At 47.8% G+C, this 56,367-nt stretch carries 59 protein-coding genes and 1 pseudogene (1 of these 60 only partly in view); 44 read left to right on the top strand and 16 right to left on the bottom strand.

Annotated elements, in window-relative coordinates:
- From NFS35_RS21790 to NFS35_RS21690, 21 genes are all read left to right on the top strand, one after another.
- Nucleotides 1-207: the 3' portion of a hypothetical protein gene (locus NFS35_RS21790; RefSeq protein WP_251209170.1), read on the top strand. 120 nt of this gene lie to the left of the window's left edge; the window shows 207 of its 327 coding nt (coding positions 121-327); its start codon lies off the left edge, out of view; it ends in the stop codon at nt 205-207.
- Nucleotides 208-214: 7 nt separating this feature from the next.
- On the top strand, nt 215-778 hold the full coding sequence (locus NFS35_RS21785; protein WP_251209169.1) for a major tail protein: 564 nt from the start codon (nt 215-217) through the stop codon (nt 776-778).
- A 60-nt stretch (nt 779-838) separates the two neighbouring features.
- Nucleotides 839-1,240, top strand: a complete 402-nt coding sequence (locus NFS35_RS21780) for a hypothetical protein (RefSeq protein ID WP_251209168.1) — start codon at nt 839-841, stop codon at nt 1,238-1,240.
- A 206-nt stretch (nt 1,241-1,446) separates the two neighbouring features.
- Nucleotides 1,447-5,328, top strand: a complete 3,882-nt coding sequence (locus tag NFS35_RS21775; RefSeq protein ID WP_251209167.1) for a phage tail tape measure protein — start codon at nt 1,447-1,449, stop codon at nt 5,326-5,328.
- Nucleotides 5,325-6,212 carry a phage tail family protein gene (locus NFS35_RS21770; protein ID WP_251209166.1) on the top strand — a complete coding sequence of 296 codons (888 nt, stop codon included), beginning with the start codon at nt 5,325-5,327 and terminating at the stop codon, nt 6,210-6,212. The genes NFS35_RS21775 and NFS35_RS21770 overlap by 4 nt, the downstream gene beginning before the upstream one ends.
- Before the next feature lie 3 nt (nt 6,213-6,215).
- A complete protein-coding gene (locus tag NFS35_RS21765; RefSeq protein ID WP_251209165.1) occupies nt 6,216-7,370 on the top strand; it encodes a siphovirus ReqiPepy6 Gp37-like family protein in 1,155 nt (384 codons plus the stop codon).
- A gap of 5 nt (nt 7,371-7,375) precedes the next feature.
- A complete protein-coding gene (locus NFS35_RS21760) occupies nt 7,376-8,512 on the top strand; it encodes a hypothetical protein (RefSeq protein ID WP_251209164.1) in 1,137 nt (378 codons plus the stop codon).
- 15 nt (nt 8,513-8,527) lie between these two features.
- Nucleotides 8,528-8,965, top strand: a complete 438-nt coding sequence (locus NFS35_RS21755; RefSeq protein ID WP_251209163.1) for a hypothetical protein — start codon at nt 8,528-8,530, stop codon at nt 8,963-8,965.
- Nucleotides 8,958-10,100 (top strand): phage major tropism determinant, encoded by a 1,143-nt coding sequence (locus tag NFS35_RS21750; protein ID WP_251209162.1) that lies wholly within the window; start codon nt 8,958-8,960, stop codon nt 10,098-10,100. Before NFS35_RS21755 ends, NFS35_RS21750 begins: the two co-directional genes overlap by 8 nt.
- Nucleotides 10,101-10,142: 42 nt before the next feature.
- The gene (gene avd / locus NFS35_RS21745; RefSeq protein WP_251209161.1) at nt 10,143-10,499 is read left to right on the top strand and encodes a diversity-generating retroelement protein Avd; all 357 of its coding nucleotides are present in this window, start codon (nt 10,143-10,145) and stop codon (nt 10,497-10,499) included.
- Between the two features lie 324 nt (nt 10,500-10,823).
- Complete coding sequence (locus tag NFS35_RS21740; RefSeq protein WP_251209160.1) at nt 10,824-11,906, top strand: reverse transcriptase/maturase family protein; 1,083 nt, start codon at nt 10,824-10,826, stop codon at nt 11,904-11,906.
- Nucleotides 11,903-12,085 carry a hypothetical protein gene (locus NFS35_RS21735; protein WP_251209159.1) on the top strand — a complete coding sequence of 61 codons (183 nt, stop codon included), beginning with the start codon at nt 11,903-11,905 and terminating at the stop codon, nt 12,083-12,085. Before NFS35_RS21740 ends, NFS35_RS21735 begins: the two co-directional genes overlap by 4 nt.
- The gene (locus tag NFS35_RS21730; RefSeq protein WP_330640404.1) at nt 12,082-12,564 is read left to right on the top strand and encodes a phage holin family protein; all 483 of its coding nucleotides are present in this window, start codon (nt 12,082-12,084) and stop codon (nt 12,562-12,564) included. The genes NFS35_RS21735 and NFS35_RS21730 overlap by 4 nt, the downstream gene beginning before the upstream one ends.
- Before the next feature lie 87 nt (nt 12,565-12,651).
- The gene (locus NFS35_RS21725; protein ID WP_251209157.1) at nt 12,652-14,127 is read left to right on the top strand and encodes a phage tail tip lysozyme; all 1,476 of its coding nucleotides are present in this window, start codon (nt 12,652-12,654) and stop codon (nt 14,125-14,127) included.
- Nucleotides 14,128-14,572: 445 nt separating this feature from the next.
- Nucleotides 14,573-14,767, top strand: coding sequence for a helix-turn-helix transcriptional regulator (locus NFS35_RS21720; protein ID WP_103240978.1), 195 nt, complete (start codon nt 14,573-14,575; stop codon nt 14,765-14,767).
- 23 nt (nt 14,768-14,790) lie between these two features.
- Nucleotides 14,791-15,483, top strand: coding sequence for a hypothetical protein (locus NFS35_RS21715; protein WP_251209156.1), 693 nt, complete (start codon nt 14,791-14,793; stop codon nt 15,481-15,483).
- 79 nt (nt 15,484-15,562) lie between these two features.
- Nucleotides 15,563-16,603: an IS30 family transposase gene (locus tag NFS35_RS21710; protein WP_251209155.1), complete on the top strand. Its 1,041-nt coding sequence runs from the start codon at nt 15,563-15,565 to the stop codon at nt 16,601-16,603.
- A gap of 200 nt (nt 16,604-16,803) precedes the next feature.
- Nucleotides 16,804-17,070, top strand: a complete 267-nt coding sequence (locus tag NFS35_RS21705; RefSeq protein ID WP_251209154.1) for a hypothetical protein — start codon at nt 16,804-16,806, stop codon at nt 17,068-17,070.
- A 195-nt stretch (nt 17,071-17,265) separates the two neighbouring features.
- Nucleotides 17,266-17,493, top strand: coding sequence for a hypothetical protein (locus tag NFS35_RS21700; protein WP_251209153.1), 228 nt, complete (start codon nt 17,266-17,268; stop codon nt 17,491-17,493).
- Nucleotides 17,494-17,515: 22 nt separating this feature from the next.
- Entirely contained in the window at nt 17,516-19,405 is a 1,890-nt protein-coding gene (locus NFS35_RS21695; protein ID WP_251209152.1) for an AIPR family protein, read from the top strand.
- Nucleotides 19,406-19,608: 203 nt separating this feature from the next.
- The gene (locus NFS35_RS21690) at nt 19,609-19,815 is read left to right on the top strand and encodes a DUF1349 domain-containing protein (RefSeq protein WP_251209151.1); all 207 of its coding nucleotides are present in this window, start codon (nt 19,609-19,611) and stop codon (nt 19,813-19,815) included.
- Here NFS35_RS21690 and NFS35_RS21685 read toward each other — a convergent pair.
- Nucleotides 19,812-20,060, bottom strand: a complete 249-nt coding sequence (locus tag NFS35_RS21685) for a helix-turn-helix domain-containing protein (protein ID WP_251209150.1) — start codon at nt 20,058-20,060, stop codon at nt 19,812-19,814. The two genes, NFS35_RS21690 and NFS35_RS21685, sit on opposite strands and share 4 nt — an antisense overlap.
- A 747-nt stretch (nt 20,061-20,807) precedes the next feature.
- On the opposite strand from NFS35_RS21685, the gene NFS35_RS21680 reads away from it, so the two are divergent.
- The 6 genes and pseudogenes from NFS35_RS21680 to NFS35_RS21655 all read left to right on the top strand — a co-directional run bounded on the left by NFS35_RS21680 (nt 20,808) and on the right by NFS35_RS21655 (nt 25,051).
- Nucleotides 20,808-22,172: an FAD-dependent oxidoreductase gene (locus tag NFS35_RS21680; RefSeq protein WP_251209149.1), complete on the top strand. Its 1,365-nt coding sequence runs from the start codon at nt 20,808-20,810 to the stop codon at nt 22,170-22,172.
- 168 nt (nt 22,173-22,340) lie between these two features.
- Nucleotides 22,341-22,946, top strand: coding sequence for a hypothetical protein (locus tag NFS35_RS21675; protein WP_251209148.1), 606 nt, complete (start codon nt 22,341-22,343; stop codon nt 22,944-22,946).
- Between the two features lie 99 nt (nt 22,947-23,045).
- Nucleotides 23,046-23,789 (top strand): MerR family transcriptional regulator, encoded by a 744-nt coding sequence (locus tag NFS35_RS21670; protein WP_251209147.1) that lies wholly within the window; start codon nt 23,046-23,048, stop codon nt 23,787-23,789.
- Nucleotides 23,790-23,861: 72 nt separating this feature from the next.
- Nucleotides 23,862-24,128, top strand: a pseudogene (locus NFS35_RS21665) (ATP-binding cassette domain-containing protein); the annotation flags it as partial.
- Between the two features lie 13 nt (nt 24,129-24,141).
- Nucleotides 24,142-24,450: an ABC transporter permease gene (locus NFS35_RS29755; RefSeq protein WP_251209146.1), complete on the top strand. Its 309-nt coding sequence runs from the start codon at nt 24,142-24,144 to the stop codon at nt 24,448-24,450.
- 82 nt (nt 24,451-24,532) lie between these two features.
- Nucleotides 24,533-25,051 (top strand): methylated-DNA--[protein]-cysteine S-methyltransferase, encoded by a 519-nt coding sequence (locus NFS35_RS21655; RefSeq protein ID WP_251209145.1) that lies wholly within the window; start codon nt 24,533-24,535, stop codon nt 25,049-25,051.
- Here NFS35_RS21655 and NFS35_RS21650 read toward each other — a convergent pair.
- From NFS35_RS21650 to NFS35_RS21640, 3 genes are all read right to left on the bottom strand, one after another.
- Nucleotides 25,035-25,703: a vWA domain-containing protein gene (locus tag NFS35_RS21650; RefSeq protein ID WP_251209144.1), complete on the bottom strand. Its 669-nt coding sequence runs from the start codon at nt 25,701-25,703 to the stop codon at nt 25,035-25,037. The genes NFS35_RS21655 and NFS35_RS21650 overlap by 17 nt on opposite strands.
- Nucleotides 25,704-25,823: 120 nt before the next feature.
- Complete coding sequence (locus tag NFS35_RS21645) at nt 25,824-26,867, bottom strand: O-acetyl-ADP-ribose deacetylase (RefSeq protein WP_251209143.1); 1,044 nt, start codon at nt 26,865-26,867, stop codon at nt 25,824-25,826.
- Nucleotides 26,868-26,901: 34 nt separating this feature from the next.
- Nucleotides 26,902-28,107, bottom strand: a complete 1,206-nt coding sequence (locus NFS35_RS21640; protein WP_251209142.1) for a MalY/PatB family protein — start codon at nt 28,105-28,107, stop codon at nt 26,902-26,904.
- A gap of 251 nt (nt 28,108-28,358) precedes the next feature.
- On the opposite strand from NFS35_RS21640, the gene NFS35_RS29965 reads away from it, so the two are divergent.
- The 7 genes from NFS35_RS29965 to NFS35_RS21610 all read left to right on the top strand — a co-directional run bounded on the left by NFS35_RS29965 (nt 28,359) and on the right by NFS35_RS21610 (nt 32,630).
- Nucleotides 28,359-28,694 carry an ISAs1 family transposase gene (locus tag NFS35_RS29965; RefSeq protein WP_408629648.1) on the top strand — a complete coding sequence of 112 codons (336 nt, stop codon included), beginning with the start codon at nt 28,359-28,361 and terminating at the stop codon, nt 28,692-28,694.
- A gap of 34 nt (nt 28,695-28,728) precedes the next feature.
- Nucleotides 28,729-28,899: a hypothetical protein gene (locus NFS35_RS21635; protein WP_251209141.1), complete on the top strand. Its 171-nt coding sequence runs from the start codon at nt 28,729-28,731 to the stop codon at nt 28,897-28,899.
- Nucleotides 28,900-29,092: 193 nt separating this feature from the next.
- The gene (locus NFS35_RS21630) at nt 29,093-29,263 is read left to right on the top strand and encodes a hypothetical protein (protein WP_251209140.1); all 171 of its coding nucleotides are present in this window, start codon (nt 29,093-29,095) and stop codon (nt 29,261-29,263) included.
- A 32-nt stretch (nt 29,264-29,295) separates the two neighbouring features.
- Entirely contained in the window at nt 29,296-29,808 is a 513-nt protein-coding gene (locus tag NFS35_RS21625; protein ID WP_251209139.1) for a LytR/AlgR family response regulator transcription factor, read from the top strand.
- 16 nt (nt 29,809-29,824) lie between these two features.
- The gene (locus NFS35_RS21620; RefSeq protein ID WP_251209138.1) at nt 29,825-30,316 is read left to right on the top strand and encodes a hypothetical protein; all 492 of its coding nucleotides are present in this window, start codon (nt 29,825-29,827) and stop codon (nt 30,314-30,316) included.
- Nucleotides 30,309-30,527: a GHKL domain-containing protein gene (locus NFS35_RS21615; protein ID WP_251209137.1), complete on the top strand. Its 219-nt coding sequence runs from the start codon at nt 30,309-30,311 to the stop codon at nt 30,525-30,527. The genes NFS35_RS21620 and NFS35_RS21615 overlap by 8 nt, the downstream gene beginning before the upstream one ends.
- Nucleotides 30,528-30,995: 468 nt before the next feature.
- Nucleotides 30,996-32,630: an ABC transporter ATP-binding protein gene (locus NFS35_RS21610; protein WP_251209136.1), complete on the top strand. Its 1,635-nt coding sequence runs from the start codon at nt 30,996-30,998 to the stop codon at nt 32,628-32,630.
- A 458-nt stretch (nt 32,631-33,088) separates the two neighbouring features.
- On the opposite strand, the gene NFS35_RS21605 is transcribed toward NFS35_RS21610, so the two are convergent.
- The 7 genes from NFS35_RS21605 to NFS35_RS21575 form a co-directional block, all read right to left on the bottom strand.
- A complete protein-coding gene (locus tag NFS35_RS21605; RefSeq protein ID WP_004064263.1) occupies nt 33,089-33,844 on the bottom strand; it encodes an ABC transporter permease in 756 nt (251 codons plus the stop codon).
- On the bottom strand, nt 33,844-34,533 hold the full coding sequence (locus NFS35_RS21600) for an ABC transporter ATP-binding protein (protein WP_005930891.1): 690 nt from the start codon (nt 34,531-34,533) through the stop codon (nt 33,844-33,846). Before NFS35_RS21600 ends, NFS35_RS21605 begins: the two co-directional genes overlap by 1 nt.
- A 12-nt stretch (nt 34,534-34,545) precedes the next feature.
- Entirely contained in the window at nt 34,546-34,719 is a 174-nt protein-coding gene (locus tag NFS35_RS21595; RefSeq protein WP_002570968.1) for a hypothetical protein, read from the bottom strand.
- A 107-nt stretch (nt 34,720-34,826) separates the two neighbouring features.
- The gene (locus NFS35_RS21590) at nt 34,827-35,729 is read right to left on the bottom strand and encodes a sensor histidine kinase (RefSeq protein ID WP_251209135.1); all 903 of its coding nucleotides are present in this window, start codon (nt 35,727-35,729) and stop codon (nt 34,827-34,829) included.
- A 7-nt stretch (nt 35,730-35,736) separates the two neighbouring features.
- Nucleotides 35,737-36,501: an ABC transporter permease gene (locus tag NFS35_RS21585; RefSeq protein WP_004064257.1), complete on the bottom strand. Its 765-nt coding sequence runs from the start codon at nt 36,499-36,501 to the stop codon at nt 35,737-35,739.
- A complete protein-coding gene (locus NFS35_RS21580; RefSeq protein WP_251209134.1) occupies nt 36,479-37,444 on the bottom strand; it encodes an ATP-binding cassette domain-containing protein in 966 nt (321 codons plus the stop codon). Before NFS35_RS21580 ends, NFS35_RS21585 begins: the two co-directional genes overlap by 23 nt.
- Before the next feature lie 16 nt (nt 37,445-37,460).
- A complete protein-coding gene (locus NFS35_RS21575) occupies nt 37,461-38,159 on the bottom strand; it encodes a response regulator transcription factor (protein ID WP_004064254.1) in 699 nt (232 codons plus the stop codon).
- A 190-nt stretch (nt 38,160-38,349) separates the two neighbouring features.
- On the opposite strand from NFS35_RS21575, the gene NFS35_RS21570 reads away from it, so the two are divergent.
- On the top strand, nt 38,350-38,709 hold the full coding sequence (locus tag NFS35_RS21570; protein WP_036626676.1) for a helix-turn-helix transcriptional regulator: 360 nt from the start codon (nt 38,350-38,352) through the stop codon (nt 38,707-38,709).
- Nucleotides 38,710-38,996: 287 nt separating this feature from the next.
- Here NFS35_RS21570 and NFS35_RS21565 read toward each other — a convergent pair whose 3' ends face one another.
- On the bottom strand, nt 38,997-40,004 hold the full coding sequence (locus NFS35_RS21565) for a PDDEXK nuclease domain-containing protein (protein WP_004064250.1): 1,008 nt from the start codon (nt 40,002-40,004) through the stop codon (nt 38,997-38,999).
- Between the two features lie 479 nt (nt 40,005-40,483).
- Between NFS35_RS21565 and NFS35_RS21560 the strand changes: the two genes are divergently transcribed.
- The 4 genes from NFS35_RS21560 to NFS35_RS21545 are packed head-to-tail and all read left to right on the top strand — an operon-like array spanning nt 40,484 to nt 43,391.
- Nucleotides 40,484-40,744 (top strand): hypothetical protein, encoded by a 261-nt coding sequence (locus NFS35_RS21560; RefSeq protein WP_251209133.1) that lies wholly within the window; start codon nt 40,484-40,486, stop codon nt 40,742-40,744.
- Nucleotides 40,741-41,577, top strand: coding sequence for a hypothetical protein (locus NFS35_RS21555; RefSeq protein WP_251209132.1), 837 nt, complete (start codon nt 40,741-40,743; stop codon nt 41,575-41,577). The genes NFS35_RS21560 and NFS35_RS21555 overlap by 4 nt, the downstream gene beginning before the upstream one ends.
- Entirely contained in the window at nt 41,570-42,187 is a 618-nt protein-coding gene (locus tag NFS35_RS21550) for a Dph6-related ATP pyrophosphatase (protein ID WP_251209131.1), read from the top strand. The genes NFS35_RS21555 and NFS35_RS21550 overlap by 8 nt, the downstream gene beginning before the upstream one ends.
- A 58-nt stretch (nt 42,188-42,245) precedes the next feature.
- Entirely contained in the window at nt 42,246-43,391 is a 1,146-nt protein-coding gene (locus tag NFS35_RS21545; RefSeq protein WP_251209130.1) for a nucleotidyltransferase family protein, read from the top strand.
- On the opposite strand, the gene NFS35_RS21540 is transcribed toward NFS35_RS21545, so the two are convergent.
- From NFS35_RS21540 to NFS35_RS21530, 3 genes are all read right to left on the bottom strand, one after another.
- The gene (locus tag NFS35_RS21540) at nt 43,356-43,730 is read right to left on the bottom strand and encodes a macro domain-containing protein (RefSeq protein WP_330640402.1); all 375 of its coding nucleotides are present in this window, start codon (nt 43,728-43,730) and stop codon (nt 43,356-43,358) included. The genes NFS35_RS21545 and NFS35_RS21540 overlap by 36 nt on opposite strands.
- A gap of 34 nt (nt 43,731-43,764) precedes the next feature.
- Complete coding sequence (locus NFS35_RS21535; protein WP_251209129.1) at nt 43,765-44,970, bottom strand: MalY/PatB family protein; 1,206 nt, start codon at nt 44,968-44,970, stop codon at nt 43,765-43,767.
- A gap of 150 nt (nt 44,971-45,120) precedes the next feature.
- Nucleotides 45,121-46,464: a replication-associated recombination protein A gene (locus tag NFS35_RS21530; RefSeq protein ID WP_251209128.1), complete on the bottom strand. Its 1,344-nt coding sequence runs from the start codon at nt 46,462-46,464 to the stop codon at nt 45,121-45,123.
- Nucleotides 46,465-46,730: 266 nt separating this feature from the next.
- Here NFS35_RS21530 and NFS35_RS21525 point away from each other — a divergent pair, with 266 nt between their 5' ends.
- Nucleotides 46,731-48,371, top strand: coding sequence for a hypothetical protein (locus NFS35_RS21525; RefSeq protein WP_251209127.1), 1,641 nt, complete (start codon nt 46,731-46,733; stop codon nt 48,369-48,371).
- On the opposite strand, the gene NFS35_RS21520 is transcribed toward NFS35_RS21525, so the two are convergent.
- Complete coding sequence (locus tag NFS35_RS21520) at nt 48,358-49,332, bottom strand: AraC family transcriptional regulator (protein WP_251209126.1); 975 nt, start codon at nt 49,330-49,332, stop codon at nt 48,358-48,360. The genes NFS35_RS21525 and NFS35_RS21520 overlap by 14 nt on opposite strands.
- Nucleotides 49,333-49,446: 114 nt before the next feature.
- On the opposite strand from NFS35_RS21520, the gene bglB reads away from it, so the two are divergent.
- The 4 genes from bglB to iolG all read left to right on the top strand — a co-directional run bounded on the left by bglB (nt 49,447) and on the right by iolG (nt 56,184).
- Entirely contained in the window at nt 49,447-51,150 is a 1,704-nt protein-coding gene (bglB, locus tag NFS35_RS21510) for a beta-galactosidase BglB (RefSeq protein ID WP_330640401.1), read from the top strand.
- On the top strand, nt 51,143-54,136 hold the full coding sequence (locus tag NFS35_RS21505; protein WP_251209125.1) for an alpha-mannosidase: 2,994 nt from the start codon (nt 51,143-51,145) through the stop codon (nt 54,134-54,136). Before bglB ends, NFS35_RS21505 begins: the two co-directional genes overlap by 8 nt.
- Complete coding sequence (iolE, locus tag NFS35_RS21500) at nt 54,136-55,035, top strand: myo-inosose-2 dehydratase (protein ID WP_251209190.1); 900 nt, start codon at nt 54,136-54,138, stop codon at nt 55,033-55,035. The genes NFS35_RS21505 and iolE overlap by 1 nt, the downstream gene beginning before the upstream one ends.
- 138 nt (nt 55,036-55,173) lie before the next feature.
- Nucleotides 55,174-56,184 carry an inositol 2-dehydrogenase gene (gene iolG / locus NFS35_RS21495; RefSeq protein WP_251209124.1) on the top strand — a complete coding sequence of 337 codons (1,011 nt, stop codon included), beginning with the start codon at nt 55,174-55,176 and terminating at the stop codon, nt 56,182-56,184.
- Nucleotides 56,185-56,367: the final 183 nt, after the last annotated feature.

Here is a 56,367-nt window from a genome sequence, read left to right as displayed (position 1 = left end):
GTAAATGCAGACGACACAGAGAGCGAAAGCAGGGAAATGTATAGGGTAACGCTTTTTTATAAAGGCGACTTTGAGGCACAGCTTAACAAAACTCTGGAAGTGCTGCGGGCGGCAGACGTTTATATTAACAGCGTTGACACAGAGAACTACGAAACAGAAACGGGGTACTGGCTAGTACCTATCACAATCGAAATTTTAAAGGAGTGACAAGACAATGACACTGGGATTAAGAGATTTATTCTACGCAATATGCACAGAGGCAGACGGCGTGGAAACTTACGGCACGCCTAAGAGAATGGCAGAGGCTATGACGGCTGATTTATCAGTAAAGACGGCAGACGGCAGCTTATACGCAGACGATACGCTGAGTGAGAGCGTATCAGAGTTTGCCAGCGGCACGCTTAAGCTGGGCGTAAAAGACCTTACGCCGGAAGTGCTGGCAGAGGTACTGGGGCAGATGGTAGACCAGAATAAGGTAGTATGGGCTGGAAAGGACGACGAGCCGCCATATGTGGCTATCGGCTTTAGGGCAAAGAAAACGGGCGGGCGTTTCCGCTACGTCTGGCTACTTAAGGTTAAGTTTAAAGTGCCGTCTGAAAAGTACGAAACAAAGGGCGAAAGCATCAAGTTTAACACGCCAGACATTGAGGCAGGCTTTACGGCAAGGAAGAGCGACGGACGCTGGAAAGCTGACTTTGTAGGCACAGAGGACAGCGACGCAGCTAAAACATGGTTTACGGAAGTGCCAGAACCAGCAGAAACGATACCCACAGTATAAAACAGAATAAAAGGGAAAGGAGAAAAGGCGCAGCACATGGCTGCGCCTTAATTTGTTGATATGAGCGCAATTAAAGACGGCGGCTATACAGTAACGCTGAAAGGGAAAGAGTACAGACTTCTTTTTACCCTTAACGCACTGGACGAAATTCAAACGAAATTCGGCGGCTATGACAAGCTGGGCGAGGCTTTTAACCAGAGTAACCCAGACTGGGTAAAGGATACAAAATGGCTGCTTACAATGCTTATCAATGAGGGGCTTTTAGAAGAGGACGAGAACGCCCAGCTTTTCACAGAGCAGCAGATAGGCAGGCTGATACATATGGGAAATCTGGCAGAGGTACAGCGGGCTATTTTTGCGTCGTTTGCAGCAGGCACAGCAGGCGACGGAGAGGGCAGCAGAGATACCGAAACAGAGGACGACGAAGAGGCGGGGGAAATGAAAGCCGTGCAGGAAAGCTAGACACTGCACGGCTTTTGTATATCGCTATGGTGCTGCTGGGGTATAGGGAGCGTGAGGCATGGAGAAAAACGCCGTACCAGATTGTGACACTATTCAGATACCACAAGGAATATAACCCGCACATTTTTAGGCAGGAACGGGCAGCAGTACCGCAGGCGACAGAGGGACTGGACGACATTGACATAGCGTTAGGGGGACTGTAGCGAATGGCTGATAAGACAGAAAATATAAAAACAAGGCTTAGCTTTGACGGCGAGGCAGAATACAAGGCAGCCTGCAAAGATATAAACAATAATCTGAAAAACCTTAATGCTGAAATGCGCCGAGTAACCGCAGAATACAAAGGAAACGAAAACAGCATAGAGGCATTAAAGGCAAAGCAGGGCGTTTTATCTGAAAAATATGCAGAGCAGGCAAAGAAAGTAGAAGAGGCACGTAAGGCGTTAGAGAGATGCGCACAGCAAACGGGCGAGAATAGCGAGGCTACACAAAAGCTGCAAAGAGATTTGAACTATGCAGAGGCGGCACTCTTTGATACTGACGCTGCCTTGCAGTCTGTAGAAAACGAACTTTCAGAGGGCGTGCAGGCGCAGCGGCAGTATGAGGCGGCTTGTCAGGGGATAGATAAAAACTTATCCCTTTTGGGCGCAGAATTGCAGGAAGTAAACGCAAAGTATAAAAACAATGCGGACAGCGCAAAAGCCGTGGCTGAAAAGCAGGAAGTTCTTAAAAGGACATATGACGAGCAGGCAAAAAAGGTAGCGGAAACGGAAAGAGCCTATGAAAGCATGGTGCGCCAGTATGGGGAAACCAGCAGCGAGGCTAAAGAGCTTGAAACGCAGCTGCACAACGAAAGAGCCGCCCTATACGACGTGGAAAACCAGCTTGCAGAAACCGAGCAGGGGCATAACGGGCTTGCATCTGCTATGGGAAATCTGGGCGGCATTATGGCGAAAGGAATAGCGGCAGTGGGGGCGGCTGCGGCTGCAATCGGCACGGCAGTAGTGGCAGGGCTGGGCTATGCCGTAAGCCAAGCGGACGAGGCAAAGGGCGCTTTAAATGATTTCTGCGCAGCCACGGGGATGGCTACAGAGGACGCAGGGCAGTACAAGCAGGTTATGGAGAACATCTATAACGCTAATTTTGGCGAGGGCTTTGAGGACATAGCGGCAGCTATGGCAGAGGTACGGCAGCAGGCAGGCGACTTAGGGGCAGACGAGCTGGAAAAAATGACGACCAACGCATTAGCGCTGCGGGATACGTTTGACTTTGACGTAGCGGAAAGCACCAGAGCCGCAACGCAGCTTATGGAAAAATTCGGCGTATCCTCTGACGAGGCATATAACCTTATTGCGCAGGGCGCACAGAACGGGCTTAACAAGAACGGGGATTTGCTGGACGTTATCAACGAATACAGTAACCAGTATTCGCAGGCAGGGCTAAGCGCAGAGGATATGTTTAACTCTATCGCTAATGGCGCTGCTACTGGCGTTTGGAGCATAGACAAGATGGGCGACGCTTTTAAGGAGTTTAGTATCCGCATGAATGACGGGACGGCAAACGAATACCTTACAAGTCTGGGGCTTAACGCAGACGAAGTGGTAGGGAAATTCCAAAAAGGCGGCGACAGTGCAAAAGAGGCTATGAGCCAAGTAAGCGAGGCGCTTAAGAACTGCGACGACAAGAGCCTACAGTATACGGCGGGCGTGGGCTTAATGGGTACTATGTGGGAAGATATGGGCGCTGATGCCTGCACGTCGCTTATGGACGTTGAGGGGCAGATAAGCAAGACCACGGACGCTATGGGGAAGATTAACGCCGTAAAATATGACACATTTTCAGAGGCTATGCAGGGCGCAGGCAGGATACTACAGACCAGCTTTATCATGCCGATAGGCGAGCAGGCGCTACCGATTTTCAGCCAGTTTGCAAACGAGCTGGCGCAGGGTGCGGCAGAGGCGGGCGGCGATATGGGGAAACTGGCGCAGAGCTTTGGCGACGCACTAAGCAATATGGTAAACGGGCTGGCAGAAATGCTGCCGCAGATTACCAGCTTTGCCGTAGAGCTTGTAAACGGGCTTGTAGACGGCATTGTAGAGAGTGCGCCAGCAATCGTGCAGGCGGGCGTAGGAATGATTACGGGGCTTGTGGACGGCATTGTAGAGGCGATACCGACACTGGCAGAGAGCGCAACGGAGATAATAACCACTCTGATTAACGGCATTGTGGAGCTGATACCGTCGCTGGCAGAGGGCGCAGTACAGATTATTGCGGGGCTGGCAAAAGGGCTGGGCGAGGCGCTGCCAGAGCTGATACCAAGCGTAGTAGATGCAGTGCTTACCATAGTGGATACGCTGATAAACAACGTGCCTATGCTGATAGATGCAGCCTTGCAGCTTGTCACGGGGCTTGCAGACGGGATTATAGCGGCGCTGCCAGTCATCATAGAGAAACTGCCGCAGATTATAACCAGCATAATAAATGCACTGGTAGAGGGCATACCGCTTATTTTGGAGAGCGCAGGCGACATTATAGTAGCACTTGTGGACGGCATTATAGATGCAATACCGTTGCTTATAGCAGCAGTACCGCAGATTATTGTAGCCATTGTAGAGGGGCTTGTAACGGGGCTGCCTAAAATCGTGGCGGCAGCAGGGCAGCTTGTGACGACGATTTTAAACAAGCTAAAGGAGCTGCCAACACAGATACCGCAGGCGATAGCAGCAGGCATAGAAAAAATAGCCGAGTGGGGCGCAAGCATGAAAGAAAAAGGCGGCACAGTCATTACAGAGTTTGTAACCAAAGTTATAGACGTTGTAAAAGAGCTGCCGCAAAAAATCTGGAACGGCATAGTAGATGCAGTTACCAGAGTAGCCACATGGGGCTTGAATATGCAGGAAAAAGCCAAAGAGGTAATGAACACAATGCTTACAAATGTTGTAAGCATTGTGAAAGAAACACCGCAGAAAATCTGGAACTGCATAGTAGATGCCGTAAACAGAGTAGCCACATGGGGCGCAAATATGCAGGCAAAAGCAAAAGACGTAATGAACACCATGCTTACGAACATTGTAACCATTGTGAAAGAAACGCCTGTAAAAATCTGGAACTGCATCATAGGTGCAGTGAACAAAGTAGCCACATGGGGCGCGAACATGGTAAGCAAAGCCAAAGAGGTAATGAATACCATGCTTACGGCAATCGTGAACATAGTAACGCAGACACCGCAGAAAATCTGGAACTGTATCATAGGAGCGGTTACAAAGGTAGCCACATGGGGCGCGAACATGGTAAGCAAAGCCAAAGAGGTAATGAATACCATGCTTACGGCAATCGTGAACATAGTAACGCAGACACCGCAGAAAATCTGGAATAGCATCATAGGAGCGGTTACAAAAGTAGCGACGTGGGGCGCAAATATGGTGAGCAAAGCCCGCGAGGTAATGAACAGCATGGTTACGGGCGTTGTGAACATAGTAAAAGAAATTCCGCAGAAAATCTATAACAGCATATCCGGCGCTATTTCCAAAGTAGCCCAGTGGGGTACAGAGGTAAAAAATAAAGCCGTAGAGGGTATGCGAAACTGCGTAAACGGAATTATAAATGCTTTCTCTAATATAGGCAGTTCTTTTGCGACAATCGGCAGCAACATTGTACAGGGTATCTGGAACGGCATAAGCAATGGCTGGAACTGGTTAAAAGATAAAGTTTCAAGCCTTGCAAACAGCCTGCTAGATGCCGCAAAGAGCGCTTTAGGGATTGAAAGCCCGTCTAAAAAGTTCCGGGACGAGGTAGGCTTATTTATGGCGCAGGGTATCGGCGTGGGCTTTTCTGATGAAATGAAAAAAGTAAATAAGCAGATCGAGGAAAGCATACCGCAGGAGTTTGACGTAGGCGCAAGAGTCAATTTTTCTGATACCGACATAGACGGGGAGCCGTGGAAACCAAAGCCGAAAGGCGGCGGGGCAGCAGGCAGCCCGGTAGTACATATCACACAGAATATATACGCCAATACGACGGACTACGCAAAGCAGCAGAAAGAGGCACAGCGGCAGTTTAAGCAGGCAGCAAGGACGGTGTTAGCATGATGTATGAAAAGCTGGTTTATACCAATGAGAGGGGCGAAAGCATAGAGCTTAGCGTAGGCAGTGTGTACCATTGCAACGTAAGCAAGGACGTAGACGGCATAGCAGGCGTGACAAATGCAGTATACAGCACAAACAGCATGGGGCAGCATGGAGATACCTATGTAGGGCAACGGATAGAGGCGCGGGACGTAGACATACTGGGGCATATCAACACAAGGGATAAGCAGCAGTCTTACGAACTGCGCCGCAGGCTGCTTAAGATATTTAACCCGGAGCTGGGCGGCACGCTTGCCTATGAGTATGGCAGCTTTAAGCGTATTATTAACTGCCGCCTGCATGGAAAGCCGGACGTAGGGAGAAAAAGCGTTTTGCAGCAGTTCAGCTTACAGCTGGATTGCCTTAACCCGTTCTGGCGGGAAGAGGACGAGCAAAAGGAAGATATAGCAAGCTGGGTGGCTGCCTGGCATTTCCCCTGCGTGATCGAAAAGGACAACAGTAAAAGCATGATTTTTGGGTATCGTGCTGAAAGCGTAATTGTGGACTGCTTTAATGAGGGCGACGTATCAACAGGTATGCGGGTAAGGTTTACCGCACTGGGGACAGTTACAAACCCGATTATTTTAAACGTAGACACAGAAGAATTTATAAAGCTGAATGTAACCATGCAGACCGGGGATGTGATCGAGGTAAACACGAAATACGGCAGCAAGGGCGCTACACTGACGCGGGACGGGGTAAAGTATGACTATTTCCGCAAGGTGGACGTAGACAGTACATTCATGCAGCTTGACATAGGGGACAACAATTTCCGCTATGATGCGGACGGCGGCGTAAATTCTATGGAAGTCTCTATTTTTTATGACAAGGAATATCTGGGGGTATGACGCATGGAGCTTAGAGTATTTGACGAGACAGTAGAGCCGCTGGGACTGATCGACGAAATGGCAAGCCTGTTATGGCATGTAAAGTATTTTGACGTAGGCACGTTTAATCTGCTTGCGCCGATCACGGACAATAATAAAAGGCTGCTTATAGAGGGCAATATTATTGTAAAGCACGACGGAAAGAGGGAAGTAACGGACGCGGCAGGCGGTATCTGGCGCAGGGCGGCACAGATTACCTATGTACACATCACCAAAGACGAGAACGGGCTAGAGCAGATAGAGGCACAGGGCTACATGCTTAGCCAGTGGCTTAACAAGCGCTGCATAAGCCCGCAGATCGTGGCGACAGCGACGAACCAGAGCATTATAAACACAATGGTAAAGAATAACTGCGGCAGCGGCGCAAGCACAAAGCGCCGTTTCCCGCGTTTTATCATGCTGGCGCAGGAAACAATGGCAGGCAGCGCGGTAGAGTACGCAAACGAGGTATACGCAAAGCTGGGGAAGGAAGTAAAGGCGAGGGCGCAGGCAGGAAAGCTGGGCTATGACATTCTGATTAACGAGAGATCGCGGCAGTACGGCTTTTATCTGTATAAGGGCAAAGACCTTACAGCGAAAAACAGCGAGGGTAACACGCCCTGTATCTTTTCGAGGGATTTTGACAATGTAAATGAGCAGGAATATACAGCCAGTATAGAAAACTGCGGGAATTTCATTTACATACAGGGCGCGGCAGACGACAGCGGCAGCCAGCCAGTGACGACGGTAGACGGAGAGGGCGCGTCTGGTCTGGAACTTATAGAGGTGTTTTGTGACGCGACGGACATAGCCCGGAAATACCAGAGCGGGGAAACAGAGGTAACAATACCGCTTAATACCTATTTGCAGATGCTTAAGACGAGGGCGGCGGCAGAGCTGGAAAACTACGGAAAGATCATAAATTTTGTAAGCACAATTAACACAAATTCTAACCTTAAGTTTAAGCAGGACTTTGATTTAGGGGACAGGATCACATGCAAGGAAACAAAGTGGGGTATACAGATTGACGCAAGGATAACGGAAGTAACAGAGACATACCAGAAAGGCGCAGAGGAAATAGAGGCGACGTTTGGGGACAGCCTGCCTACGCTGGTAGACCAGATAAGGAAAGTGAGGTAAAAGGCATGGCTAATTGTTTGCCGTTCAATGCCATTCTGGTAGATGAACAATACGACAGGGTATATAAAGCCGAGGACTGGGCGTGGTATTTTGCCACGTTCATAGCAAACGGCGTTTTCCCGAAACCCAGCGACGGGCTACAGGTAATAGCCTATGACAAAATGGAAATCAAGGTAAATGCCGGGTATGCGTTTATCAATGGCTATGCTTTCCGAAATCCTGTAAGCCAGAGCATTACGCTAAGCACGGCAGAGGGGGCGCTTAACCGCATAGACCGGGTAATTGTACGCTGGGACTTGACACAAAGGGACATATATTTGACCGTCTTAAAGGGCGTGCCGTCTGCAAAGCCTGCGGCAGCAGCCTTAACCCGGAATACGGAAATATGGGAGCTTGCCATAGCTGATATTTATGTAGGGAAAGGCGTAACAAAGATTCAGACAAAGGACATTACAGACCAGCGTTTTAACAGTGCGTTGTGCGGCATTGTGACAGGCACAATAGAAGAGATCGACGCAAGCGTACTGACAAAACAGTTTAATGATTTCTTTAATACTTACAGTCAAGCGGTGCTGGACGAGTTCAGCATATACAAGCAGGACATGGAAAAGTATCTAAGCGAGATTGCGGGCATTTACGAACATTACATAACCATGACCGAAAGCCTGTTTACCCAGTACGAAAACCAGTTTAGCGAGCGGTACAATTCTTTTGAAAGCACGCTGGACGGCTGGGACGCGGAGCTATTGAAAGCCTACACTGCTTTCATGGCAAAGATCACGCTTTTCCAGACAGAGGCAGAAAGCGAGTTTAACGCATGGTTTGAGGATATAAAGGAAAAGCTGGGCGGGGACATTGCAGGCAGCCTGCAACTGCAAATAGACGGGCTGACAGACAAGGTAGAACAGCTGCGGCAGCTGGCAGAGGCGGGCGGCGCGGAGACGGCAGAGACACTGGCAGAGCTTGACAGGCGGCTTACGCTGGTAGAAAACGGCTGGAACATCAATTATAAGCATGATGCAGTTTTAGGTTTATGCTATCTGGGAGCTGCCTACATGTGCCAGCATTACGAAAGAACAGAGGAAACGGCGGTGTTAGGAATTGCATATATCGGCAATTCCTATCTTGCAAATACATTTTAAGGAAAGGGGCAGATTATGAAAGGATTTCCCAAAACATTAAAGACAAAAGACGATTACTACAACTGCCTTGCTATGGTGGCAGCCGGGGAGCTGGCGGCGGCTGATCTGCTGGCAAAAATTGAAAGTCTGGAAAAGCAGCGCTACATACAGTGCGCTATTGTATCGGCGGCAGAGGAAAAGAAAGCAGTAACAGTATATTACTGCGACGAGGCAGCGCCGGGCATGGCTTTTGTGGCTGGTGGCATTTCCGGGACGATCACGGCGGTAACGCACACCCAGACGGACGAGGCAGCGGCAGCAGGCGAGACAGGCAACGACAGGACGGTATTAACACTGTCAAAGGGTATTGCTGCTGAAAATACGGCTATAGGGCTGGAAAAGGCGGCAGCAGTGGCAGGAATGACAGCGGACGATATAACGGCACTGAAAGGAGTGTTAAAACAGTATGAGTAGAATATTTGTTGATGATGTGACAAAGACAGACCGCCGGGCGCTTTTGAATGTAAATAAGCTGGCGACGATCAGCGACATTGTAGCGCCGACGAGCCAGTATTTATATGCAAGCGGGGCGAATGAGATCACTGTAATAGAGGGCTGCGTTATTGCCGTGGGCGGCGCGGGTATCTTTAAGACAGGAAACACGGTACTTAATGCCTCTAATCTGGATATAGGCGCGGCTTTTGCTGTAGGCAGCGACTATTACGTCTATATCTGCGACAGCAGGCAGGACGCACAGGACGAGCAGTATATTATTTCCCTTAACTCTACATATCCGAGCGGGTGGAACGCCAGCAACAGCCGCAAGATCGGCGGATTTCATTATGGGCGCTGCCGCAAGATCAATGATAATATGCAGCCCGTGAACAGCGGCGGCGCTATTTTTGGTACAGGCTGGGAAAGCGCGGTAAGCAACGGGATTCTGCCGCGCAGTGTGTGGACGCTGGGACACCGCCCGAAATGCAGCCCGGAGGGTATGGTATATCTGGGCGGCGGCACATGGGTAGACATTTACCTTAATTCCGACGACGGCGCACAGGGCTTGAAATCGGAATATAATTGTGCGCCAATGACAGGCACGGAGGGCATGAACTGGTACACATTTACGGAAAGGCTTATGAAGAGCGGTAAGCGTATGCCGGACTACAGCGAATTTTGCGCCTATGCCTATGGCAGCCCGCAGGGGCTTGACGGGGCAAATACAAACGCGTGGACGGCAACGACGAACACGGGCAGGGGGACTACAGGCAGCGTGGTAAATGCCGTTTCTGCCGTGGGCTGCGTTGATGCCGTGGGGCGCGTCTGGGAATGGCTCAATGATCTGATTACGCGGGCAGAACACGCCACAAATACAGAGTTCCACCCTACAGTAGCGTGGGGCTGGGATAAGAAAAGCCCTTTAAGGGACAATGCCACAAAATACGACGTAGGAAACATTTACCAGTATTATTATGCGTCTCTGGCGGCGCTGGTCGCGGGCGGTGGCTGGAACTCTGGCGTTCGCGCGGGCGCGCGTGCCGTGTATTGCAGCAATTACCCGTGGGACGTGAGCACGCATCTCGGCGTGCGCGGGGCGTGTGATTCTATGTAGAGGCGGGCGAAAGCCCAGCCGATACAGGGGGATAGATAAAGAATGTCAATAAGAGATAAAGGGGACATACTACACCAGAAAATATATGATTTCCTGCTATACATATATCCGATACTAAGCAGATACCCAAAGTATGAAAAATTCAGTTTGCAGACGGCAACCAGAAACGCGGTGCTGGAAATGCTGCAAGATGTTATCAAGTGGCAGAAAACGGCGACGAAAAGCCACTTGTACGCGGCAGACGTAGCATTACAGCAGAGTAAAGAGCTACTACGGCTGGCAAATGATCTGAAATACAGCGCAATGAATAAGCAGCATTACGGGGAGAGTGGAAAGAAACTTACAGAACTGGGCGTTATGCTGGGGGAGATCATAGAAGAGGTAAAGGCTACAAAGTAGCTTTTCATATGGGGCAGCCGCTTATTACAGCCCTCTGGCGGCGCTGATCGCGGGCGGTAACTGGAACAATGGCGTTCACGCGGGCGCGCGTGCCGTGAATTGCAACAATTACCCGTGGAACGTGAACACGAATATCGGCGTGCGCGGGGCGTGTGATTTGGTGAAAGCATTACAGGCTTAGCGTATCTAAGGAACACTAGCAAGGATTAGAATATTAAGAGTGCTTAATATTCCAGAATCAGAGTGACTGTCCCGCCGAAAGGCAAAGAGAAAAAGCAGGGCTGCTGGTTAGTAGCTTAAAGCGAAAGGCAGGGGCTTTTTATTATGAAACGAATAGGGCATATCACAGGAGAAAACGGCAGGCGGCTTACGCTTGTAGAGGCTATGGCTGACTACGGGAACGTGCAGAAAGCCTATAATAAAGCCCGGAAGTGCAAGCGATACCGCAAGGACGTTTTAATATTTACCAAAGACAAAGAGGAAAATTTAGAGCGGGTACGAAATGAAATTCTGGGGCTTTCCTATGAGCCGGGCGAGTACCGATATTTTAAGGTATATGAACCGAAAGAACGGCAGATCATGGCACTGCCGTTTTATGACAGGGTAGTGCAGCACGCCATTAACAATGTGCTGGAACCGATTTTTGAAAAGCGTTTTATTTTCCATTCTTACGCTTGCAGGAAAAATAAAGGTATGCACGCCGCGTCTGATACGCTGAAAAGCTGGCTTTATGAGTGGCAGAGATTCCACCCGGATATGCCTTTATATGCGATTAAAGCGGACATACACCATTATTTCCAGAGTATCAACCATGATCTGCTTAAGGCAGAGATAAGGAAAGTAATAAAGGACGCAGGGGCGCTGGCACTGATCGACAAGATCATAGAGCATAACGGGCAGATGCCGGACGGTACGGGCATACCCGTAGGAAACCTTACAAGCCAACTATTCGCAAATATTTATCTGGATAAGCTGGATAAGTACATCAAGCACACACTGGGTGCGGAAAAATACGAAAGGTACATGGACGACTTTATTGCATTAAGCCCGGACAAGGACGAGCTGCGGCGCTGGCTGGCTGATATTGAAAGATTCTTAAGGGAAGAGCTTATTTTAGAGCTGAACCCAAAGACGGCTATTTTATGCGCGAAGAACGGCATTGATTTTGTAGGCTATAAGCACAGGGCGACACACAGGAAAGTAAGACCAGACAGCGTTAAACGTATCAAGCGAACGATCAAGAAATATGAAAGGGGTGAGATCACAAAGGAAAAATTACAAAAGAGCATTGCAAGCTGGACGGGACACGCAGGACACGCCGACAGCCTGCATTTACGAAAGAAAATAATAAAAATGGCGGCTGATGCACAGGCAAGGCAGCCAGCAGGCGCAGGAGTGAGTACATGAGTAATATTTTGCTACAAGTGCTGCATGAGCAGCAGGAAATTATTGAAAAGCAGAGCAGGCTTATTGCTGATTTAACCGCCACTCTGGAAAACTGGGAGAGCGTAGCAGGGTACGACGGCGCGGAACTGAAAGAGCGGGCATTAAATTTGCAGGCAGAAAGGCAGGAATTATGGAAATGAAAATATTAGAATTTATCGACGCGGCAGCACACAATAAAGTGATCGAGCTGGTAATACTGGCGATTGTATTTGATACTGTTTTCGGGGTGCTGCGGGCAGTGAAAGAAAAGAAGTTCAACAGCTGCGCGGGGATTGACGGCGCAATACGGAAAGTGGCAATGCTGATTTCCCTTGTATTCATGCTGGCGGTTGACATGCTTATCAAGATCAATCTGATCGGATTTATCCCGGAGACGGCGCGGGGTTATCTGGGGCTTAAGACAGTAGGCGTAGCGGAGTTTTTCAGCCTGCTTTACATAGCTTATGAGATCACCAGCATTTTTAAGAATATGGCATTGTGTGGGCTGCCCGTAAAAAAGGTATGGGCGGGTGTGCGGGCTTTTCTTTCCAAGTATACAGATGAGCTGCCGGACACGGACGAGCTGGACGGGGACAGCACCACGGGCAGCGTAGAGGGGCATAAGCAGCAGGAAAGATAAGAATAACAGATCAGACAGGAAAAGCAGCAAAGGGCGCTTACGGGAAACCGTAGGCGCTTATTTCATTGCAGAAGGGAAGTAAAAAGCATGAGGAACATTAACAGGCTGATAAGCGGGTATAATTTCAATCCGGGCAGCGTTTCCCGTATCAAGTACATTGTGATTCATTACGTGGGCGGTTTGAGTGGGGCGCAGGCAAACTGCAAATATTTTGCGGGTGGAAATAGAAATGCGTCTGCGCATTATTTTGTAGATCACAACGGGGAAATCTGGCAGTGCGTGGAAGATGCTAACATAGCGTGGCACTGCGGCGCAAAGAGTTATAAGCATGGGGAGTGCCGGAACGCAAACAGCATAGGTATTGAGCTGTGCGTAAGGAAGAGGAACACCGCCAGCCAGGGCGCGACGGATAAAGACTGGTATTTTGAGGACGCGACGGTAGAGGCGGCGGCAGAGCTGACAAGGTACTTAATGGATAAGTACGGTGTGCCTGCCGATCATGTCATAAGGCATTACGACGTTACCGGGAAAATTTGCCCTAACCCGTATGTATATAATACCACGGCGCATACATGGGACGAGTTTAAAAGGCTGATAAGCAGCGGGGCTGTATCTGCCGGAAACGGTGAAAAGAAACTTTACCGCGTGCGGAAAAGCTGGGGAGATGCAGCCGGGCAGCTGGGGGCTTTTGAAAGTCTGGAAAACGCAAAGAAAGCCTGCATTGCTGGCTATAATGTGTATGACTGGGACGGAAAGGCAGTATACAGCGTTTTTGCAGGCAATGAACAGCAGACGGTAGCAGGAGGCGCGGAAAGCATGATCTGGTCTTTTCTGACGAGCAAGGGCTTAAATGCCTATGCAGCTGCCGGGCTTATGGGAAACCTTTTTGCAGAGAGCGGGCTTAATTCATGCAATCTGCAAAATTCCTTTAATACGCGGCTGGGAATGACGGACACAGAATATACGGCAGCTGTAGACAGCGGCAGCTATACAAATTTTGTGAGGGACAGCGCGGGCTATGGGCTTGCACAGTGGACGTATTACAGCCGTAAGCAGGCACTACTTGACTTTGTAAGATCGGCGGGCGCGTCTATCGGCAGCTTAGATATGCAGCTTTCTTTCTTGTGGCAGGAATTACAGGGCTACAGAGGCGTTATTTCCGCGCTTATGGCTGCAAAGTCGGTACGGGCTGCCTCTGATGCAGTATTGACCGGGTACGAAAAGCCCGCAGATCAGAGCGAGGCAGTAAAACAGCGCCGGGCAGCATACGGGCAAGAGTATTACGACAGGTACGCCGGAACTGGGGCAGGTGGGAACACAGAACAGGGAAAGACAGAGGCGGTAAAGGTTCCCTTTAAGGTAAAGGTAGATATAGCCGATCTTAGAATAAGGGCGGGCGCAGGCACGGACTTTGCAAAGACGGGAAAGTATACAGGAATCGGAGTGTTTACCATTGTTGAGGTAAAAGCCGGAGAGGGCAGCGCGGCAGGCTGGGGGCTGCTGAAATCGTATGCAGAGAATAGGGACGGCTGGGTATCGCTGGACTATTGCACAAGATTATAATGTATCTGCTGGGGTATGTCGTTCATGGGCGGCATACCCTTTATTTTTTTACCATATTTTTCTTGAAATCTAATTGACAATATACCAAAGTTGGTATATAATTAAAACATAGAAAGGAGAAAAGAAAAATAAGTGTAAAGCACTGGAAAGGAGAAACGGCAGGAAATGGGTAAGAAGAAACAAAAGAAAAAGCCTATCAAGTGGCAAGATTTGACGGTCAATGCACTGATAGACTTAATCATAGGTATAATACTTATCATTATTGACAAGTACATAGGTTAGACCTATAGGCGGGCGAAAGCCCGCCGCCTATAAAAAATATATCATAAACCCAGAGCCGAGTAAAGAGCATGATTTTTAAATTAGGTATTTTTTTAGTAGCCGTAGGAACGGTAAAACTCTGCATAGCTCTTGTAATGAGAGCTAAAGAGAAGAGAGGTAAAGCATGATCGGAAACAATATAAGAAAAGCAAGAAAAGCGGCGGGCGTTTCACAAAAAGAACTTGCGGAACGCCTGCAAGTTCACCAAAAGGATATAAGTCGCTGGGAAAATGGGGCGCACGCGCCTACATTGGAAATGTTTATAAAAATATGCAGGGAGCTTAACGCCTCTGCTGATGAAATATTAGAATTAAAGTAAAAGGCGAAAGAGAGGGCTTATTTATGGCAAAGAAACAGATCATTTTATATGTTGTGGCTGCATTATTCGCAGTAAGTGGAGTTATAGCGCTGCCGTCTGGAAATATTACGGGCGGTATCGGCTGCATAGTAATTGCTGCCGTATGCTTTCTGCTGGCACGTAAGCCAGCGAAAGAGGCAGCAGGGCAGCAGGAAGAGCCGAGGGCAACGGGAACGCCTGCCGCTGCATCTGGTAGCAGGATTGCAGAAACTATACGGACAAAAATAGTAGGCGTGACGTTTAACAATGAGGACGGAGAAAACCGCCAGGACATATTAAAAACCATGACGGGCGACGAGGATATAACTGTAGAAAAATATACATACAATGGGGAGCCTGCCGCGTGCATCAAGTGGGGTAATAAGGTACTGGGGAATTTATCAGCAGAACTGGCAAAGGATTTAGCACGGAAATACCCGCAAGCCCGGTATACCGCAGAAATACTGGAAATTTCTGGGGGGGTACAAACGTTTGGGTGCAATATAGAGCTTGACATTATTGTAGAAGAGAAAAAAAGCCGCGCAGCGCAGCCAGCAGGCGAGACAATCGTATATATAGACCGTAGCAGCAAAAAGTACCATAGTAAGCCTACATGCTCTGGAATGAAAAACCCAAAGAGTATACCACTTAGCCAAGCAAAAAAGAAATATACAGCTTGTAAGAAATGCTGTAAATGAGGCGTAAATAGTGAGCCGCAGACTTGTAAAAGAGTTTGCGGCTTTTCGTCGTATATGGGACAAAAGAGAGGTAAGAAAAATGGGTAAGCATCTGACAAAAGCAGATCGGATAAAATTAGAGGCATTGTTAAAGGCGGGACATGGTAAAAAGGAGATCGCAGACATGCTGCATGTACACCGCAGCACAATATACCGGGAAATAAAGCGGGGAGTTTATACAGCGCTTAATTCTGATCTTACACAGGAAGAGCGATACAGCCCGGACATTGCAGACGATAAGTACAGGGAGAATCTGAAAAGCAAGGGTGGCGTGCTTAAGATCGGCAACGATATTAAGTTAGCAAATTATATAGAGGATAAAATAGTTAATGAGGGATATAGCCCGGCTGCCGTTCTGGGGGAGCTTAAGGCGCAGGGAAAAGAGGGGGAATTTTCCGTCACGATCTGCGTAACTACGCTTTACAGCTATATTGATAAAGGTATCTTTCTGCGGCTTACAAATAAACACTTACCAGTAAAGGCAAATAAGAAGAGGGACTATAAGAAAGTGAAGAGGCAGCAGGCGCGGGCAGCAGCAGGCACAAGCATAGAAAAGCGCCCGGAAGAGGTAGACAGGCGGGAAGAGTTCGGGCATTGGGAAATGGATAGTGTGATAGGGCAGCGGGGAAAATCTAAAAATACCCTGCTGGTACTGACGGAAAGAAAGACGCGGGACGAGATCATATTTAAGCTGCCGGACAAGACAGCAGAGGCGGTAGTAGATGCTTTAGACGCATTGGAAAGAAAATGGGGCGCTATGTTTAAGCAAGTCTTTAAAAGCATAACCGTAGACAATGGCAGCGAATTTGCATATTGTGAAGAGCTGGAACGTTCTATACTGGGAGAGGGAAAACGGACACAGCTATATTACTGTCACCCGTATAGCAGCTGGGAGCGTGGCACAAATGAGGTTACTAATAAAATGGTACGGCGAAAGGTTCCAAAGGGGACAAATTTTGACAGTATGACAGACGCAGAAGTAGAGGAAATGGAAAACTGGATAAACAACTATCCCCGCCGCATACATGGCTATCATTCTGCCGGGGAGCTTTTCGAGGAAGAGCTTAAGAAAATCGGGTGAAAAAAATTTAAAAAAGTGTCGCATTTAATATTGACATTTTCAATATATGTAAATATGCCTGTAAAGTTTGACAATGGTGATTTTGAGTTGTACAATGAACTCGATATGCAAGGATATAGGTGTCCATTTATGGTAGTGTATTCGGATACAGGAACGTTCAGTATAATATAAGAATTACAATAAAAGAAAAGGGGATTCATTTGAGCATAAGAGTGGATGTCAGAAAATTTGCGAAAATAGAGAAGGCTTCGGTAAGAACAGGTGATTTTTCGCTATTTGTAGGCGATAATAACAGCGGAAAAACGTTGATGATGGAGCTCATGTATGGGATTATAAACATAATATCCAATTGGAATATGGAAATCGGCTGTGCCAAAATCACGGAGATGGAGGATATAACCTATATCCGATTTTCCGGCGAGTGGTTTGCAGAAATGGAAAGCAGTGTTAACAGGAACGCAGTTTGACGAAAATGAGGAGGATTTGATAGAATTTGTGGATAGAGAGCTGCTGGGCGGGAAGATTGAAAGTGGCATAGTGGAATAGAGCATATTGAAGAGCAGTATCTAAATGACTTAGACGGGTATGGCATAGAGAGCTCATTAGGGGTAATAACCAGATATTGGAACAAGGATATGCTTCAAAAAGAAAAGGATGCCTATATGGAAAAAATCAACCAGATTCACCGGGGCGGTTTGCTTACAGCCAGGAAGAGCCGGACGAATCTGGATGAATACAGACAGAAGGTTAAGGCCATTCAATATATTTTGGATGGGATTTTTATTGACGAAGAGATATCAGGTGGAGAGAAATCCTATGATATCCATTATGTATGTATGACCACGACTGACAAAGTTACATATACGGCTGAGATGGACATTAAATTTTAACAGACAGCGGGGAGGGTATGCTGTGTTTGAAAATCCGATATTGAAAGCATGGCTTAATGAGTATAGCAAAGAGAATGAGCTGGAGGGCAATAGCAGCCTTGATAATGAGAGAAGGTATATTGATTATATCTATTTTTCACAAATCCAGCCGGACAGATTGGACAGAGATTTTGATTTGTTAAATCAAATATGTGATGAGGTGCCCGAGGGGATGGGCTTGATTGGCATCGCTATAACCATGAATGGGCAGTTGCTTTCTACAAGGACGGATATCGATGATATCCTGCAGAAGGATGGTCAAGGTAGGTTTGAGGTATTTATTTTAGCTTATAAGAAGAAAATTTCTGCTGATGAATTGATAAGCGAGGTTTATCATAAAAGACAGGATGGATATAATTATTCGGAGATAATAGGCTACTTTCAGACACAGAGAATTGTTGCCAGATGGGAGGGGCTTCCCAGCATTAATATCATTTTTGTGGCGGAGGAAAAGGCAGAGGCTCAAAGCATAAAAAGCAAAGAGTATACCGGCAGCATTCAGCAGATTAATGAAGAGAAACTATATGCGATTGCTCAAGCTAACAGGAAGGAGTATCAGGCGGCACTAGAGTATCAGGATTCTATTGAATTTGGTAAATTAAAGGATGCGGGGCAGGTGTATGTCGTGCTTTGCAGCGCGGACAGTCTGGTCAGAATCATAACAAACGATGACGGATTGATTCGGGCGAACATATTTGACGACAATGTCAGGGATTATCAGGGAGAAACGGATGTAAATCAGGAGATGGAAGCGACTTTGTCGGCCAATCCTGTCAATTTCGTTCTGTTTAACAACGGGATTACGATTGTATGTGATAAGCTTGTGTCAAAAAACAGGGAGCTGATTATAAAAAATCCCCAGATTGTAAACGGCTGTCAGACGTGCAATTCGCTCTATAAGGTTAAGAGGAAAGGAAATGATTTGTCCCAGGTTCAAGTAATCGTGAAGGTTATTGAGGCCACCAAACCGGAAGTGACCCAGGGAATCGTCAAGGGCACAAACAGGCAGAATATCGTCTACGAGGAGGCTTTTGAAACCATCCGGCGGTACCACAAGGAACTGGAGGATTTTTTTAATATTATGCAGACGGAGGGCTTTTGCAAGGTATATTATGAGAGGCGTTCCAAACAGTATGCAAGAGATAATACAGTAAAACCGTATCAGAAAATCAGCTTCAGGGTGCTGATTCAAAGCATGGTGGCGATGTACATGAACCATGTTGAGATTTCGCATCGGCATGAATCAAAACTCATCAGCGACTATAAGGATAAGCTTTTTGTGGAGGGGCAGTCTTATTTTCCATATTATGTGGCGGCGCTTTTGGCGTCAAATCTAGAGTACATTATGAAGCAGGATCACAGCCTTAATGATATGAGGCCATACAAGATGCATCTGCTGTTCCTGATTCAGGAAATGAGCATGGGGCCGGCACCGGATATAGATGATAAGGAAAGGATAGAAGAGTATTGCAAAAAGCTGCTGAAGTTGTTGGGCGGGAGCGGATATAAGCAGGCAGTTTTGCGAGCGGCAGACAGATTTCGACAAATAATGAATCAGTGGGTTGCCGCAAGGGGATCAGACTACAGATATGCTATAAAGGATAATCCGGAGTTTAAGGATTTCATGTTAAAGAAGATGCGGGGGAGCATTGTTGCGGAAGTGAATTCCAATGTATATACTGGAAGGGTCATGACCGTTACCACGGACAAGCATGGCAATCTGTTTGGGTTTATTGCACACAAGCCGGAAAACGTATATTTCAACGAACTGGATAATCCGGATATGGATATCTCTTATGAAGGAAAAAAAGTATCGTTTCGGCTGACGGGAAAAGCCGGAAAAATCAGAGGGATTAACGTCAGGATTTTGTGACCGTTGAAAAACATAGGCCGTGAAGGCAGAGCTGACAGTTATTATATATCGTTTTTAGTAGCCTTTATAGCAGGCAGGTAGATTCAGGAGGACTCACGTTATGAAAAAGATGCTTAGGAATTGTCGGAAAGGAGGCATATGGATTTGGGAAGCTTATCTATCAAAATGACCAAGCAAAAAATGATAGAAGAGGAGGCAGTGACATGGCAAAGTTTCTGACAATGAATCCGGAATGGGTCAGGGAACCGGAAAAGGCAGTCATCACAGAGGACGGGGTGGAAATCATGACGGAGCCGGGGACGGATTTCTGGCAGCGCACCTATTATGGATTTCGGAATGACAATGCCCCAATCCTGCAGGCAAGGACTTCCGAAAGGTACCTTTCATTTGTGATTCAGGTTAATGGCTAATCCCTGAACTGCAGGAGCCGGTACGGTTCCACATCCAGGGCGCGGGCAATATGGAACAGGATTTCCAGGGAAAACGAGCGGATGATGTTGGGGGCTTCGATGGCGCTGAGGTGGGAACGGCTCAGGCCTGCCTTCTCCGCAAGCATGTCCTGTGTCAAGCCTGCCCGCTTGCGGTAAAAGGCGATGTTCAGCCCCAGTTCGATATAGTAATCCTTATTTTCAAAGCTGATATGGTTATCTGGCATGGGACACCTCCTGACCATCTTATTTTATCCTGAAATGTGAAGAGCATAAATTATTTGTAAAAGAGCAATTGCTTTATGATATAAAGCATGATGTACTGATATCAGCCCATATCCGGGTAAGGGGGATATGGGCTGTCATTCCGGGAATGGGCAGGCTGTTCTTCCCCTTCGGGCTGCCCCTCTTCTCGGATATGATTCATTCGCGTATATCCGATATGGTTTGGCGGGGAGAAGTGCTGTGCGGAAGCCACAGCATGGAGCTTTTCTGGACATCTTCAAGACGATTCAAAAGCTGTATGATCACAGCATTTTACCATATACTAAAAAAATCAATCCCTTTCCAACCTAAGCTTTATCATGCAGGGAAGGGTGCGCTCTCGGAATCTCAGGCAGGTAAAATCAGGTCGATGAGAGACCATGTGGCTGGAAAAGCGGGGGAAATGATGATTTTCTTGTACAGAAAGCACGAGGTTTTGATAAGCTGGAAAATCTATCGAATCAACAAACAATGGAAAGAACCTATCTACCGTTTAGAGAAACGCCTTCCGGAAAGCTGCAGGATAAGCAATCTGGAGATTCCGAAAGACTGGAAGGATAAGCTCTCGGAATCCCAGGCAGGTAAAATCAGGCCACTGAGAAACCATGTAGTTGAAAAAGCAGGGGAACCGGCAAGGCGGTTTCCAGGAAGCCGCGTTATCAGCGATCTGGAGATTCCGAGAGACTATAAGGGCATAACGGAGGAACAGGATGGAATCTGTCTGGATGGAAGATACCAAAATCAGGACACGGGAGCCGCTCCCGGGGGACTTGGAGGTGCCGGCTGTCGTCATCGGGGCGGGGCTGGCAGGGATTCTGACGGCATATTATCTGAAGCAGGCGGGCATCCGGGCGGTTGTCCTGGAGACGGACAGAATCGGCAGCGGGCAGACGAAGAATACCACGGCGAAGATTACGTCCCAGCACAATCTAATCTATGCCCGGCTAATCCGGACATTTGGGCGCCGGATGGCGGAGCATTACGCCAGTGCCAATGAAGCGGCCATTGGGGAATATGAAAGGCTGATTGCGGAAAAGGGAATCCGCTGTGACTTTGCCAGACGCCCGGCATATCTGTATTCCCGAACCGGGACAGGGCTTCTGGCGCGGGAGACGGAGGCGGCGCAGTCCCTGGGCATACAGGCATCCTTCGAGACGGAGTGCGAGCTGCCTTTTCCGGTGGCTGGGGCGGTGCGGTTCGGGCGCCAGGCCAGCTTCCATCCGCTGAAATTTCTGGCGGCGCTGGCGGAGGAGGTGGAAGTGTACGAGCAGACCAAGGCGTTGAAAGTGGAGGGCAGAAGGGTGGAGACGGCCAGGGGATGGGTGACGGCAGAGCATGTGGTATTTGCCGCCCATTTCCCATTCATCAATGTGCCGGGATATTATTTTGCCAGGATGTACCAGGAGCGGAGCTACGTGGTGGCGCTGGAAGGGGCGGAGAGGTTTGAGGGAATGTATCTGGGGATTGACCGGGACGGGCTTTCTTTCCGCACTTGCGGGGACTTGCTGCTGCTTGGGGGCGGCAGCCACCGGACAGGGCGGAACAAAGGGGACAGGGCTGGCGGGGGATGTCGGTATGGGGAGCTTTTGGGAAGGGCCAGGGAAATCTGCCCCGGAAGCCGGGAAGCGCTCCGGTGGTCGGCCCAGGACTGCATGACATTGGACGGTCTGCCCTATATCGGCAGGTTTTCCAGGAGAAGGCCTTTCTGGTATGTGGCCACGGGCTTCGGGAAATGGGGCATGACCACGGCCATGGTGAGCGCCCGGATTCTGACAGCTTTGATAGGCGGGCGGGAGTGCCCGGAGGCGGATATCTTTTCACCGCAAAGGCATTTTACGGCACAGGCGGCAAAAGAGCTGGCGGTGCATGGCGCGCACACGGTGAAAGGCCTGGCAAAGCATCTCCTGCCTTCGGGGAACAGGGCAATCGTGCCAAACTGCCCCCACATGGGCTGCAGGCTGGAGCGGAATCCGGACGAGGAAAGCTATGACTGTCCCTGCCACGGCTCCCGGTTTGACAGGGAAGGGCATCTGATGGACGGCCCGGCGCAGACCGACTGCAGGAGGAAAAAGTAAGGGAGGGGCCGGCAGCTGCATTATGGCTGCCGATTCCAAAGAGGACGAGGTTGTGCATCCTTTATTTCATTACAAAAAATGACATGTGTATAATTTTTCCGGGAGATTAGGGTGTAAGGAAAGAGTGAAGTTTGAGTTGTCAGCCGGGAAGGGTGGATAGGAGAGAAGATGATTTCAGGAAATCGCAGATTTTTTTATGGATGGTATTTCAAATGCCAGTCCGATACACAGACTTTGGCGGTGATACCGGCAGTACACCAGACCGCCAGGAAGAGGACCTGCTCCATCCAGATTATCACAGAGGAACAGTCCTGGGCGGTGGATTTCCCGGCAGAAGCGTTCCGACGGAGGGGAAAGACGATTTCCATTGGAAAGAACCGGTTTGGGGAGAAAGGGATGCGGCTGGAGGTATGCGCCCCAGGGCTGGAGGTGAAGGGAAAGCTTCAATTTGGCCCGCTTTCCCCTTTAAGGTACGATATCATGGGGCCCTTTTGCGCGATACCGTTTTTGGAATGCCGCCACAGCATATGGAGCATGAAGCATATGGTGCAAGGGACTGTGCGAATAAACGGAGAGGCCTATTCCTTTGACGGTGGGGAAGGCTATTTGGAGAGGACAGGAAAGCCTCTGCGGGCCCCGGAAAGGGGAGAGATGCTGAGGACTATCCGGGAAAGCGCGGCCTGCAGGGCCAGGTACCGGTTTCAGAAAGATGGTCGGACGCTTCTGGCCTTTGAGACAGACAGGGCCTCTTTCGAGTATGAATACAGGGCATGAGGTGCTGAAAACACGGAGTTCATCTGTGCGAAAACCCTACACTATAACACCAGACTTTTTGGCTATGGTATACTGGGAGGAGAATGGAGGTGGGAAACAGTGAACACATATAAAACCGCGGAAGTTGCCGCAATCATTGGAATACACCCAAACACAGTACGGTTATATGAAAAACTGAAACTGATACCTAAGCCGGAACGACTGTCAAATGGTTATCGTGTATTTACGGAATTTCATGTAAAGCAATGCAGGCTGATACGCCTTGCATTTCAAGTAGAGGTTTTGCAGAATGGGCTAAGGAAAAAAATCGCACAGATGATTATGGTATCAGCAACAGGAGATTTTGATACAGCTATTGCGATTACAGAAAACTACCTGGAGCAAGTCGGGCGGGAACGCCGGAATGCGGAAGAAGCCATTGAAATTGTGGAGGAGATTTTATCCGGCAGCGTTGGAGGCAACTCCAGGCATTTGAAGCGAAAAGAGGTATCAGAGCTGCTTGCTGTTTCTATGGACACGCTCCGAAATTGGGAAATGAACGGCTTACTAACGGTAAAAAGAAAAGATAACGGGTATCGCGTCTATACTGATGAGGATATACAGCGGCTAAAAATCATTCGCTCATTAAGATGTGCTAATTATTCCTTAGAAGCAATCCTGCGGCTTTTGCAACAGCTATCCCAAGATCCCGATACAGATATTCGCGCCACACTAAACACACCAAAACAGAATGGTGATATTATTTCTGTCTGTGACAGACTAATCGTATCGCTGTCAGCGGCAGAAAAAAATGCAGTCACCATTTTGGATATGCTGCGCGATATGAAAGTACAATTTTCATAAACCTTACACTTTGCCACCAATGTTTTCATTGGTGGTATTCTTATTTCACGAAAAACAAAAGGAGGACTTATCATGCAGACTGTAATCAGTGTGGAGCAGTTATCAAAATCCTACGGTAATCTGCCTGCGGTAGACAAACTCAGCCTGTCCGTAAAGCGAGGAACCGTTTATGGGCTTCTTGGCGCGAACGGCGCAGGGAAAAGTACGACGATTGAATGTATCTTAGGCACAAAAAATGCCGACAGCGGGACGGTATCAGTCTTAGGGTGTAATCCGAAAAAGGACAGACACCGCCTGTTTCAAAAGGTGGGCGTTCAGTTTCAAGAGGGCGATTATCAGCTGGCTTTTGACTATGGTATCGACTTTGAGTATCGGCTTGTTGGTTGGTGGGACTGCGAAAAACATGAAAAGCGCGAGTGTGATTGCCTGTATTTTGTATTTCCCCATGCTGCTTTTTTCGGGTGCGACACTTCCCTTTGAGGTTATGCCTGCTGCCATGCAAGAGATTATTCGTATTTTCCCTTTGACACAGAGTATTCAGTTAATGAAAGCGGCATTTCTTGGATTGCCGATTGGAAATGTGCTGTTTCCGGTTACAGTTATGGGCACTGTTACGTTCATTTGTTTTGGTATCTCTGTAAAGTGTTTTAAATGGGAATGAGACAGGGCATTTGACACCGGGCGGAAAGGAAAGTAAAATAAGACAAAAGCCTTTTTAAGGCTCTATTCAGGAGGAAATGACTATGCGGTATACGACGACTTACCAGTCTCCATTGGGCGAAATGCTTCTGGCCGCTGACGAAGCCGGTCTGACAGGGCTTTGGTTTTTGGGGGCGAAATATTACGCGGAGGGACTTGAACCAGAGCATACGGAAAAAGATATAATTATATTCGATACGACGAAGAAGTGGCTGGATATCTATTTCTCCGGGAAACAGCCGGATTTCATGCCGCCGCTCCATATGGTCGGCTCCCCTTTCAGGCTCAGCGTATGGAAGCTTCTGCAGCAGATTCCATATGGGGAGACCGTGACCTATGGGCAGCTGGCAAGGACGGCCGCCGGGGAAAGGGGCCTGGACCATATGTCGGCACAGGCCATAGGCGGCGCGGTTGGCCATAACAGGATTTCCGTCATAATCCCCTGCCACCGCGTGGTAGGTTCTGACGGCAGCCTGACGGGATATGCGGGCGGAGTGGACAAAAAGAGAAAGCTTCTCCTTTTGGAGGGCGCGGATGCGGGCTCTCTCAGGAACGCTTTTTGAACAGCCCTCGTTTTCTGGCCTTGTAGTCATCGTCAATGGACTTTTTCCAGCCGGCGTCCAGCGGCGCACTGCATCGGACGGCGCAGATAGCCTTTCCCAGCGCCTCATAGTTGAGCTGGGTTCCTCTGCTGTCGGCGTGATAGTTCACGGCGCGGTCTTCGCTGATGCCGAAATCCTTTGCCGTCTCCACGGCATCGATGTTGGCTCCCAGGAACAGGAATTCCCAACCGTACTTTTCCTTCTGGCGCTCAATCATCTTTTTGACCTTTTGGCTGTCGTAATGATGGCTTGCGTTCTCCATGCCGTCTGTCGTGATGACGAACAGGGTATGCTCCGGCACATCTTCGGGCCGCGCGTACTTATGGACGTTGCCGATATGATGGATGGCGCCGCCGATGGCGTCCAGCAGGGCGGTGCAGCCTCTCACTGTGTAGTCCTCGTCAGTCATGGGCCTGATGCTGCGGATGTGGGCGCGGTCATGGATTACTTCGCTGGAGTTGTCGAACAGGACGGTGGAGATGAGCGCTTCGCCCTCTTCTTTCTTCTGTTTCGCGATCATGGAGTTGAAGCCTCCGATGGTGTCCGCCTCCAGCCCGCTCATGGAGCCGCTGCGGTCGAGAATGAATACGAGTTCTGTCAGATTCTTTTTCATGCCTATACCTCCTGGAATAAAAAATATGGCTGTCAGGTGTCTACCTTACAGCCATATTATAAGAGGAATCATATCCGGCATGGTCGCATGTCAGGCGACAATTTTTCCGCCTGTCAAAAACTATGCTCCCAGCAGGCTCTGGTCAAAGGCGAACAGGGCCTCGTTGATTTCAAATATATTGTAGTTCCCATGCTCGATGAAGTACTCAATGATGATGTCGAACTTGTTTGAGCGGGACAGGGCGAAGCCGGCTTTCATAAGTATATCTTTCGTCTCCTCCAGGGGAAGTTCAAGGGCGATGGCGAAAGCGATTGCCGTAGGCTTGCTGGGCCTGTAGTGCTTATCGCCGCGAATCTTCGAGAAAAGCTTGCGGTCGATATTGGCCTTTTTGTAGCACTCGGAGTCCGTCATGCCGGATTCGTCAATCTTGCGCAGCAGCATCTCGGAGAAACTTTCATCAATCTGCTTCAGGGCATTGTCAAGAGCGCCGAGAGACACAGGCGCCGCGGCAGCCATGGGCGTGAAAGGGCAGGGGGCTTTGACGGCTTCTTTGCGGACGGCAGTGTCCTGGAGAAAAGCTTCCTCCCTGAATGCTTTGCGTCCCCTCTGCCGTTGGGACAGATAGTCGGCATGATTGCCTACATAATTGTCGTCAATATACTCCGCAATGTCGTCGAACAGTTTCCCGCTGATTTGATAAGCTGCCTTATCGAAGATGACCAGATAGACAGTCATGTCATTTTTCAGCAGAAACTCACCGATGGTATCGATGGCGACCCGCAGCGCCTGGTCTTTGGGATAGCCGTAGATACCGGAAGAGATAAGGGGAAAAGCGACGGTCTCGCATTCTTTCTCCTTTGCCAGCAAAAGGGAAGTGCGGTAGCAGGAGATGAGCAGGTCGCGCTCCCCATGTCTTCCGCCCCTCCAGCGTGGCCCCACGGCATGGATGACATATTTGCAGGGAAGTTTTCCGGCCCCGGTGACTTTCGCGCTGCCGGTCTCGCATCCTCCCAGCGTCCTGCACTCCGCCAGCAATTCCGGCCCCGCGGCCCGGTGGATGCAGCCGTCCACGCCGCCACCGCCCAGAAGCGTGTGATTGGCGGCGTTTACGATTGCGTCCACGTTCATTTTCGTGATATCGTTCCTGACAATCTGAAGCGGCATCTATCTCTCCACCTTTCCGGCCTGTATCAGGGATTCAGGCATTGAAAACGTACTTGTCCAGCCTTGCGAAAGCCTCCTGCACCCGGGAGAGGGGCAGGGCCAGGTTCATGCGGATATGGCAGGGGCCGTGGAACGCCGTTCCGTCCTGCCAGGCCACGCCCACGTCATAGCCGGCCTGCTCCAGCTCCCGGATAGTCTTGCCGTGGGCCTCGCACCACTGTGTGCAGTCCAGGAACAGCATATAAGTGCCCTGGGGCCTGGAGACTTTGACGCCGTGGAAATGCTCCGCGATGTACGCGCAGGCGAAGTCCACATTGCCGGTGATGACCTGACGCAGCTCGTCCACCCATTCGTAGCCCTCGGGCTTATAGGCGCCAATCAGGGCGTACATGGAGAGGAGGTTCATGTTGTTGTAATGGGAGAGGGAGGACTCCTTTTCCACCCGGTCCCTAAGGGCCTTGTTGTAAATGATGTGGTAGCTGCCCACCAATCCGGCCAGGTTAAAGGTCTTGGAGGGAGCGTAGACCGCCACAGTGCGGTTCCTTGCGTCCTCGCTGACGCTCTGGGTGGGGGTATGCTTATGTCCGGACAGGATGATATCGGACCAGATTTCATCGGAGACCACCATCACGTCATGCTTCCGACACAGCTCCATGAACTGCTCCACCTCCCATTTTTCCCAGACACGGCCGCAGGGATTGTGCGGGGAGCAGAACACGGCGGCATGGATTCTGTTCTCCGTGATTTTCTTCTCCATATCTTCAAAATCCATGCGGTATGTACCGTTCTCGTCCAGGACCAGCGGGCTGTGGACGATATGGTAGCCGTTGTTGCCGATGCTGCCGGTAAAGCCCACGTAGGTGGGGGAGTGGAGGAGCACATTGTCCCCTTTGGAGCAGTATACGTTCAGGGCGCTGATGACGCCGCCCAGCACGCCGTTCTCATAGCCGATGCACTCTCTGGTCAGGCCGGCTGCGCCGTTTCGTGTCTCATGCCATCTGATGATTGCGTCCAGGTATTCCTCCCGGGGGGAGAAATAGCCATAGTGGGGCTCCTTTGTGCGGGCGATGATTGTCTCCGGCACGGTGGGCACGGTGGGGAAGTTCATGTCGGCCACCCACATGGGGATAGCGTCGAAACCCTCCTTAGGCTTGCCGGGACAGCTGCCGATTCCCAGATTGTCCACCGCGATGGCGTCCATGCCTTTGCGGTTCATGATAGACGTAAAATCGTATTTCATCTCAGGTACATCCTTTCTGTTCTGTGATATTTGTATGTAAAGATTATACTTTGGATAAAATTCTTATAGAATGGTATGAAGACATCATACCACGAAAGTATCTGCCATGTCCATCTTTATGACAGGCTCAATCCCCGGAAATTCACACGGAAATCAATTTTTCACAAACAGAATAAATGGTTTATAATAAGCATCATGAAAAAATCTTATAGTACAATATTTTGAAGATGTAGAAATCACAAAAGAGCCGGATTTATCAGTGGACATCCAGTGACAGGATAAAGGGATTTTTAAAGGAGAAATCAATCTGTTCCACAGGGAAAATGGAGTGTTATGAAAGTCCCTTGCACATAGTGAGCGCACAGGTTGCGGAGCTAGGGATACCCTTTACACAGCAGACCGTAGAGGAAAAAGGCAATGAGATTCCAGCGGTTCGTGGGCTTTTAGAGCAGCTGGAGTTGGGAGGGTGCTTGGTAGTGGCAGATGAGTTGAACTGTCAAAAAGATACAGCGTGTACAATCCTTTCGGGGAAAGGAGACTATCCGCTGTGCGCCAAATACAATCAGGAGAACTTGAAAAGAGATTGAAGAATATGTACAGGACAAAACGTTGTGCAAGTCTATGGAGAAGAAGACAGAAACAGAGAAGAATCGTGGGAGGATTGAGAAGCGGATTGCTTTTATTGTCAGTGAGATTGGCTGGATGCAGGAAAAAGAAGGATGGGAAGGCCTGAAATGTATAGGAGCCCTGCACACGGAATTTGAGGGCAAAGGAGCAAAGAGCAATGAATGACACTATTATATTTCCAGCCGGGAACTGACAGCAGAGGAGCTGCTGCGCCATGCCCGGATGGAGTGGTCAGTGGGAAATTCATGACGAAGATTGACAAAGGAGGCAGAACATAATATTATTAATATGTAGTGAAAAAGAAGTGTATTCGGCAAAAGGCTACAGACAACTGGATATCTATACAGGAAAAGGAACTATGAAAGCAGTATTGATTGATGATAACGAGGAATTTTGTTGGACGTTTCAGAAAGCGCTTGAGATGGAAACAGAGCGAGCGGACTTTCCCATTTACCTGACATGTAGGAGCGGCCCAGAAGATATTGGCCAGGAAGAGGCGGACGATTTCGCCCTTTTTTTATCGATATAGAACTGGACGGGATATCAGGGATAGATTTTGCTTTGGAGTTAGAGAAACGCAGTTCTGGCAAGGAGATTGTCTTCGTAAGCGCTTATGATAAATATATACAGAAATCTATGCTGGCAAGGCCCCGGTTCTTCATCTGCAAGGTGAAGCTGGAGAAAGATTTGAGGGATGTCGTCATGTTCCTGAAGCAGCAGTGGCAGCAGAGACATGCAAGTGTACAGGTAGCTTGGAAAAGCGGGGAGGTAGAGATATATCCCCAGAGGATTCTCTGGTGCGAGAGTCAGGGGCACTATGTGGATATACATCTAGACGATGGTCGAAAAGCCGTGCTCCGTACTAGCTTGAGTCAGTTGGCGGCCCTGTTTTCCGTTTTTCATTATCTTAGGATACATAACCGTCGTATGGTGAACCTGAAATATGTCCGCCGGTTTGAGGGAAATCAGGTGGTACTAAAAGACGGGACGGCCCTGAGGGTGAGTAGGGGCTGCCAGAGGGAAGTCGATAAAGGTATCAGGGAGTGGTTCGAATCCCTTTACCAGCAGTCCTGAGCAAAGGGGAGAGGCTATGACATTTGTTGAAATAGGGGCGGATTTTATTGAATCCGCCCTGTTTGTGGTTTATCTGAATTTGTTCAATGCGCGCCGGTTTCGGGGGGGAAAGGCTGCGGCTGGAGGATTTGTGTGCTTTGCGCTGCTGTTTGGGAATATTCTTGCGTCTGATATGGTGACGCTCTACAGCTATGTGTCTACGATATTTGATTTCGCTATCACCATGTGTTATGCGAGGCTGTGCCTGAAAGGGACGATATGGAGACAGTTGGGGAGCGTCATGCTGTATGAAATGGGACTTTTTGGGAGCAGCGTGATTATGATATGGATTCTGACGCCTGTAAAGGATAATGACATTCTGCTATGGATGGACACGATGTCTTTTATGAGGATGTTGATGATAGCCCTCAGTAAGCTCCTGCTGCTTTTATATGCGTTTTTCCTACTGAAGGGGAAAGGGCGCTCCAAGGTTAGGCACTCGTGGTTGGATTGGGCTCTACATGTCTGAAGACAAAGGGATGATATATATCCGATTAGAGAACAGGGTTGCCGATGGGAAATCCATTAGGCTATCGGAAACCAGCAAGGATGATTGGATGCGGCATGGCTTCGGAATTCGGAGTGTGAAGGAGATTCTCAAAAGATACGGTGGGACGATAGAGTTTGAAATAGACGATAGGAAAGTTATAGCAACAGTCCTGCTGAAGAGGTTATCTTGAATTTTGCGGTATCATATTTTTGTCTGTTTTCCGTAATATTTTACCAAACTTGCCAGAATATGACCAAATGGGACATTGTACTTTCTTTTTCAGAAAGGATATGCTATGGTGAAGATAGACAAAGAGAGGGCAGAAAGTTAGCAGAGAGGTGGGCAGGTTTTATTATTTATAAATGATGCTCAAAGAGTTTATCGGTGAGGGCGAAAAAGGATATATAAAGTCGGGTTTGACATGATGATTAGGACTTTGGCAAACAGTTCCGTAATCTTGGCAGTAGGACTCTTTCTGCGAGATGTATGGGGGAGGTGCTGGCGATTTCGAGGTTTTCTTCTTGTCAAGCAAAAGAGGATGGGGGAGTTGTTTGAGGTGATATATGGGAATGAATATTGATATTTAGGATATTTTGTGCCTGATATTTAAGATGCTTTATCATATGGATGCCATGTTTTGGTGAAAGGGAATATATAGATGAAGAACATAGAAGCTGTAGAAGGAAAAAGCCTTAAAAGAGAGGTGGTTGTCATTGCGGTGATATCTTTTATGATGTCGCTGGCGATTCAAACAGTAGGCTTCATTCCAGTAATGCTGATGCCTACGGTTATTGATAGCTATATTCCGAACGGGCAGGTGAAAGAGGTGGCTCTAAGTATTCTGGCGTTTTGTGGTATTCCAGTGCTGGTAACGTTTGGCTACAACTGGTACCAATATTACTTGATGCTGAAAAGCCGTAGACTAATTTCGAAGGTGAACTTGGAATGCTTTGATAAGCTGATTCATCAACCTATGGCTTTTTTTGATGCCAATCATTCTTCGGAGCTGGCCCAAAAGGCATCCAAAGATATTGTGTCCTATATTGCGGTATGGACCATTGATTTGCCCAAGCTACTGTCAAATGCAGTCAGCGGAATAATTGTGTTTATGCTCTTGTGCAGGATTCATGTCCTGATAGGCCTGTTTCAAGTACTGTATATCCCGGTGAGCATCGTATTGATGAGGCTGGTGGGAGACAGGCTTCAGATATTGATTGAGAAAGTGGTTGACTTTAATGCGAAGTATCAGAGGCAGATGCAGGAAGCTTTCCGTTCCATACGCTTGATTAAGGCTCATGTTTTAGAGAAACATGAATATAGGCAAGTCGAGGCGTTGCAGAACAGTGTTTTAAAAGTATGGGGAAAGGTTGCCTTTTTCGACAATTTTGTGGGTGGGATATCCAATACGCTTATGCCTGGTTTTTTCTATGGAGCTACTTTTATCATTTCTGCTTTGTTTGCTACTGTGCATATGATATCTATTGGATATTTGACGGCAGCATTAGGCTATGCTACCAGAGTACATGGCATCTTCTCAAATTTGATTTCGACATACAATGGATATAAAAAAGCAAAAGGCGAAGTCGCTGCGATACAAGAATATTTAGAGTTAGAGGATGAACGCGGAAAGGTAGGTGAGTGTCTGTGGTGTTATAAGAAGGAAATCGTTTTTGATGATGTATCTTTCCGCTATCCTAACACAGACAAGAATATTTTGAGTCATAAAAATTTGAGGATTCGGCAGGGAGACTGGGTTGGGATTACAGGATCCAGCGGCATTGGGAAGAGCACCATTCTGGAGCTGCTGCTGCGGTTTTATGAAGTGGATGAAGGCAGCATCAGTATTGATGGGCAACCTATAGGAGAAATCAACATATATGACTTGCGGGCTCATATATCCTATATGCCTCAAGAGCCTGTGCTGATGCAAGGAACTATTCGGGACAACCTTCTTCTAGTGAAGCAAAATGCGACAGAAAGCCAACTGAAAGATGTAGCGGACAGGGCAGGGATTTCGTCTGAAATTGAAGGCGGTCTGGAGCGAGAGATAGGAGAGCAGGGCATGGCATTGTCTGGGGGGGAGCGTCAAAGAATAGCAATTGCCAGATGCCTTCTGGACGGTAAAGAACTTATCCTGTTAGATGAGGCAACCAGTCAGATGGATGCCGCTACTCAAGATGAAATGGCGCGGGTACTACGGGAGGAGCAGCAACGAAGAGGGGCCACTGTGGTAAGCGTAGCGCATAGGCTGGAATTTAACCGTTTTGCAGATGTGAATATTGTTATTGGATAGGTAGTTATGCAGTCGGCCATAATTCAGAAATTGGTTAATGGATTTCTGAAAACTCTATTGTAGCTCCAAATATTTTATGAGGTGTTTGATGGCCAACATGACCCGAAGCAGCCCCATAAGAACGCAAAAGCGCCCGGGCGGCATGAAGCCACACGGACGCATGAAATGACATAATAGTTAAGGTTCCAACAAATTTCGCATACATAGCCGGAATACCCCGGAGGGGGAGCTACGCTTTTTTTAGCTGGTGCAGGTCATGGGGACTGTGAAAAAAGGCAAAAATAGACACGGCGGCAATCCTCCTATATGCCGCCGTGGATTTACACGGTGTTAGGTCGTCGTTGGTTTAGGGGGGAGCGAAAAGAAACGGCGGCTCTGATTTCTCAAAGCCGCCGTTTCATAGGCGCGAGAATGTGTCTGCTTTACGACGGCTTTTTTCTTTTGCCGTCGTCCGGCAGTTAATTTTCTATTTTTTTCTTATGAGAAAAGACAATCAATCCAACCAGAAACAGAACAATAAAGCAAAGTACAATGCTAATACATCCGCCAATGGTGGCCGATATAGGCACCTCATAGTAAGTGGATTTATCCGAGAAGAACATAGACACACGATATGCAAAGCTACCCGGAATGACAAAGCCTCTTTCTGAACCGATGAACAGGCAAGATACAAAGCCATATATAACTCCGACAACGCTTGTTACAATAATATTGCGGCTCAGATTGATAACGATTGCCCCTAAACAGGTCGTTACAAAAACGACAACACCGGCTTCAATTCCAAACCCGATTGCCAGCTTGAGGAACAGGGAAATACCGCCGGTCAACCTGCCAGCTCCATTGAGTATCGCCACCAATAGGCCAAATGCGATAAATAAGACAGCCGCAAAGCAGATGCCGATAACGACGCTGACAGTAACTTTCGATAGAAAGAGCTTCTTCTTTGAAAACCCGTAGGTAATCCAGTTGATGTAAGTTTTGTTTTTGTATTCCTGATAAAACAGCGAACCAATCAAAATGAAGAGCACCATTGGGAAGAACATGGAAAACTGGTTATTCATAAAGAAGAACAGGTCAGCAAGTGATTTTGTGCTACTGTTGAAAATTGCTCCTGCTCCGCCGGTAATGATGGGAAGAAGCGACAACAGCAGAAGAAATACCATAAACCATTCCCGCTTCAACTTGTAAAACTCATTTTTAATCAACACTCCCATTATGCTTCCTCCCTCTGGCCGGAAGTCATAATATCCTCATACAGGGCTTCCAGTTCCTTTTCGTTATAGTCGTTTTCTACAATCTTGATGATTTTTCCGTCACGAATGAAAATAAGAACATCCGTGACAGCAGCAATCTCCGTCAGATTATGGCTTGATACCAAAATACAGTGTTGGGGAGATTTTAAGCGTTCTTTCAGAAGCAGCCGGATTTCCTTTATCCCCATCGGATCAAGACCGTTGGTAGGTTCGTCCAGCAGTAAATATTGAACATCGCCTAAAAAGGCGCGAGCAATTCCCAGTCGTTGGCGCATCCCCAAAGAAAGTTGAGAGAACAGCTTTTTTCGGGCATCCAGCAAGTTCACTTGTTTGAGCGCCACTTCGATGTTTGGTCTTTTCAGACCTAAATATTGTGCGTGGAGCTTCAAATTTTCCTCTACGGTGAGCCGGGGGTAAAAAGCCGGGTATTCAATCAAACTTCCAAAACATCTACTGGAAACGGGCTGTCCATCAGAGAGGATTTCTCCCGAAAAGGCAGTCAGACCCAGCATGGACTTAAACAGTGTTGTTTTACCGGCTCCGTTTGGCCCCAGTACACCATAGATTTTTCCTTGCTCTAAAGTCAAGTTGATGTTGGACAGCAATGCGGTATTTCCAACATTCAAATTTACATTTTTGATTTGCAGCATGAAATACCTCCGTTATTGAAAAAAGATGAAAAGCAAAAAGGCCACAGCATAAATCAAAAATGAAATACCAATGGGTTTTGATCTCTGTTTTAGTCCTTTTAGTCCATCGCTCAATACGCCATGCAAGGCCGTGAGCAGGCACACCGCCAAAGCGATGATAGAAACCACTAAAGCTACTTTAACCATTTGTTTATACCTCCTATGGCTCATACTTTACCAAAGAGGTTTAAGATTTGTTTGAGAAAAGTCTAAGGAAAGTCTAAGGATGAAAAAAGAGCCGCCGAAGCAGCCCTTTAGGAATTGACAATGGGAAACACGACTTGAATTGCAAAGATACCGTTTTGCAAGGAAGCGACAATTTGCCCGCCCATGCGGGTCACAAGTCTTTGAGCGATTGCCAATCCCAGCCCGGTTGTCTTTTTTGTTCGTGACTGGTCGGTGGTGTAAAAACGGTCAAACAAATGAGGAGTATCTTCTTGCTGAATACTGCTCGACGCATTTTTAATGGTTATGACCGTTTGAGCTTCTTCTATCGCTGCGGTGATTTGATAATTTCCCTCCCCGTGAACAAGTGCATTATAAACCACATTTGAGAAAATCCGGGTCAAGGCATCTGGATCGCCCCAAATGATAGCTGGTGGATTTGGGATAACGATATAGGGGACACATTTTTTCTGTTCAAAATCGCCGTAGTATGAGGCGACAACATCCCGAAGTACACTGTGTATATCCGTATTTCTGCAATTCAATTTCAGTTCGTCGGCCTCAATCCTTGCAAATTCAAACAGTTGGTCGAGAAGCAGCTTTACAGCGGAAATTCTTTCTCCCGCAATCGTCGCATATTCTTTTTGCTCCCCTGTTAAATCCTGTTCCTGTAAGAGCTGGATATAGCCATTTGCTGTTGCCAGCGGCGTTCGCAAGTCATGGGAAAGACTGGTAATGGTATCTCGGAACAGTGTATCGCTCCGTTCAATTTCCTGCCCCATGCTACGATATTTTTTCAGAAGATGATTGATACTTGCAGCCAAATCCTGTATTGTCCCATCCGTTTTTTCCACCATAATTTCGGTTTGCGTATCACGGTCAATCAGAAAGTCAATCTGTTTTTTTACTTTCTGAACCAACTTTCGCTGATAAATCAGTTTCAGGGACAAAAACAGGGAAAGCATTGCAAGCAAGATACATAACACCATCATGTAGCCATCACCGCCTTTCCAAATCGCGCAAGTCCAACCTTAGAAACAGGGAGAGCGAAATGGCTGTTGGTAAAAACAGATATACTACCAGTGTCAAACAAATGGGTATTAAATCCTCCCCAAAGGTATTGATCTGCAAGCTATGAGATAGCCCTACAACCCAATACTTGTAGAGCGAATAATCCATATCCAGTGCTGTACTTATCTTTGTGAGATATAAATACAAAACCCCCAGCATAAAAAATGCGGTAATCGTAACAATGATCCGATGCCGGAGCAGGTAACTTAACAAATTGAGAAATGCAGTGTAACCTAAAAAGCACAGGCATTGAAACAAAAGAAAGACTCCGATTGCAGAAAACGAATACTTTATGTCATACCGGGATGCTCCCATCATCAGAATTGACAAATACGCAACACCAAAGCATACAAACAGAAAAAATAAAACGCCACCCCATGAGGCCAGCAGTTTTCCAAAGAATAGGTGTACTCTGCTTGTACCTTTAGAAAGTGTGATACTGTATGTGCCGGTATGAAAATCTTCTGTAAAGTACAGGCACAAAAAGAGCGTCAATGGAAAAATCAGACTGTAATCTGAAAACAGAAACTCCGTGAACGAAACCAGTGATATAACCGGAAGCATACCATTTACCGAATTGTGATAAAAGGTCAGGGCAAGCGCAAAGACAAAAAACGCAGCCAATACGAGGCAGGCCCAAAACAGGCGGCTTTTGCGGATACGGAACAACTCACTTTGCATCGTCTGAATCACTCTTTGCACCTCCTGTCATTTTCAAAAGATAGTCGGTCGGCTCCATACCGGCAAGCCAGATTTCTGATACCTCTATCCCGGAATGAACCAGCAGCGTATTGATTTCCCCGGATTGCTCATTACAATGAAAAATTCTAATCAGGTCATGACCCAACACTTCAAAATCCGGGAACTGCTGGCTTAAAATCGTAATAGCCCGTTCTAATTGTGGAGTTCTTATCTTTATGCACCGCTGGCAGCTCTCTTTCAATTCCCCAGCCGTAAGCTCACAAAGCAGCTTGCCATCTGCCATCACGCCATATTTGGATGCAAGCCGGGAAAGCAGCGTATAATCCTGTCCAGAGATTAAAAGTGTGGTATGGTTGATTTCATGCAGATAGTTCAGAACAGAAAGCAGGTGTTCACATTCTCCCTTATCTAGCCCGGAAAAAGGATCGTCCAAAATTATCATATCTGGATTTCCCAAAAGGGCAACAGCCAAATTCACTAAACGCTGGGTCGATAATGGCAATCGCTGTACCGCCTTTTTCTCTTTCAGGTTCAAATGCAGTATATCTAAAATATGGATTTCTGTGGTTCCAAAAACGGAAGAAAAATAACGCAGCATATCAGCAGGTGACAGAGAGCCGATTGTCACAGGCTTTTGTGGTACAAACCCAATCCGGCGGCGCTCCTTCTGATAGTCTATATTGCCAAATAATTTGAGCGTACCAGCTTGAGGTCTAAGTGTACCTATAATGGTTTGCAACAGTACAGATTTCCCGGCGTGATGGCCGCCATACAGTGCATAGATTTCTCCGCGTTTTACCTGAAACGCGATATTTTTAATTCCGTTTCCATCCGGGAAAACATAGGTCAACCCGGCTGTTTCCAAAGCAGTCTCCAAAATAATCATCCCCTTTCCATGCTGTCTTATTGTAGCAGACTGGTGTGCAAACTTCATAAGATTTCTCTAAGGATTAGCCCTGCATTTTGAAACCGAGGCCCCAAACCGTCTGAATATACTTTTCCTCTGGATTGACCTTGGCAAACTTCTTGCGGAGATTTCCAATGTGGACATTGATTGCATTATCGTCCCCGATAAAATTTTCATTCCACACGCTTTCAAAAATATTGTTCTTTGTGAATACCTTTGAGGGCGAGGACATCAGAAGTTGCAAAATCAGGTATTCATACCGTGTCAAAGTAATGGGGGTATTCCTGATTTTAGCCTCCATAGCTTCTGTATCAAGGGACAAGTCCTTAAAGCGAAGTATTTTGCTATTGTTGGGGGTAGTAGACTTCTGAAAGCGCCGGAGCACTGCTTCAATCCGCACCAGCAGCTCTTGATTGTCGAATGGCTTTGTGATGTAATCATCTGCACCATTTCGTATGAGGTTCACTTTGCTGTCTATATCCGTTTTAGCGGACACACCGATAATCGGAATATCCATCGTGCTTTTCATCTTTTCCAATACTGTTTCCCCCGGTATGCCGGGCAGCATTAAATCAAGTAAAATTAAGTCAAAAGTGCCTTTCTCAATCAACAGAAGCGCCTCGCTTCCAGAATATGCAGAGGTTACGCAATAACCATGTTGGGTCAAAAGCCGCTTCGTCATATCATTGAGCAGCACATCATCTTCAATAATCAGAAGATGTGGGTGTGTTCCAGTTTCCATACTATTATCTCCTTATCATTTCTCAGATTTCCGAATTAAAGCTCACATATTATTTTAATTATACCGTCTCTGTTGCATTAGAGCAAGGCAGAACCACTTTTGAAATGAAACAAAATACTACCTTACATCAAATTTGATTACATTCTCATAACCTGACCAGAAATGTAGAATGATATAGGGTGATATGAGAATGAACCAAGATGAAAGAAGGTTTGACTTTCACGGCCTCGGGGCAGCTCTCAAACGAGCCAGAGAAGAAAAGGGCTGGACACAAGCCTATGTTGCGGAATTAGTAGACCGCGACTCCCGTACCATTATGAATATTGAGAACAAAGGTCAATATCCCAGCTTCGACCTTTTTGTTAAACTCATTACCATGTTTGACGTTTCAGTTGACCAGTTTATTCATGCGGACGGAGGGGCAAGGTCAAGCTCTTGCAGAAAGCACATTGATGTGCTTCTAAACTCCATGAATGAAAAAGAGCTTGTCGTGATAGAAGCCACAGCCGAGGGCATTAAGAAAGCCAGAGAAACGGAGGTTCCAGAATAAGGGCCTCTGTTTTTTTGCGCCATTTTAGGGGCTGCCGCTAAGTGGCAAGCAGTGCAACTGTGGCCACACAGTTGCTATTTTTACGTTCCGGCCTTCCGGCCAGAACGTAAAAATCTGCTTGTTGGGGAGCCTCCCCAAACCCGGCTTCGGGCCAACATGGCCCGAAATGTCAGCGTCGCGTTGCTCCTTATATTAGCTTGAGGTTATAAAAATAGCAGAGGCTCATTATAATCCCCTGCTATTTCTGTACTAACATAATAAATTGATTTTTTGAAAAACTCTCAACGTCATTGAGAGTTTTTATCCTCATCCACCATTTCCGTTAATTCCTCAAGTTTCTTTTGTAAGATTTCCTTGCTGATTAGTTTCGTCCTATATTCGGAAATCATGGTTGGACTCATATTCCGGCTCAGGGCATATTCAACAACGTCCTCGTCCTTACTCTTGCAAAGAATAATGCCAACGCTGGGATTTTCGTGGGGCTTCTTTACATCCCGGTCTAACGCTTCAAGATAAAACTGCATTTTTCCCAAGTATTCCGGTTTGAAATCATCAATTTTCAACTCAATTGCAACAAGGCATTGTAGCTCCCTATGAAAAAAGATTAAATCCGTATAATAGTCGTTCTTTCCTACTTGAAGATGATATTCTTCTCCCATAAAAATAAAATCCCTGCCAATTTCCAGTAAAAATTTTTTCATGTTCTTCAAAATGGCCTTTTTCAAATCATATTCCCTATAAGGCTCGGGCAGATCTAAAAACTCCAACATATACATGTCTCTGATTATGTTCGCAGGCGCAGCATGGGATATGGCGGAAGGCGCTTTACCGTCTGATAGCATTAAACGCTCATAATATCCGCTGTCAATCTGCCGTTCCAGTTCTTTTGCTTTATACTTTTCCCGAGAGGCCAGCTTCAAATAGAATAATCTCTCTGCATCCGATTTTGTCTTTGACATGATATGCAAATTATTTGACCATGTATTTTCTCTTAGCAGAGTTCCTAACTCTGGCTTGTCACAATAAGTTTCAAAGAACTGCTTCATGCGCCAGATATTCTGTGGGGAATAGCCTCTAATCCCTGGTTCCTGCGTCAGAATGTATTCAGAAAGTGCCTTTACGGTAGAACGTCCCCAGCCATCCTGTACGGCCTTATTGGAAACAAATTCTCCAATTCCCCAATAAAGGTCAATCATTGTGGCATTCACTTGATAGGCAGCTTTCCGGCGGGCATCTGCTATCATTTGCAGAATGGCATGAAAATCACTTTGATAGTTTAATGCTAAATCGTCCATACATTTCCCTCGTTCCGATAGTCTGTTGGGATAATTATATCATGGAATATGCTCAGGATGAAGATATATTTTTCCATTTAGAAAATATGTTATACCAGCTTAGTTTAAATTTTAATACCTTAGTGTTACGAAATACTTCATAAAACAAGAGGCAAAGGTATAAAAATACTCAGCCTTTGGAAACCACGCAGATAATGCTTGAAACTAAACGGCTTCTATATGGCCAAATCGTAACAGCCATACTCCCTTTTTAATCATTTTTACCAGCTGGAAAAGAATATTTGGTTGGAATTCAAATATGTCAGTGTCATATTCAGCTTATCAACCTTCGGGCCAACTTGGCTCGAAGCTGGAGCATGTAATCATTACATTTCAGAAAAGTGAAATACCGCTCTTTGGAAGAGCGGTAGAAGTTGTAGGTTGGCAGTCCATTTTTATTGTAATCCTTTGTACACTGAAGCAATAGAAAGGATAGAAAAATGAAACTGTTAGATAAAATAGAATGGACGGTACAGGGAGATGAAATTTTGATAGTTAATACAGCTACTAATAAAATTTATACAGGCAATTTAAGTGTGAAGATGATATTGGAAGAAATTATTGAGGGATGCGATGACGAGGATATGCTGATTGAAAGGATTATGTTAAAACTGGATGGTGAAAGGGAGGAAATGGATGCCATAAAAAAGGATATTAGTGAGACGGTTGCTTTCTTTCGAACAGAAGGAGTTGTTGAATGACTGAAAAAATCCTTTTGACCCAAAAGGGTAATAGATGGGTATCATGTGAGGAATCCCTGAAAAATTTTAATTTTTCAAATAAGAAGTTTGAAAGTATAGAAAATATAAAAGCAGATTCAGATTTTTTTGAAATAAATATAGAGAATGCTTGTGTATTTAGATATATATTCAGTAGACATACATTCGAGTATGATATATATAGAAAAATTAGTGAGGAAGCGTGGAAAGAAATCCTGACCCGATATATATTGCCAATATGCTTTTGCGACATGGGGTGGCTTGTGTTACATGCCACTCAAATCGCTTCTCAAAATACGGGGTTTTCGTTTATGATTTTAGGGCCGTCGGGGGTGGGAAAGTCAACGCTAACTTATGATTTTTTTAAAAGTGGTTATGAAGTATTATCAGATGATATGGTTGTATTGGATAGAAGATGCCAATCAAGGTGGTATAATCCGTATGTTAAATTAACAAAAGATGCGTGTAACCATTTTTCTGTCCGGTACACGGAAAAAACCAATAAAGAAAGAATACTGATATCGAGAACTTATTTAGAAAAACAAACAGAATGTCGCAGACTCTTTATTTTAGATCCAGTGGATGAAAGGAAAAGAGAGATTGAAATCATGCCAATTATTGGGTTGAACAAAATTATAAAATTATATCCAAGCTTTTATAATAATGACATTATATCCCCTGAGATAAGAAGAAAACAAATGAGTAGGTTGATGGAAATTAGCTCTCAACTGGATGTTTATAGGATTCATTATGAGAAAAAGTATGAGAATATAAAGAATATTAAAGAGGCGATTAGGGGAGTCCTATATGAGTGACTATGCAGTATTTTGGAGTGGAGGAAAAGACGGCTGTTTAGCAAATAATGTGTATTCAAAGTTAGGAAACAGGTGTAAAAAGTTGATTGTGTTTGTAGAAAAATATGAGTCAGAAGAGTTTATTTCAAAAAGATTCTTGAATGAGCAAAGCAAAAATTTAGGAGTTCCAATCGAAATATATGAGGATATTACATATGGAGAATTTGTTTTACAAGCGGTAGAAGCATGTAGGAAAGATGGAATCTTTCAAGTGGTGTTCGGGGATACTAAACGGATTCCTCAGATGATATATAAAACAGCAATATGTTTACGTAATAAAGTAACTCCGGTGTTTCCGTTAAGTACATATACTGAAGAACAACTTGCTCGAATGTATATTGATATGGGGTATAAGATTATTGTCAGTAGCTATAAAAAATCTAGTTTTGGGAGAGATGTGTTGGGAATTGAGTATACGGAGGAATTTTTGCATTATCTTAGGAGGACGGGTAATAGTCTTATTGGTGAGAACGGAGAGTTTCATACAATAGTGGTAAACGGCCCGGATTTTTTTCAGAAGTACCCTATCAGTTTAAATGTATACAGAATACTCGTTTATTTTCGAATATGAAAATTGACTAATTTTTTGCATTGGAAACAGATATAGAAAAATTGGAAAAGGATAAATTATGCTCGGTGAAAGAGAAAAGAGGACAATATTGTCTTTGACGATTTGGGATGCATGTAACAATATTCTGGAAGAAGGTATAACAGATGAAGTATTAGATGCAATATTTAGGGAAGGGATGCTGAAAGTTGCATTGGTGAATGCAGAAAAGAACAGTGTGCTGATAAAAAACAAATCAGTACTACGTTTTAAAGCTATAACGGAACTTAGATACAAAAGCATTATAAATAATATGAATGATTTTTTGGCACAAATTGGTGACTATAATTATGTGAATTTTAAAGGTTCTGTTCTAAATCACTATGTTTATGAAAAAATAGGGTGTTACCGCTTGATGGGAGATTGTGATATCTTGGTTCACGAAAAAGATGCACTCAGCTTATATAAATTTGTGAAATCTAAAATTAAAGATGTGTATCTCACAGATAACGAAGATTTAGTTAAATATTATATTCATTACTTACAGCATTTGCCAGGAATAAGTTATCGGACATTCCATTATGAAATACATCATCGTTTAAATCAGCTTAATGAACCGTATCCCATTAAACATAAATATATGTTTATAGATACAGTAAAGGAAGGAAACTTTGTATTTCCTTGCTTTGGCATGTTTTTTATTTCAATGTGTCAACATGTTTTTCGACATGAATATTTTGAGGCAACATTCAAGTGGAGAAACATTTGTGATATTATCAATATAATATTAGTCTGCTCAATTGACTGGGAGAACATCAGTAAACTGGTTGATAAAGTGACATCGAAATTTGTTATGTTTTATGTTTTGACAAGAGCGCAGACAGTATATAAGTTTGTTGCTGGAATTCCGCTATTGTCAACAGATGTTATAAACTTGTTCAGCAGTGATCACGATAAAGAGTTAGATGATATTGTATTCAAGACATATCATCCAGAGAGTAATGGTTTCTACTATATAGGAAAATGGAGTCAGGGATATTTGGAGAGGCTCTTTAAAGGGGCGGTGAATGATATAAATAGAAATGATTTGGTTAGTATTGATTTTAACTACCAATTTGTTAGAAGAGTTCAATATGATAATATGATACGCCAATGCAAAGAAATTGGAGTGGACTTTGATTCCTTTAAAGATTCAGTGATTCCTGTTGAAAGTGGGATGCCAGAATAGGAAGTCCAGTTCATAGCACTTTGCTTTCTCCTTTGCCAGCAAAAGAGCGGTGCGGTAGCAGGAGATGAGCAGATTCCGCTCTCCATGTCCGCCTCCCCTCCAGCGGGGCCCTGCGGCGTGAATGACATATCTGCAGGGGAGTTTCCCGGCACCGGTGACTTTCGCGCTGCCAGTCTCGCACCCACCCAGCGTCCTACACTCAGCAAGCAACGTGGGCCCCGCGGCCTGATGGATGCAGCCGTCCACACCGCCCCCGCCCAAAAGCGAGGGATTGGCGGCGTTTACGATTGCGTCCACATTCATTTTCGTGATATCGTTCCTGACAATCTGAAGCGGCATTTATCTTCCTACCTTTCCGGCCCGTATCAGGGGCTCAGGCATTGAAAACATACTTGTCCAGTCTGGCGAAAGCGTCCTGCACCCGGGAGAGGGGCAGGGCCAGGTTCATGCGGATATGGCAGGGGCCGTGGAACGCCGTTCCGTCCTGCCAGGCCACGCCCACGTCATAGCCGGCCTGCTCCAGTTCCTGGATAGTCTTGCCGTGGGCCTCGCACCACTGCGTGCAGTCCAGGAACAGCATATAAGTGCCCTGGGGCCTGGAGACTTTGACGCCGTGGAAATGCTCCGCGATGTACGCGCAGGCGAAGTCCACATTGCCGGTGATGACCTGACGCAGCTCGTCCACCCATTCGTAGCCCTCGGGCTTATAGGCGCCAATCAGGGCGTACATGGAGAGGAGGTTCATGTTGTTATAATGGGAGAGGGAGGACTCCTTTTCCACCCGGTCTCTAAGGGCCTTGTTGTAAATGATGTGGTAGCTGCCCACCAGACCGGCCAGGTTAAAGGTCTTGGAGGGAGCGTAGACCGCCACAGTGCGGTTCCTTGCGTCCTCGCTGACGCTCTGGGTGGGGGTATGCTTATGTCCGGACAGGATGATATCGGACCAGATCTCATCGGAGACCACCATCACGTCATGCTTCCGGCACAGCTCCATGAACTGTTCCACTTCCCATTTCTCCCAGACACGGCCGCAGGGATTGTGCGGGGAGCAGAACACGGCGGCATGGATTCTGTTCTCCGTGATTTTCTTCTCCATATCTTGAAAATCCATGCGGTATGTACCGTTCTCGTCCAGGACCAGCGGGCTGTGGACGATATGGTAGCCGTTGTTGCCGATGCTGCCGGTAAAGCCCACGTAGGTGGGGGAGTGGAGGAGCACATTGTCCCCTTTGGAGCAGTATACGTTCAGGGCGCTGATGACGCCGCCCAGTACGCCGTTCTCATAGCCGATGCACTCTCTGGTCAGGCCGGTTACGCCGTTTCGCTTCTCATGCCATCTGATAATTGAGTCCAAGTATTCCTCCCGGGGAGAGAAATAGCCGTAGTGGGGCGCTTTTGTGCGGGCGATGATTGTCTCCGGCACGGTGGGCACGGTGGGGAAGTTCATATCGGCCACCCACATGGGGATAGCGTCAAAGCCTTCCTTTGGTCTGCCGGGGCAGTTCCCGATGCCCAGATTGTCTACCGCAATAGCGTCCATGCCGTTGCGGTTTATGATAGATGTAAAATCGTACTTCATCTTGGGTACATCCTTTCTGTTCTGTGATATTTGATATGTAAAAATCATGTCTTGAATAAGCCCATTATATCATGAAAGCATCTGCTGTGTCTATAATTATGGAGGCCCTGTAAGCTGTATTGAAAAGTGAGAGAAAACCTCGCATGGAATTCAGACCGATTCATCTCCCAGCCGGAACGTCCTGCTTTGCTCCAGGCGCTCTTTCCATATTTTTTCCGTCCCTTCTTCCGTGGGAAGATAATAACGCCTGTCCTTTAAACTCTCCGGCAGACAGGTCATCCGGGCGATTTTTTCCCTGGTATCATGGGCGTAGACATACCCTTCCCCGTAATGCAGCTCCTCCATCAGCGATGTGGGCGCATTGCGGATGTTCAGGGGGACAGGCTCCGCCAGCTGACTTCTGGCATCGATTTTTGCCGTCTCATAGGCCCGGTACAGGGCGTTGGAGCGGGGAGCCAGGGACAGATAGACCACGGCCTGGGTCAGGTTGAGGTTGCATTCGGGCATGCCGTTGAAATGGCAGGCCTGATACGCCGCCACGGCTGTCAGCAGGGCCTGGTTGTCCGCCAGTCCGATGTCCTCGCTGGCAAAGCGGATGAGCCTGCGGGCGATGAACAGCGGGTCCTCCCCGGCCTCCAGCATCCTGGCCAGCCAGTACACCGCCGCGTCCGGATCGGAATTGCGCATGGATTTGTGGAGGGCGGATATGAGATTGTAGTGCTCCTCGCCGTTTTTATCATATAGAAAAGTCTTCTTTCCCAGGCACTGCTCCAGAGTCTGCTCCGACACCGTGATGGAGCCGTCAGAAGAAATCTCCCCGTTCAGCACGGCCATTTCCAGCGTATTCAGCGCCGTACGGGCATCTCCATTGGCAAATGAAGCGATGGCGGACAGGAGCGCCTCCTCCATGTGGACGGTGCTGCCTCCGAATCCCCGTTTATCATGCAGCGCGTGGACGAGCATAGTGGTCAGGTCTGCCGTGGTCAGTTCCTTCAGCACGAAGACCTTGCACCGGGACAGCAATGCGGCATTGATCTCAAAGGAGGGGTTCTCTGTGGTGGCTCCGATGAGGGTGATGCTGCCTTTTTCCACATAAGGAAGAAAGGCGTCCTGCTGGGCCTTGTTGAACCTGTGAATCTCGTCCACGAAACACAAGGTGCGGGTGCCGTAGACTTTGGCCTCGTCCGCCTGCTTCATGATCTCCTTGATTTCTTTGATGCCGCTGGTGACGGCGCTGAAATTTACAAAGCTGGATTTCGTCCGGTTCGCGATAATCCGGGCCAAAGTGGTCTTGCCCACGCCGGGCGGTCCCCAGAATATCATGGAGGGAATCATGTCCCTCTCCAGCATCTGGCGCAGGATTTTCCCCTTTCCCAGAAGGTGGTCCTGGCCGATATAGTCCTCCAGGTTCTCAGGGCGCATCCTGTCCGCCAGCGGAGCGGGGAGAGACGGATTGTGTTCCGGTTGCATGTCGAAGAGGGAGAACTGCTCCATATTTGCTCCTTTCATGTCACGGATGGAGAAATCAAAATACTATTATATAAGGCCATTATACCATACCCGTTTCCCGGGATGCAAGATGCAGGACTCATGTGATTTCTGCATGGAAACAAAAGAACAAAAATTGCAATGTTTTTTTGATAAATTGACAAATAGCACATAGCTTAATTTTTTTACGAAAAGTATACTATCAATCAGATTGTTTCCGGCGCATTCTGGAAAGAAGCCTATTTATTCAATTTTGTGGGAGGAAAGGAATCATGAGACAGCATTATGAGAAAATTGTAAAGGGTAATGACCAAAGGGTCAGGAATGCCCTGAGGATTCAGGTGACTGATAAAAGCAGCCCCTATTACGGGGGATTTCCGGACGAAACAGATCTGATGGATGCGAAATATACAATTTATCGCGTTTATAATATGACGGGGGCCTACAGCAACAGCGGCAGCGAGTATTATAAGGATGAGAAGCTGGCGGAGCGCATTGTTCTCGCCCTTGATTATGTGGAAAGATATCAGCATGAGGACGGGCTGTTCGATCTGATTCGCTGTAACTTCCATTCTGCGCCCGACACGGCCTTTATCGTAAAGCGAATGCTTCCCGTACTGCATTATCTGAAAGGGATACAGCGGGATGAATGGCAGGAGAAGATTTATCAGAAGATGTACGGAATCGCAAAGAAGGCGGCCTATGGGTTGCTGGCCGGAGGTTTCCATACGCCGAACCATCGCTGGGCAATCGCATCCAATCTGATGGAGTGCGCGGAATTTTTCGCCGAGCCGAAATTTGCCCAGACAGCGCAGATTTATCTGGCTGAGGGAATCGACTGCAATGAGGACGGCGAGTTTGCGGAGAAATCCGCAGGCAATTATAACCGCATCAACAATGACGCGATGATCACAATAGGGAGATGCACGAAGGACGCTGCGTTTTTTGAACATGCGGTGCGCAACCTCCGTATGATGCTTACCTATATAGAGCCGGACGGAACCATTTTCACGGCGAATTCAACCAGACAGGATAACGGAAAGAGGGTCTATCCCAAGTATTACTATTGGGAATACCTGACTATGGGGGTGGAGAGGGATATTCCGGAGTTCCTGGACTTTGCAAATTATATTTTTAGACTGGTGGAGGAAAAACAGCTGTCAGCGCCGGATATACTAATCCACTATATGAACAGACCGGATTTGATTGATTTTGAGTGGGAAGGCTGCAGGCGGCCTGTGGATTTTGAGCGTGTGTATTCGGAATCAGGGATTGTCAGGGTGAGCAGAGGAGATATCAGCTATACCCTGATGAAAGGAAAGAGCAATTTCCTGTATTTCAGCACGCATTCTCTTGACGTGGCGGTGAAAATCGGCGGATGTATCTGTGAACACCGCGCATTTATCCCGGAGACGCTGGAAAAGACGGAGGACGGTTTCTTACTGACCCAGGTGATGAAGGGATGGTATTATCTGCCCTTTCAGGAAGACCAGGGCACCAGCGACTGGTGGAAAATGGATCACACGAAGAGAGACAGGAAATGGGGGCCTGATCTGACCATTGAGGTTCGGATTCGGGAAGTGGAAAGCGGTGTGGAGGTCAATGTGAAGCTCCGCGGCATAGAAGAAGCTCCATTCCGCGTGGAACTGGCGGTGCTGGGAGCCGGGAAAGCGGACGGAGATGCATTCAGTATGTATGGTCTGGCAGGAAAACAGATTCTGGTAAAGCAAGGGAATGTCCGTCTTTCCAACAGGATGGATGCCATTGATATCGGTCCCGCTTTCGGTGCCCATGGCTTCATTGAGGGAATCTTTGGCAGCGAGGCGAGCGACGACAGGAGCTTCACCATGTATTATACAGATTACAGTGAATTTAATCATACATTCTGCATACGCAGTGTCACGAATCAGTAGAAATTCCCGGGGGGGTAGCAGGGCTTTTGCTTCCGCTGACGTGCTGCCCTTCTCCCGCATGGTTCTTTCGGTATTCGGAGGGAGATTCGTTGCAGAACTTCCGAAAAACGCGGTTGAAGTGGGAAAAACTGGAAAAGCCGCATTCCAGAGCAATATCGGTGACTTTTTCCGCAGTGTTGAGCAAAAGGAACTGACAGTTACGGACCCTTACCCACTGGATATACTGGGTAAGGGTATATCCTGTAATTCTCTTGAACTGGTGGGACAGGTAATAAGGGCTCATGTACGATTCCCTGGCTAGCTCGTCCAGCGTCATATCTTCCCGGTAATGGGTGTGGATATAGTTGGACACAGAATAAATCCGTTCCGTAACCTTGTCGGTTATCTCATTCTTTTCATAAATATTGCTGTCCTGAAACTGGTTCAGGCAATAAAGGAAACGGATAAAAAGGCTGTGCAGTACAAGCTCTTTTGTTCCGGAGAGCTCCTGGGTGCTGAAGGCCCGTTCCGGTTGATCCTGAAAGGCCAGATTTACCATCTGGTTGATCAGGTCGGTAAGGATTCCCAGCTGTTTTTCAGGGAAGCGATAGATACGGGTATCGCTGTAAAAGGGAGAGAGGAGGTCATTATAGGAATCCCGGAATCCCAAAGCGTTTTCCGGATACATAAATGTGATGATCAGCCTTTTGGAAGGTTCCTTTTCCGGATAGCAGCTTTTGTGCAGCAGGGAAGGAGGCAGGAGCACGAAATCATGGCTCTCTATGGGGTAAGGCACTCCTTCCAGAAAGTGGATGGCGTTGGGGCTCAGAAGGATATGGATTTCATAGTAAGAGTGAAAATGCTCAAACTCCATGTTGACCTGGCTGGCCCGCTCATCGAAATCAAAAAAGTAAAACAGAGAGTGCGTCATATCGTTTATGATGATGAATTGCTTTTCATTGTACTGAATCGGCTGAATCATATAAAATCACCTCTCTATGGCAGAACATATTTTTATGTTCGGATATGCGTACCAAGATAAGTATATCAAAGCAGAGAAAAAGATGCAATAAAATAAAGCGAAAGGAATGGGAGTATGGAGAAAAGCAAAAAACTGATTATTTTTACGGATAGCGGGGATACCATTTTAGACGAGTCTACTCAGCAATATATGAAAGAGAAACCGGGAATCGTGTCGCAGGCGGATTTTATCGAAAATGCAGGGGAAGTGCTGGAAGAACTCCATCAGGCGGGCTATACCATTGCGCTGGTTGCCGACGGTGAGGAAGAATCCTTTCAGAATGTATACCGGTTAAACGGCCTTCGCCATTGCTTTGACGCCTGGGTGGTTTCGGAGACGGTAGGCGTGCAGAAACCGGAACGTCTCATGTTTCAGACTGCCATGGAGGCTCTTGGACTGAAGGATGAGGATAAAGAACGGATTGTTATGATCGGCAATAATCTGAAGAAGGACGTGGCAGGAGCGAACCGGTTCGGAATTGCCAGCATCTGGCTCGACTGGTCGCCCAGATATTTCCATTCATTTGAGGAGGAGGACTGGATTCCGGATTACACGGTGGCTCATCCTTCGGAGCTTCCCAAATTGCTGGCTGAACTGGAGGGAAAGCTTGAAAAGGGGAAATCCATTGGAACACGGGAGAATGGCTGTGAGGAAAAGGAGGGAGAGCGAATGGATATACATGGAAAAGAACTGCGGACAAAGGTCGATGAGAAGCTGAAGAAGCTGCTTGACGCGTTTTCGCCCATTTTGTATGAAGATGACGAACCTTTCCTGCAGAATATGAGGGAGAAAAAACATATTTCCGAGGAGGAATTGAAAAAGTATGCGCACTGGGAGTGGACGCAGGGTGTGGGATTGTACGGTCTTTGGAAACTGTTTGCCAGCACGAATGAACAGGCCTATCTGGATATGCTCACCAGATTTTATGACAATCAGCTGAAGATCGGATTCCCGGAGCTGAATGTGAATACCATGGCGCCCTATCTGACCATGTCCTATCTGGGGGAGTATCTGAACAGTGAAGTCTACATGGAACCCTGCAGACAGGCCGCAGAGTGGATTATGAAAGATATGAAGAGAACCAAAGAGGGAGGCATCCAGCATCAGACGTCGGATGATCTGAATGATGAAGAGCTCTGGGATGACACCCTGTTTATGACCGTATTGTTTCTGGCAAATATGGGCCGTATTCTGGACAGGGAGGATTATCGGCAGGAGGCGCAGTATCAGTTCCTGCTGCATCTGAAATATTTGCAGGATCCGGTAACCGGCTTTTGGTATCACGGATGGACATTCCTCGAGAAGAACAATTTCGCAGGCGCTTTCTGGGGAAGAGGGAACTGCTGGATCACTATAGCGATTCCGGAGATTCTCGATATGATTGAGATGCCCGTACCAGTCCGCCGGATCCTCAGGGAAGCGCTGGTCAATCAGGTGGACAGTCTGGTGGCTGTTCAGGCCGAAAACGGTATGTGGCATACATTGCTGGATGACCCTGCTTCCTATACGGAAGCCAGCGCAACCTGCGGTTTCGCCTACGGAATCTGGAAGGGCGTGCACACGGGGCTTTTGGATGAGAGTTATATCCCCGCCGCGGACAAAGCGCTGGAAGCGATTCTGGATTTGATTTCCGGGGAAGGCGTGCTGGGACAGGTATCCTACGGAACGCCTATGGGAAGAACCAGCAAAGACTTTTACAAGGAAATTCCCTTAAAGCAGATGCCTTATGGGCAGGCACTGGCCATCCTGCTCCTTGTGGAATGGAGGAAAAATGGATAACAGGACGATTTATCCCGGAAGACAGTGGAATGACCGGCTTGCCATTTGTGCACGGGAACTGCCGGAGCATTATTTTTCCAGGGTGCAGGCTCTGGAAGCGGCCGGATTTACAACCACAGACAGGCTTTCCCTCGAGGAGGCCGTACAGAGAGGGAAAAGGGACGCAAAGCCCATGAAACCCGGGACGGCATGGGGGGGAAACTGGGAGTACGGCTGGTTTTTCATAAACTGGACTGTGCCGGAAGCCCTGGCGGGAGAGCGGCTGATTTTTTTGCCGGGCGTGGGGGAAGAGATGCTGGTCTGGGTGGACGGTATGCCGGGAGGGGCCGTGGATAAAAAGCACGGATATGTCACGGCAGCCAAAAACGCCGCAGCCGGACAGAAAATAGAGATTGTCATGGAGTGCTATGCGGGGCACGGCCCCAGGCTGGAGGACGGCGGGTACTGCCAGGAGGGAAAACTGCTGTTTGACGAGACGGATGAGCCTCAGCAGATGATTCGCCCGTCTTTCGGGGCGGTATGGCAGGAGGACGTCTTTCAGGCGGCCATGGATTATCTTACGCTGTATTCTCTTTTGTCCCGGCTGCCGCAGAGGTCGCTGCGCGCCATGAAGGTGACGGAAGGACTGAAAAGGTTCGTAACGGCGGTGGATCTGGAATTGCCGGAGAAAGAGCTGATTCGGTCGGTAAAGGAGGCCGGCCGGGTATTAAAACCCCTGCTCGCTGCGGTCAATGGTTCCACCGCACCGGAATTTGTAATCTTCGGACAGTCGCATCTGGATCTTGCCTGGCTGTGGACGGTGGAAGAGACGAGGCGCAAGGCGGCACGGACTTATTCCAATCAGCTCGCGCTGATGGAGGATTATCCGGAATATCGTTTCTTTTTGTGCGAACCTCCGATTCTTGAGTATTTGAAGGAATCTTACCCCGAAATCTGGGAAAGGGTGAAGGGGAAGGTGCATAGCGGCCAGATCATTCCGGAGGGCGCAGTCTATGTGGAATGTGATACCAATATGCCCTGCGGGGAAAGTCTGGTGAGGCAGTTCTTATATGGCAGGGAATGGTTTGAGAGGGAGTTCGGGAAGGACTGTAAGCTGGCGTGGATACCGGATACTTTCGGCTTTTCCGGCGCCCTGCCGCAGATTATGAAACAGTGCGGCGTGGAGTACTTCGCGTCCCAGAAGCTGATTCGCCAGGATCCGGAGTGCGAACCTTTTCCGTACAATGATTTCTGGTGGCAGGGAATCGACGGCAGCAGGGTGCTGACGCACTTCTTCAAGGACTATAACGCCGCGTTTTCGCCGGCGGACATGATCAGGCGCTGGGAGGACGACCGTATACAATGCGAGGGCATGGACGGCATGATCTATCCTTTCGGCTATGGAGACGGGGGAGGAGGGCCTACCAGAGAGCTCCTGGAGACAGTGAGAAGATGTGCCGATCTGGAAGGGGCGCCCAGGACCAGATATGCGGATCCGGTATCTTATTTTGAGAAGGTACGGGAGCGGGGAACGGAAAACGTCTTTACCGGCGAGATCTATCTGGCATGGCACAGAGGCACCTACACGGCCCAGGCGAAGACAAAAAGGGGCGTGCGCCGGGCAGAGATCATGCTGAAAGAGGCGGAATACTGGGATACGGTGCGCGCGCTGTACGCCGGAAGCGATACAGGCCGGGAAAGGCTGAAGGAACTGTGGAAACGGCTTCTCTTCCAGCAGTTCCATGATGTGCTGCCGGGAACAGGAATCGCCAGAGTGCACCGGGAGGCAGAGCGGGAGCTGGAAGATATTTATATAGAAGGAGAAAGAATCCTGCAGGAATCTTTCTCTTCTCTGGAGGAATCGCTTCCTTTCCCGCGGGAAAAGTCCTGCGGAAAAGCACAGGAGGCTTCTGCCGGGGCGGATTCATGCAGGGCCGGACGGCGGGAGGACGGAAATTATTTCCTGTCCGGCAGCCGCCTGCAGGCGCGGCTGGACGGCAGCGGAAGAGTGGTCAGCCTGGTATTGGACGGAGAAGAGTTTGCCGATAAAGAGCATCCCATGAACAACCTGCGGCTCTATCGGAATATAAACGGTTATTACGATGCCTGGGAGATCGGAAGCATGTATGAGCAGGAGGAGGATACCGTCGCCGCACAGGAGTGGGAGACGGAACAGATCCTGTATCAGGGGAAAGAAGCGCTCAGGCTTACGGGAAAGCTTCGAAATTCCCCGTTTACCCAGACAATCTGTCTCAGCGAGGACGGTCTGGCGCTGGAATTCCACATGAGGATCGACTGGCAGGAGAGGCATCGGATGCTAAAGGTGGATTTTCCCTCTGCAGTCCGTTCAGGTCATGTGACGGGAGAGATCGCCTTTGGGGCTTGCAGCCGTCCCGCCACTGCCTCATATCAGTGGGAGAAGGACAGGTATGAAGTGTCCGGACACCGCTACAGCTTATTGGAAAACGGGAAATACGGCATGGCGCTCCTCAACGACAGCAAATACGGTTACAGCGCCAAAGAGGACAGGATTAGCCTGACGCTTCTGCGCTCGCCTTTGAAGCCGGACCAGCATGCGGATCAGGGAATCCAGGAATTCTCCTATTCCTGTTATCCGTTTCAGGGAGACAGGATACAGGCGCAGGTAGTGCAGAGAGGGATTTCCTTTAATCGCCGCGCCCATCTGAGAGCGGAAACGCTTGCCGCGGAGTCCGCGCTGGCGGAGCGGACAGGGCTTTTCCGGCTGACGGCGCAGGCAGAAAGCTGCCATGTGGTCACGGAGGCAGTGAAGCTTTCGGAGGACGGGAAAGGGAACGCGGTGATCCGTCTGTATGAGGCGTGCGGAGTCCCGCAGAAAGTATTGTTTACGCCCTTATTCCCCATCCGCGAACTGGAGGAGACCAGCCTGCTGGAAAAAGACGGAAAGAGACTGGATATGGAAGAAGGCAGCGTGCTTCTTTCATTTCGGCCTTTTGAAATAAAGACAATCATAATGGAGGTAAAATGATGTTTGAAGGAAAAAATGTAAAACTGGGAATCGCTCCCATTGCCTGGACCAACGACGATCTGCCGGATCTGGGCAAGGAAAACACTTTTGAGCAGTGTGTCAGCGAGATGGCTCTTGCGGGTTTTACAGGTTCTGAGGTGGGCAACAAGTACCCGAAGAATCCCGAGGTGCTGGGTGCGGCGCTTTCTCTGAGGGGAGTAGAGATCTGCAATGCGTGGTTCTCCACCTTTCTGATCAGCAAGCCCTATGAGGAGACGGAAAAGGGGTTTGAAGAGCATGTGGCTTTTCTTGCGAAAATGGGGGCTAAAGTGGTAGGGGTGTCCGAACAGAGCTACAGCACACAGGGAATCCAGACCCAGCCTGTATTTGAGGGAAAACATGTGATGAATGATGAGGAGTGGAAGCTGCTCTGCGACGGATTGGACCGTCTGGGCAAGCTGTCCCTGGAGAAGTACAAAGTCGCCCTGACTTTCCATCATCATATGGGTACGGTGGTGCAGACCGCTGCGGAGGTGGAGCGCATGATGCAGGGTACGGATCCCGCATATGTGAGCCTGCTGTTTGACACGGGGCATTTTGCGTACTGTGACGAAGATCCCCTCGCCATGGCAAAGAAGTACGCAGGCCGGATCGGACATGTACATTTAAAGGATATCCGCCCCGAAGTGGTGGCGCGGGTGAAAGCCGAGAAGATGAGCTTCCTGGACGGCGTGAGGGCAGGCGCATTCACCGTTCCCGGCGACGGCTGCATTGATTACGCCCCCATCTTTAAAGTGCTGGAGGAGAGCGGCTACGAGGGATATATGGTAGTGGAAGCGGAGCAGGATCCTGCAAAGGCCAACCCGCTGGAGTACGCTCTCAGGGCGAGAAAGTTTATCCGGGAGAAAACGGGACTGTAATAGAGCGGCATAACTTTGAAAACAGCGCTGAAAATGCGCGTCATGAAACTTATAAACATGGAAACTTATAAACATGGAAACTTATAGGCATGGAAACTTATAGGCACTTATAGGCATTGAAAGGAGACAACGATAAGCATGGTAACAGTAGGAATCATCGGCGCCGGGAGGATCGGCAAAGTACACACCAGGAGTATCTGCAATTTCGTGAGAAATGCAAAAATCAAGACCATCGCGGATCCCTTTATGAATGAGGAGACGGCTGCGTGGGCAAAGAGCATGGGCGTCGCCAATACGACAGAGGATTATCATGAAATCTTAAATGATCCCGAGATTCAGGCAGTGCTGATCTGCTCTTCCACCAATACCCATTCGCCCATTTCGCTGGAAGCGATCGCGGCGGGCAAACATGTGTTCTGCGAAAAGCCTATCGATCATGACCTGGACAGGATCAAAGAGGTGATCGAGGCCCTGAAAGGGAGCGATATCAAATATCAGGTGGGCTTCAACCGCCGTTTTGACCACAACTTTGCGGCCGTAAAGCAGGCTGTACTGGACGGAAAGGTGGGAGAGCCCCACATCATCAGAGTGACTTCCAGGGATCCCGAACCCCCTAGTGCGGAATACGCCGCAGTGTCCGGCGGTATGTTCCTTGACATGACCATCCATGATTTCGATATGGTCCGTTTCCTTGCAGGCTGCGATGCGGAAGAGATTTATGTGCAGTCGGCAGTCCTGGTGGATCCCGCCATCGGGGAAGCGGGGGACGTGGATACTGCAGTGATCACCCTGAAGATGGAGAACGGGGCCATCGCAGTGATCGACAATTCCAGAAAGGCCGTGTACGGTTACGATCAGAGGGCGGAAGTGTTCGGTTCCAAGGGTATGGCGGCAACCTCCAACGATACCCTTTCCAGCATGATCCTCTCCAATGCGGACGGCGTTACCGGCGAGAAGCCTTTATACTTCTTCTTAGAGCGTTATATGGAATCTTTCGCAAAAGAAATGGAGTGTTTTATTGCTGCCATTGAGAACGATACCGACACTCCTCTGGGAGTTGAGGACGGGTTAAAACCGGTTCTGATGGGGATCGCGGCGAAAAAGAGCGTGGAAGAACACCGTCCCGTGAAGCTTTCCGAAATCGGATAAAGCAGAAAACGCAAAATAGGCAATATTATTTAAGCGAAAACGCAAATGGCGAGTGGATAAGATGCACAAGAAAATGTAAAATACATGATGGAAATTGAGCAAAAAGAAGTCCAGCTAAGAAATGTCAATAGGTAAAACGAAAAATGTTTAAAAAGTTTTTTTCAAGCAGTTGATGTAAAAAAG

The organism is Acetatifactor aquisgranensis (genome assembly GCF_943193215.1).
Lineage (GTDB): Bacteria > Bacillota > Clostridia > Lachnospirales > Lachnospiraceae > Acetatifactor > Acetatifactor aquisgranensis.
The sequence above is the reverse complement of the archived record's forward strand: the minus strand, read 5'-3'. Positions and strand labels throughout refer to the sequence as shown.

Excerpts from the sequence above, each read along its gene's own strand:
- NFS35_RS21785 (WP_251209169.1), top strand. The coding sequence starts at position 215 with ATGACACTGGGATTAAGAGATTTATTCTACGCAATATGCACAGAGGCA.
- NFS35_RS21780 (WP_251209168.1), top strand. The coding sequence starts at position 839 with ATGAGCGCAATTAAAGACGGCGGCTATACAGTAACGCTGAAAGGGAAA.
- NFS35_RS21775 (WP_251209167.1), top strand. The coding sequence starts at position 1,447 with ATGGCTGATAAGACAGAAAATATAAAAACAAGGCTTAGCTTTGACGGC.
- NFS35_RS21770 (WP_251209166.1), top strand. The coding sequence starts at position 5,325 with ATGATGTATGAAAAGCTGGTTTATACCAATGAGAGGGGCGAAAGCATA.
- NFS35_RS21765 (WP_251209165.1), top strand. The coding sequence starts at position 6,216 with ATGGAGCTTAGAGTATTTGACGAGACAGTAGAGCCGCTGGGACTGATC.
- NFS35_RS21760 (WP_251209164.1), top strand. The coding sequence starts at position 7,376 with ATGGCTAATTGTTTGCCGTTCAATGCCATTCTGGTAGATGAACAATAC.
- NFS35_RS21755 (WP_251209163.1), top strand. The coding sequence starts at position 8,528 with ATGAAAGGATTTCCCAAAACATTAAAGACAAAAGACGATTACTACAAC.
- NFS35_RS21750 (WP_251209162.1), top strand. The coding sequence starts at position 8,958 with ATGAGTAGAATATTTGTTGATGATGTGACAAAGACAGACCGCCGGGCG.
- avd (WP_251209161.1), top strand. The coding sequence starts at position 10,143 with ATGTCAATAAGAGATAAAGGGGACATACTACACCAGAAAATATATGAT.
- NFS35_RS21740 (WP_251209160.1), top strand. The coding sequence starts at position 10,824 with ATGAAACGAATAGGGCATATCACAGGAGAAAACGGCAGGCGGCTTACG.
- NFS35_RS21735 (WP_251209159.1), top strand. The coding sequence starts at position 11,903 with ATGAGTAATATTTTGCTACAAGTGCTGCATGAGCAGCAGGAAATTATT.
- NFS35_RS21730 (WP_330640404.1), top strand. The coding sequence starts at position 12,082 with ATGAAAATATTAGAATTTATCGACGCGGCAGCACACAATAAAGTGATC.
- NFS35_RS21725 (WP_251209157.1), top strand. The coding sequence starts at position 12,652 with ATGAGGAACATTAACAGGCTGATAAGCGGGTATAATTTCAATCCGGGC.
- NFS35_RS21720 (WP_103240978.1), top strand. The coding sequence starts at position 14,573 with ATGATCGGAAACAATATAAGAAAAGCAAGAAAAGCGGCGGGCGTTTCA.
- NFS35_RS21715 (WP_251209156.1), top strand. The coding sequence starts at position 14,791 with ATGGCAAAGAAACAGATCATTTTATATGTTGTGGCTGCATTATTCGCA.
- NFS35_RS21710 (WP_251209155.1), top strand. The coding sequence starts at position 15,563 with ATGGGTAAGCATCTGACAAAAGCAGATCGGATAAAATTAGAGGCATTG.
- NFS35_RS21700 (WP_251209153.1), top strand. The coding sequence starts at position 17,266 with ATGGAAAAAATCAACCAGATTCACCGGGGCGGTTTGCTTACAGCCAGG.
- NFS35_RS21690 (WP_251209151.1), top strand. The coding sequence starts at position 19,609 with ATGGCAAAGTTTCTGACAATGAATCCGGAATGGGTCAGGGAACCGGAA.
- NFS35_RS21685 (WP_251209150.1), bottom strand. The coding sequence starts at position 20,060 with ATGCCAGATAACCATATCAGCTTTGAAAATAAGGATTACTATATCGAA.
- NFS35_RS21680 (WP_251209149.1), top strand. The coding sequence starts at position 20,808 with ATGGAATCTGTCTGGATGGAAGATACCAAAATCAGGACACGGGAGCCG.
- NFS35_RS21675 (WP_251209148.1), top strand. The coding sequence starts at position 22,341 with ATGATTTCAGGAAATCGCAGATTTTTTTATGGATGGTATTTCAAATGC.
- NFS35_RS29755 (WP_251209146.1), top strand. The coding sequence starts at position 24,142 with ATGGTATCGACTTTGAGTATCGGCTTGTTGGTTGGTGGGACTGCGAAA.
- NFS35_RS21655 (WP_251209145.1), top strand. The coding sequence starts at position 24,533 with ATGCGGTATACGACGACTTACCAGTCTCCATTGGGCGAAATGCTTCTG.
- NFS35_RS21650 (WP_251209144.1), bottom strand. The coding sequence starts at position 25,703 with ATGAAAAAGAATCTGACAGAACTCGTATTCATTCTCGACCGCAGCGGC.
- NFS35_RS21645 (WP_251209143.1), bottom strand. The coding sequence starts at position 26,867 with ATGCCGCTTCAGATTGTCAGGAACGATATCACGAAAATGAACGTGGAC.
- NFS35_RS21640 (WP_251209142.1), bottom strand. The coding sequence starts at position 28,107 with ATGAAATACGATTTTACGTCTATCATGAACCGCAAAGGCATGGACGCC.
- NFS35_RS21635 (WP_251209141.1), top strand. The coding sequence starts at position 28,729 with ATGGAGAAGAAGACAGAAACAGAGAAGAATCGTGGGAGGATTGAGAAG.
- NFS35_RS21630 (WP_251209140.1), top strand. The coding sequence starts at position 29,093 with ATGAAAGCAGTATTGATTGATGATAACGAGGAATTTTGTTGGACGTTT.
- NFS35_RS21620 (WP_251209138.1), top strand. The coding sequence starts at position 29,825 with ATGACATTTGTTGAAATAGGGGCGGATTTTATTGAATCCGCCCTGTTT.
- NFS35_RS21615 (WP_251209137.1), top strand. The coding sequence starts at position 30,309 with ATGTCTGAAGACAAAGGGATGATATATATCCGATTAGAGAACAGGGTT.
- NFS35_RS21610 (WP_251209136.1), top strand. The coding sequence starts at position 30,996 with ATGAAGAACATAGAAGCTGTAGAAGGAAAAAGCCTTAAAAGAGAGGTG.
- NFS35_RS21605 (WP_004064263.1), bottom strand. The coding sequence starts at position 33,844 with ATGGGAGTGTTGATTAAAAATGAGTTTTACAAGTTGAAGCGGGAATGG.
- NFS35_RS21600 (WP_005930891.1), bottom strand. The coding sequence starts at position 34,533 with ATGCTGCAAATCAAAAATGTAAATTTGAATGTTGGAAATACCGCATTG.
- NFS35_RS21595 (WP_002570968.1), bottom strand. The coding sequence starts at position 34,719 with ATGGTTAAAGTAGCTTTAGTGGTTTCTATCATCGCTTTGGCGGTGTGC.
- NFS35_RS21590 (WP_251209135.1), bottom strand. The coding sequence starts at position 35,729 with ATGATGGTGTTATGTATCTTGCTTGCAATGCTTTCCCTGTTTTTGTCC.
- NFS35_RS21580 (WP_251209134.1), bottom strand. The coding sequence starts at position 37,444 with ATGAAGTTTGCACACCAGTCTGCTACAATAAGACAGCATGGAAAGGGG.
- NFS35_RS21575 (WP_004064254.1), bottom strand. The coding sequence starts at position 38,159 with ATGGAAACTGGAACACACCCACATCTTCTGATTATTGAAGATGATGTG.
- NFS35_RS21570 (WP_036626676.1), top strand. The coding sequence starts at position 38,350 with ATGAACCAAGATGAAAGAAGGTTTGACTTTCACGGCCTCGGGGCAGCT.
- NFS35_RS21565 (WP_004064250.1), bottom strand. The coding sequence starts at position 40,004 with ATGGACGATTTAGCATTAAACTATCAAAGTGATTTTCATGCCATTCTG.
- NFS35_RS21560 (WP_251209133.1), top strand. The coding sequence starts at position 40,484 with ATGAAACTGTTAGATAAAATAGAATGGACGGTACAGGGAGATGAAATT.
- NFS35_RS21555 (WP_251209132.1), top strand. The coding sequence starts at position 40,741 with ATGACTGAAAAAATCCTTTTGACCCAAAAGGGTAATAGATGGGTATCA.
- NFS35_RS21550 (WP_251209131.1), top strand. The coding sequence starts at position 41,570 with ATGAGTGACTATGCAGTATTTTGGAGTGGAGGAAAAGACGGCTGTTTA.
- NFS35_RS21545 (WP_251209130.1), top strand. The coding sequence starts at position 42,246 with ATGCTCGGTGAAAGAGAAAAGAGGACAATATTGTCTTTGACGATTTGG.
- NFS35_RS21540 (WP_330640402.1), bottom strand. The coding sequence starts at position 43,730 with ATGCCGCTTCAGATTGTCAGGAACGATATCACGAAAATGAATGTGGAC.
- NFS35_RS21535 (WP_251209129.1), bottom strand. The coding sequence starts at position 44,970 with ATGAAGTACGATTTTACATCTATCATAAACCGCAACGGCATGGACGCT.
- NFS35_RS21530 (WP_251209128.1), bottom strand. The coding sequence starts at position 46,464 with ATGGAGCAGTTCTCCCTCTTCGACATGCAACCGGAACACAATCCGTCT.
- NFS35_RS21525 (WP_251209127.1), top strand. The coding sequence starts at position 46,731 with ATGAGACAGCATTATGAGAAAATTGTAAAGGGTAATGACCAAAGGGTC.
- NFS35_RS21520 (WP_251209126.1), bottom strand. The coding sequence starts at position 49,332 with ATGATTCAGCCGATTCAGTACAATGAAAAGCAATTCATCATCATAAAC.
- bglB (WP_330640401.1), top strand. The coding sequence starts at position 49,447 with ATGGAGAAAAGCAAAAAACTGATTATTTTTACGGATAGCGGGGATACC.
- NFS35_RS21505 (WP_251209125.1), top strand. The coding sequence starts at position 51,143 with ATGGATAACAGGACGATTTATCCCGGAAGACAGTGGAATGACCGGCTT.
- iolE (WP_251209190.1), top strand. The coding sequence starts at position 54,136 with ATGTTTGAAGGAAAAAATGTAAAACTGGGAATCGCTCCCATTGCCTGG.
- iolG (WP_251209124.1), top strand. The coding sequence starts at position 55,174 with ATGGTAACAGTAGGAATCATCGGCGCCGGGAGGATCGGCAAAGTACAC.